Source organism: Saccharothrix coeruleofusca, assembly GCF_014648515.1.
Taxonomy (GTDB): Bacteria; Actinomycetota; Actinomycetes; order Mycobacteriales; family Pseudonocardiaceae; genus Actinosynnema; species Actinosynnema coeruleofuscum.
This window is the reverse complement of the sequence record NZ_BMRG01000003.1, coordinates 236076-283951: the sequence shown is the minus strand read 5'-3', so window position 1 is coordinate 283951 and position 47876 is coordinate 236076. Positions and strand designations below refer to the sequence as shown.

Genomic DNA, 47876 nt, shown 5'->3' with positions numbered 1-47876 from the left:
TCACTTGCCGAACTTCAGCTTCGACGGGTCGAAGTCGGGCGGCAGCTGGTCCAGCGAGCCCAGGCCGGGCGGCAGCTGGGGCATCCCGCCGCCGGGGCCGCCGGGCACGCCGGGGAACATGCCGGGCGGGAACCCGCCGCGCACCTTCGGCGGCGTCGGGCCGCGCCCCTTGCCCTTCTTGCCCTTCTTGCCCTTGGCGCCCTTCTTGCCCTTGCCGCCGCCCGGCAGGCCGAACCGGCCCGCCATCTGCGACATCATCTTGCGCGCCTCGAAGAAGCGGTTGACCAGGTCGTTGACGTCGCTGACGCGGACACCGGAGCCGTTGGCGATGCGCAGCCGCCGGGAGGCGTTGATGATCTTGGGGTCTTCGCGCTCCGCGGGCGTCATGCCCCGGATGATCGCCTGCACCCGGTCCAGGTGCTTCTCGTCCAGCATGGCCAGCTGGTCCTTCATCTGGCCCGCGCCGGGCAGCATCCCCAGCAGGTTCGCGATCGGGCCCATCTTGCGCAGCGCGAGCATCTGCTCCAGGAAGTCCTCCAGCGTCAGCTGGCCGGACCCCATCTTCACCGCGGTGGCCTCGGCCTGCTCGGCGTCGAACGCCTGCTCGGCCTGCTCGATCAGGGTGAGCACGTCGCCCATGCCCAGGATGCGCGAGGCCATCCGGTCGGGGTGGAAGACGTCGAAGTCCTCCAGCTTCTCCCCGTTGGAGGCGAACAGGATCGGCTGGCCGGTCACCTCGCGCACGCTCAGCGCGGCACCGCCGCGGGCGTCGCCGTCGAGCTTGGTCAGCACCACGCCGGTGAAGCCGACGCCGTCGCGGAACGCGGTCGCGGTGTTCACCGCGTCCTGGCCGATCATGGCGTCGACCACGAACAGGACCTCGTCGGGCTGGACGGCGTCCCGGATGTCGACGGCCTGCTGCATCATCTCCTCGTCGACGCCCAGCCGTCCGGCGGTGTCGACCACGACCACGTCGTGCTGGGCCCGGCGGGCCTCGTCGATGCCGCGCCGCGCCACCGACACCGGGTCGCCCACGCCGTTGCCCGGCTCGGGCGCGAACACCGGCACGCCCGCGCGCTCGCCGACCACCTGCAGCTGGGTGACCGCGTTGGGGCGCTGCAGGTCGCAGGCCACCAGCAGCGGGGTGTGCCCCTGCCCGCGCAGCCACCTGGCCAGCTTGCCCGCCAGCGTGGTCTTGCCCGCGCCCTGCAGGCCGGCGAGCATGATCACCGTCGGCGGGTTCTTGGCCAGGTTCAGCCTGCGGGTCTCGCCGCCGAGGATGCCGACCAGCTCCTCGTTGACGATCTTGACGACCTGCTGGGCCGGGTTCAGCGCCTGGGAGACCTCGGCGCCCTTGGCGCGCTCCTTGACCTTGGCGATGAAGGCGCGGACGACGGGCAGCGCGACGTCGGCCTCCAGCAGCGCCACCCGGATCTCCCGAGCGGTGGCGTCGATGTCGGCCTCGGACAGCCGCCCCTTGCCCCGCAGGTTCTGCAGGACCGAGGTGAGCCGGTCGGAAAGGGTGTTGAACACGGTGCCGCCAGACCTCGCACGTCGTCGGTGATGAGCCACCCGCCAGGGTAGCCGCCCGTCCTCACCGGGGTGGCACGGACAGCCGCAGCCGGTCTCCGCGGGTGAGCACGGTCAGCCCCTGCCAGCCGCGCGGCGGGACGCCGCCGGAGAGCCGGGCCCGCAGCCGCTCGGCCCGCCGCACGTGCCGGGCGAACGAGCGCGACCGCACCAGCCTGCCCCGCTCCACCTGCCCCTCCAGCGCCTCCTCGGGGCTGGCGTCCAGCCACAGGAAGTGCCGGGGCCTGCCGGTGAGCGCGCCCAGCCCGGCCAGCGCCGCGCGGGTGGTCGCGCGGGTCGACGGCTCGTGCACCAGCACCAGGCCGGGGGCGGAGAGCGCCGCCCAGGCGATGCGCGACCGGTGCAGCAGGTGCACCAGAGGCCGGTAGCAGCGGTAGGGCAGCCCGCGCGGCAACGCCGCCTTGAGGGAACCGCGCACCTGGTCGGAGTCCAGCACGACCGCCTTCGCGCCGCCGGTGTCCAGGTCGGCGAGCAGCGTCGTCTTCCCCGCGCCGGGCAGCCCCGCCAGCACGACCAGCGAACGCGGGCCCACGGCAACGGCGGTCATCGTCTCCATAGTAAAGAGACGTACGGGACGCGCAGGAGTTCCGCGATCCGGCGTGATGTGCGTCCGGGGGCGGCCCCATCCCCTCAGCGGGCCACCCCCGGACAACCCCCGTGGCGGCGCTTCCTCCCCGCGCGCCACGAGGGCAAGCCTGCCCGGCGGGGACGGCGGGCGGCAGCGCAAGCACCCCCGGCCCGCCGTGCGTAGACCTACTCAACCCACCGGCTCGACCCACCGGCCCGCTCACCCGGTCGCGGCCAGCACGGCGCGCTCGACGCCCTTGCGCAGCCCCGCGTCCAAGCCGCCCTCGGCGGCCAGCGCGAAGGAGTCGATCACCGTTCCGCCCACTGTGGACACCCGCGCCCACAGCACGTCCACACCGGACTGCTCCAGCGCTCCCGCGACGTGGTGCAGCAACCCGATCCGGTCCGCCGCGCGCAGCTCCAGCACCACCGCGCCGGTGGACTCGTCGTCGAACCACAGCACCTTGGGCGGCGGCGGGTCCTGCGGCGGGCCGCCGTAGTCGCGCTCCTTGGCCGCCAGCTTCTCCGCCAGCGGCAGCGAGCCGTCCACCGCCCGGCTCAGCTGCTCGCGCAGCAGCGCCACGTCCGGCAGCGAGCCGAACCGGGGCGAGACGGTGAACACGTCCACCGCGGCCACCCCCAGCGCGGGGTCGCGGTGCGAGCGCACCGCCGCCGCGTGCACCTCCAGCGAGTTCAGCGCCAGCACGCCCGCCGCGCGGGACAGCAGCCCCCGCCGGTCCGGCGCGACCACGGTGACCGTGGCCGACTGGCCCGCCCCGGCCACCAGCACGTCCGGCTTGCCCGACGCCAGCACCGCCGCGGCCAGCTCCCGCTGCCGCTGGTCCAGCGGCTCCGGCTCGGGCAGCGCCTCGCCCGCCATCACCGCGCGGCAGCCCGCCACCAGGTCGCCGACCAGCGAGGACTTCCAGCCCGACCACACGCCGGGACCGGTCGCCAGCGCGTCGGCCTCGGCCAGCGCGTGCAGCAGCTCCAGCAGCACCGGGTCGCCGCCCAGGGTGTCGGCCACCCGCCGCACGGTCGCCTCGTCCCGCACGTCCCGCCGGGTCGCGGTGTGCGGCAGCAGCAGGTGGTGGCGCACCAGCGCGGTCAGCGTCAGCACGTCCTGCGGCCACAGCCCCAGCCGCTCGGCCACCTGCCTGGTCAGCGCCGCGCCGACCTCCGAGTGGTCGGCCTGCCTGCCCTTGCCGATGTCGTGCAGCAGCGCGCCCAGCAGCAGCAGGTCCGGCCGCGACACCCTGGTCACCAGCCGCGCGGCGTGCGCGGTGGCCTGCACCAGGTGCCGGTCCACGGTCCACACGTGCGCCGCGTCGCGCGGCGGCAGGTCCCGCACCGCGCCCCACTCCGGGAACAGCCTGCCCCACAGGCCGGTGCGGTCCAGCGCCTCGACCACGTCGACCAGCCCCTGGCCGCTGCCCAGCAGGGCCAGCAGCTCCTCGCGGGCCTCGCGCGGCCACGGCTGGCGCAGCTCCGGCGCGGAGTCGGCCAGCCGCGACAGGGTGCCCGCGGCGATCGGGTGCTTGCCGCGCGCCGCGGCCGTGGCCACCCGCAGCAGCAGCGCCGGGTCGCGGCTGGGCATCGCGTCGCGCGCCAGCGCCACCTCCGTCCCGTGCAGCACCACGCCCTCGTCCAGCGGGCGGCGGGTGGGCGCGCGGCGCAGCGGGGAGCGGGCGAACACCCCCAGCCCGCGCCTGGGCACCGCGGCCCGCGCCGTGCGCATGGCCACGTCCACCGAGTACACGACCGTGCGCGCGGCCGACGACATCGCCCGCGCCAGCGCGAACCGGTCGGGCAGCCCCAGCGCGGCGGCGACCTCGTCGCCGTCCTGCGCGCGCAGCACGTCCCTGGGCTTGCCCGCCACCCGGCGCAGCTCGGTGCGCACGTCCAGCAGCAGCTTGCGCGCGTCGCCGACCTCGGCCCCCGGCCGGTCCACCAGCTGCGCCGCGGACAGCGCGTCCAGCAGCGTCACGTCCCGCAGCCCGCCCCGGCCGTGCTTGAGGTCGGGCTCGACCCGGTGCGCGATCTCCCCGCTGCGCGTCCAGCGGCGCTGCGCGGCCTCGGCCATCTCGTCCAGCCGGGTGCGCACGCCCGAGCGCCACGCCTGCCGCGCGGCCTCCGCCAGCCGCCCGCTGACCTCCTGGTCACCGGCCAGGTGCCGGACGTCGAGCAGGCCCAGCGCGGTGCGCAGGTCCTCCCCGGCCACCCGCAGCGCCTCGCCGACCGTGCGCACCGAGTGGTCCAGGCCGATGCCGGAGTTCCACAGCGGGTACCACAGGCTCTCCGCGACCCGGTCCACGCCCTTGTGCCCGTTGTGCACCAGGACCAGGTCCAGGTCCGAGTAGGGCACCAGCTCGCGCCTGCCCAGTCCCCCCACGGCGACCAGCGCCAGCCCGCTGCCCGCCCCGCCCACCCCGGCGGTGGCGGCGTGCGCGGTGAGCCAGAACTCGTGCAGGTCCACCAGCGCCTCGCGCAGCGATTCCCCCGTCAAGCGGCGACGACCCGGCGCGAGCAGCCGATCGCGTGCCCGCACCAGGTCGTCAGCCGTGACGACGGCCGTTGCCTCGTGGTCCATACGGCCGTCCCCCATCGCTACAGGGCGTCCGTGCCGCGCTCCCCGGTGCGGACCCGGATGACGGTCTCGACCGGGGTGACCCAGACCTTCCCGTCCCCGATCTTGCCGGTGCGCGCGGCCTCGACCACCGCGTCCAGGACCTTGTCCACCGCGGCGTCGTCGATCAGCACCTCGACGCGCAGCTTGGGCACGAAGTCCACGGCGTACTCCGCGCCGCGGTAGACCTCGGTGTGGCCCTTCTGCCTGCCGTAGCCCTGGACCTCGCTGACCGTCATGCCGAGGACGCCGAGCTGCTCCAAGGAGGTCTTCACGTCGTCGAGCGTGAACGGCTTGATGATCGCCGTGACCAGCTTCATGACTAGTTGCTCCCCTCAAGGACCGCGGAAGCGCCCGCGGCGACACTGGGCTTGGCGGAGCCGCGCGACCCGGCCAGTCCGCTGCCGAACTCGTACGCGGTCTCCGCGTGCTCGGCCTCGTCGATGCCGCCGACCTCGGCCTCCTCGTCGGCCCGGAAGCCGACGGTGAGCTTGACCAGGTAGCCCAGCACGAGGCTGAGGACGAAGGAGTAGGCGAGCACCGCCGCGGCGCCCACGACCTGCCGCCACAGCTGGTCCACGCCGCCGCCGTAGAACAGGCCGTTGATCCCGGCGGGCGCGGCGTCGCTGGCGAACAAGCCGATCAGGACGGTGCCGGACAGGCCGCCGACCAGGTGCACGCCGACCACGTCGAGCGAGTCGTCGAAGCCGAAGCGGTACTTCAGGCTGACCGCCAGCGCGCACAGCGCGCCGGTGATCGCGCCGACCGCGATCGCGCCCAGCGGGGTGACCGACGAGCAGGCCGGGGTGATCGCTACCAGGCCCGCGACCACGCCGGAGGCGGCGCCCAGGGTGGTGGCGTGGCCGTCGCGGACCCGCTCGACCAGCAGCCAGGCCAGCATGGCGGCGGCGGTGGCGACGGTGGTGTTGATGAAGGTGACGCCCGCGGTGGAGTTCGCGCCCAGCGCGGAACCGGCGTTGAAGCCGAACCAGCCGAACCACAGCAGACCCGCGCCGAGCACGACCAGGGGCAGGCTGTGCGGCTTCATCCGGTCCTTCGGCCAACCGACGCGCTTGCCGAGGACCAGTGCCAGCGCCAGGCCCGCCGCGCCCGCGTTGATGTGCACGGCGGTGCCGCCCGCGAAGTCGATCGCGAGCAGGTCGTTGGCGATCCAGCCGCCGGGGTCGACGACGTTGCCCGCCTCGTCCTTGCCGTCGAAGTCGAACACCCAGTGCGCGACCGGGAAGTAGACCACCAGCGCCCACAGGCCCGCGAACAGCAGCCACGGGCCGAACCGCGCGCGGTCGGCGATCGCGCCGGAGATCAGCGCCACCGTGATGATCGCGAACATCGCCTGGAAGGAGACGAACACGGTGGTCGGGATGGTGCCGGACAGGGACTCCTTGCCCAGCAGGCCGTCAAGGCCGAAGAACTCGAACGGCTTGCCCAGCAGGCCGGCGCCGACGTCGGTGCCGAACGCGGTTGAGTAGCCGACCAGCACCCAGAGCACACCGACAACGCCGATCGCACCCAGGCTCATCATCATCATGTTGAGCACGCTCTTCGACCGGACCATGCCCCCGTAGAAGAAGGCAAGTCCGGGGGTCATCAACAGCACCAGCGCGGAGCTGGCGAGCACCCAGGCGGTGTCCCCTGTATCCACGTCGACCTCCACTGCACGTCGGTTGCAGGGAGCATCGAGATGTCCTGTTTCGACCGGCCGCGCCTCAGGTTTCGCGGTGGTGAACTGTCCGAGCCCCGGTGTTACGGGCGCGTTTCCCGCTTTTGAAGGAAGGGTGGCTTCCCGCGCTCGCCGGGCGTCGCGTGGCGGTGTGCGGTGACGGACCGTGCTGCCGGTCCCACCCGAGCGGCGGGTGCGGTGCGGCGGTCGTGAACGCCCACAACGGTGGGTCACCACCCGTCGAACCCCGCGCCTGCAAGTACTACCCGACCCGCTCGCGAGGGCCGGTAACCACCCCCCGGCAACGCCAACGCTCGGTTCGTGGTGCGCGAACGCTCGGTTCGCGGGAAAAAGGGGAGGGCCGGCCCCGGTGGGGTCGGCCCTCCTGATTACCAGCGGTGGTGCTAGATCAGCCAGCCGGGCAGGCCGGGCTTCGGGCCCGCCGGACGGTCCGCGCCGCCGACCGAGGCGGTGCCCAGCGCGGGCGGCTCGACCGCGGCGCACCGGGTGCCGTCACGCGGCACGGTCAGGTTGATCAGGTAGGCGTCGGTGGTGCCGCGGGTGCACTCGCTGCGGTCGTACACGCCGTGACCCCAGCCTTCATAGGTCAGCAGCACGGTGGTGTCGCGGCTCTGCCGGTGGGCGTTGACGGCCCACTCGTAGCCGGTCGCCGGGTCGTGCAGCGCGTTCATCATCAGGATCTTCGGCGCGTTCTTGATCCGCAGCCGGTGCTGCGGGTTGTTCGCGTCGTCGGTCAGGCCGACGCAGCCCGCGATGGCCGAGTGCCCCAGCGAGGAACCGCGCATGTTCGGCGCGATCTGCTCGGCCCGCCGCGTCAGCGCGGACATCTCCCGGTAGCTCTTGACCCGGATCTGCCAGTCCTGGCAGAACACCGCCGGGAAGGGGTTGTGCACCAGCTGCTCCTCGGCGAAGCCCGCCGCCCGCGCCGACGGCTCGGAGCCGCCCAGCGCGACCAGCCAGTCGGCCAGCGGCGCCCAGCTGGGGCCGTAGAACGCGCCGAACGCCTGGCCGATGATCACCTCGGAGGTGATCTTCTCGTCGGGGAAGTCCGGGTCCACGATCTCGCCGCGGTCGGCCCGCTCCAGCAGCAGGTTCCAGTACTTGACCACGTCCTGGCCGTGCAGCGCGCAGGACTCGGTGCGCTCGCACCACTTGACGAACTCCTCGAAGGAGTCCTCGGCGGTGGCGGCCTCGGTCTCGTTGAACGCCCAGGTGTCCAGGCTGTGGTCCATGTTGCTGTCGATGACCATGGACCGGATGCGGTGGCCGTAGCGCTCGGCGTACTGCTGGCCGATCAGCGTGCCGTAGGAGATGCCGTAGTAGTTGATCTTGCGCTCACCGAGCGAGCGGCGCAGCGCGTCCATGTCGTCGATGACGCCAAGGGTGTCGGCGTGGTCGTACATCGGCCCGGTGTGCTCGCGGCAGTCCGCGGCCAGCTCCCGGTTGTACTGGCCCAGCGCCTCGAACTCGGCCTGGTTGGCGGGGTAGGTCGAGGGCTGCGCCAGCAGCTTGTCCAGCGAGCACCGCACCGGCTGGCTGCGCGCGACACCGCGCGGGTCGAAGCCGATGATGTCGAAGCGCTGCTGCACCTCGGGGCTGAAGTAGTTGTTGGCGCTGTAGGCGAAGTCCACGCCCGAACCGCCGGGGCCGCCGGGGTTGATGAACAGCACGCCGACGCGCTTGCTCGGATCGGTGGCCTTGCGGCGCGCCACGGCGAGGTCGAACTTCTCGCCCTCCGGCTCAGCCCAGTCGATCGGCAGGCTGAGCGTGCCGCACTCGACCTCGGCGACCTCCGGGCACGGCGCCCAGCTGATGGTCCCCGCGTACCCCCGGTCCTGGTCGCGCTGCCCGCTGTCCTGCGGGGCGGCGGCGGCGACGCCGGTCCCCACTACGAGCGCCGCGGTGGTGGCCACACCACCCAACGCCCTGATGATGGTTCGCACAGGTACCTCCCTTGTTCCCTGTCACCCATGCGGGTGCCGGAAGGGTTCCAAAGGGTGTAACTGCGCCACAACCGACTGAAGTCGGATGCCGATGTCCTCTTCAGGACGAGGAAGTCGCGGTCAAAACCTGGTACTGGCGCACGAGATCGGACATCCCATCATCGGTCAACGAGCCGAACAGCCGCAGCCGCGCCATACCGCCGTCGGGGAACACCTCCAGCCGCGCGTGGGTCGCCTCGGGCGCGGCGTCGAGGCGGAACCGGTGGCGCGTGTCGGGCTGCAGCCGGGTGCGCGGGAGCAAGTCGAACCACCGGTCCGGGGCCACCCGCGCGTCGTGCCCGCGCACCGCCGCCCAGCCGGGCGCGTTGCCCTTGAAGTGGCTGGTGTCCAGCTCCGCCAAGCGCACCACGCCCGCGCCCGCCAACCGGACCTCCACCCAGTCGTGGCCGTCGTCGCGGCGGCGCGCGGTCTCCCAGCCCTCGCCCATCACCGCGGCCTGTCCGGGGGCGATGAGGTTGTTGGGCGAGCTGTAGAACATGTCGCTGCACCCCACGACGGCGGCGCCGTTCTCCAGCGCGGCCAGGTCGACCGCGCCGGGCAGCAGCAGCCCCGGATCGGGCACCGGCTCCCCGTGCACGCGCAGCCGCGCCACCCCGCCGTCCGGGTGGATGATCAGCCGCACGTGCGTGAACCGGCGCCGCACCGCCACGTCGAAGTGGTGCTTCCGGTCGCCCCGCAGCGGCGACCTGGGCACCACGACCTCCCACCCGGCCAGCTCCTCCGGGCTCGGGTGACCGACCGCCGAGGTGGCCTCGACCGTGGCGAACGGCGGGTAGTTGCCGGTGAAGAACGCGGTGTCCACGACGACCCCGCGCACCACCCCCGGCAGCCCGAGCCGCACCACGGCCGCGTCGTCACCGGGTTCGCGGCGGCGGCGGGTCTCCCACCCGTCGTAGACCTGTCCCTTGTGGCCGAAGGTGCCCGCGCGGTGGACCGGCTCCGCCCGGCTGATCAGGTTCTCCCGCTCGGCGAAGGACTCGTCGTTGGCCCACACCACGCTGCCGCCCACCCCGCGCGAGGCCAGGTCCGGCAGGTGGACCCACTCCGGCACGCCGCTCATGCGCCTCCTCCGCTCAGCAGCCGCCCGCGCGGCCGCTCCCCGTCGACCTCGTGCCCGCGCAACCACGTCCGCCGCACCACGCCCGCCAGCGGGCGGCCGTGGTAGGGGGTGACGGGGTTGCGGTGGCGCAGCCGCGCGCGGTCGACCACGAACGCCTCGTCCGGCGCGAAGGCGCACAAGTCCGCGTCGGCGCCGGGCGCGATGCGCCCCTTGTGCGGCAGCCCGACCAGGTCCGCGGGGCCGGAGGCCATCCACCGCACCACGTCGGTCAGCGCGTGGCCGCGCCGCCGGGCCTGCGTCCAGACCGCGGGCAGGCCCAGCTGCAGGCTCGCGATCCCGCCCCAGGCGGAGGCGAAGTCGCCCGCCTTCAGCTCCGGGGTGCACGGCGAGTGGTCGCTGACCACCACGTCCACGTCGCCGTCGGCCAGTCCGCGCCACAGCAGCTCGCGGTTGCGCGCCTCCCGGATCGGCGGGCAGCACTTGAACTCGGTGGCCCCGTCGGCGATCTCCTCGGCGGTGAAGGTCAGGTAGTGGGGGCAGGTCTCGGCGGTCACCGCGACGCCGTCGCGGCGGGCGGCCCGCAGCACCTCCAGGCCCCGCGCGCTGGACAGGTGCAGCACGTGCACCCGCGCGCCGGTCTCCCTGGCCGCGTCCACGACGGTGGCGATGGCGCGGGACTCGGCCTCGTGCGGCCGGGAGGCGAGGAACCCGGCGTAGGAGCCGCCCGCCTCGGTGACGCTGTGCGGGTCCTCGGCGTGCACCACCACCAGCGCGCCCGCCTCGGCCAGCGCGGCGCGCAACTGGTCCGGGCCGACCGGCGGGAACTCGTCCACACCGGAGTGGACCAGGAAGCACTTGAACCCGAACACCCCCGCCTCGCGCAGCGGCCGCAGGTCGGCCAGGTTGCCGGGGACGATCCCGCCCCAGAAACCGACGTCGACGTGCGCGCGGCCCCGCGCGGCGGCCCGCTTGACCTCCAGCGCGGCCACGTCGGTGGTCGGCGGCAGGCTGTTCAGCGGCATGTCGACGATGGTGGTCACGCCCCCGGCCGCGGCGGCGCGGGTGGCCGTCTCGAAGCCCTCCCACTCGTCGCGGCCGGGATCGTTGACGTGCACGTGCGAGTCGACCAGCCCCGGCAGCAGCACCTCGTCGGGCGCCAGCTCCACCACGCGCGCGGCACCGCCGATCCGGGGCTCGACGGCGGCGATCCGCCCGTCGAGCACCCCGACGTCGGCGGCGACCTCGCCTTCGGGCGTGATCACGCGGCGGGCGCGCAGCACCAGGTCCACGCCGCCCACTGTGACAGCGGGCGGTCCCCGGCGCGAGGGGCTGTTGACACGCCAAGGGGCCGCTCGTAGCGTCCCCCGCAGGTGGAATCTCCCCCGCCACACGGGAAGCGGGTGCCAGCGTGCCGGATCTGGAGGGGTTCAACACCGCACCGGCGCGGGAGCTGCGCCCGCTGCTGCTGGAGTGCCTCGCGGTGCCCCGCTGGGCCGACGCCGTGCTCGCCGACCGGCCCTACGCCGACGTGGACGCCCTGCTGGCCGCGTCCGACGCCGCGGCGCGGCTGAGCGACGACGAGGTGCGCGCCGCCCTCGCGGGTCACCCCCGGATCGGCGAGCGGGCGGGGCACGACGGCGTTTCCGCGCGGTGGTCGGCCGCCGAGCAGTCCGGCGTGGAGTCCCCCGCCGACCTCCTCGCCGCCGCCAACCGCGCCTACGAGGAGCGCTTCGGGCACATCTACCTGGTGTGCGCCAAGGGGTTGAGCGGCGATCAGGTGCTGGCCGACCTGGCCGGGCGGATGGCCAACCCGCCCGAGGTCGAGCTGCGCGTGGTCAACCGCGAACTGGCCAGGATCGCCGCCCTGCGGCTGCGCGAGGTGGTGGCGTGAGCACCCTGTCGACGCACGTGCTCGACGCCGAGGCGGGGCGTCCGGCGGTCGGCGTGCCGGTGCGGCTGGAGCACGAGGGCCGCGTGCTGGCCGAGGACCGCACCGACGACGACGGCCGCGTCCGCGCGCTGGGCGCGGACCTGCCGGTGGGGGTCTACCGGATCGTGTTCGAGGTCGACGGGCCGTTCTACCCGGAGGTCGTGGTGGCCTTCCGGGTCACCGAGCCCGGCGCGCACTACCACGTGCCGATCCTGCTGAGCCCGTTCGCGTTCACCACCTACCGAGGGAGCTGACGATGGGCATCGTGCTGGGGCCCAACCAGTACGGGAAGGCCGAGACGCGGCTGGTGGCGGTGACCCGCGAGGGGGACGTGCACTCGATCAAGGACCTCACGGTCAGCACCGCGCTGCGCGGCGACCTCGCCGCCACCCACCTCACCGGCGACAACTCCGAGGTGCTCGCCACCGACACGCAGAAGAACACCGTGTACGCCTTCGCCGAACAGGCGCCGGTCGGCGAGATCGAGGACTTCGCGCTGCGGCTGGCGCGGCACTTCGTCGGCGCGGGACGGGCCATCACCGGCGCGCGGGTGCGCGTCGACGAGCACCCGTGGTCGCGCATCGGGGGCAACGGCCACTCGTTCGTCCAGGCGGGCAACGAGAAGCGCACCACCGAGGTGGTCGTCGAGAGCGACCGCGCGTGGGTCACCTCGGGCGTGCGGGACCTCGTGGTGCTCAAGACGACCGGTTCGGAGTTCCGCGGGTTCCCGCGCGACCGGTACACCACCCTGCCGGAGACCGACGACCGCGTCCTGGCCACGTCGGTGACCGCGCGGTGGCGCTACCAGGGCGACGGGATCGACTGGGCGGACAGCGCCACCGCGATCCGCGCGGCGCTGCTGGACGCCTTCGCCACCAAGCACAGCCGGTCGCTGCAGCAGACCCTGTACGCGATGGGCGAGGCGGTGCTGCTGGCCCGCCCCGAGGTCGCCGAGGTGAGCCTGTCGCTGCCCAACAAGCACCACTTCGCGGTCGACCTGAGCCCGTTCGGCCTGGAGAACCGCAACGAGGTCTTCCACGCCGCCGACCGCCCCTACGGCCTCATCGAGGGCACCGTGCTGCGGGAGGACGCCGAGCCTCCCGCCCCCGCGTGGCTGCCGTGACGCGGCTCAGTCCGCGATGCCCAGCCGCTGCGCCCGCCACCGGTGGAACAGCTCGGTCTCCATGTACCACTCGACCGTCCTGGGCCGCCGCGCGGTGACCATGAACTCCAGCAGCACCCTGCGGAACACCTCCAGCGGCAGCCCCACGCCGGGCGGGAAGTCGGTGTACGCCTCGTTGACGCACGGCGCCTCCGGGTCGCCCTTGGGCCAGCCGGAGAACCCCTCGTCGACGAAGTTGAGGTAACCCCACCGGCCCCGCACGGCCAGCACCACGTTGTGGTCGCACTCCCCGTCCGCGTCGGTGTCCCGGTCGAAGTGCTCCAGGCTGCCGTCGTTGCACTCCGGCCGCGCCAGCGCGGCGATGAGCGCGTCCACGTCCGCCACGGACGCCACCACCTGGTAGCGGTGCTCGGCCCGTTCGGGGTCGGGCAGACCGGTCCACAACCCGGCTCTCATGGTCATGAGCACCACCCTGGACGCTGCCCGCGCCCACGGCCCCCCTCACCGCCGAGGATCACCCCATCCAGCGAACCCGGCGCGAGCCCTCACCGACGGTCCGCCAGCGCGCGCAGCTCGGACACCCCCAACCCGGTGATGCCGCGCACCTCGTCCGGGTCCAACGCCCCGCAGTCCAGCGCCCGCAGGAACGACGACGACAGCGCCCGCGCGGTGGCGGGCTCGTCCAGCACCGCCCCGCCCGCCCGCGCCACGTAGGCCCGCAGCCGCCGAGCGTCGGCCTGCGCGCCCTCCCGGTAGAAGGCGTGCACGGCGGCGTAGCGGGTGACCAGCTGCGCCGGGTGCAGGTCCCAGCCCTGGTAGAAGCCGTGCGCCAGGGAGCGCCGCACCAGCCGGTAGTGGGTGCGCCAGCCCTCGTGCAGGTGCTCGCCCACCGGCAGCTCGTTGGTCGAGCCGTCGGACAGGGCGACCCCGGTGCCCGCCGCCGAGACCTGCATGACGTGGCGGGCGAAGTCGCACGCGCCGTGCGCGAGGTGCTGGTGCGCCGCGCCGAGGCCGCACCCGGCGGTGTAGTCGTAGGTGCCGAAGTGCAGCCCGACCACCCGGCCCCGCCCGGCCGCGATGAAGCGCGGCAGGGCCAGCGCGCCGGACGGGTCGACGATGGATCGGGTGGTCTCCACCTGGATCTCGAACCGCAGCGGCAGCCCGAACAGGTCCAGCACGTCGCCGAGGACCTCGACCTGCTCGACCGAGGTGACCTTCGGGAAGGTGATCACGAAACCGGGCGGGGCCTCGCCCAGCTCGGTGAGGAAGACGTCCAGCGTCCGGATGCCCTGCTCGCGCAGCGCCCTGGTGTCGAACGACTTCATCCGCAGCCCGAAGCGCGGCGGGGCCACCCCGTCGCGCAGCCACGTGCGCACCACGGACGCGGTGCGCACGGCGTCGGCGTCCTCCTCGTCCTCGTCGCGGACGCCGTAGCCGTCCTCGAAGTCCACCCGCAGGTCCTCCACCGGTTCGGCGACCAGCTTCGCGCGGACCCGCGCGTGCACCACCTCCGCCAGCCCGTCCGGCAGGCCCAGCACCCCGGCGAGCTCGGCGGGGCTGTGCGCGTCCAGCGCCGCAAGCGCTTGCCCGCCCCAGTCCCGCAGCACCGAAGGCGTCACCCGGTCCGCCGGGACGTAGCAGGTGTGCACCGGCTGCCGCCCCACCGGCTCGCGCGGCTCCACGTCCACCAAGCGCGCGGTGACCGCCCGCACCGCCTCCGCGGACAGGGAGGTCCGCGGCGTGTCAGGCGATCCGCTCATACGCGGGCAGCGTCAGGAAGTCCACGAACTCGTCGGCCAGCGCGACCCGCTCGAACAGCCGCACGGCCTGGTCCAGGTGCTCGCCCTCCAGCCGCTGCGCGGTCCGCGCCAGCACCGAGCGCACCAGCTCCGCGGTGACCGGCGTGCCGTCGTCGAGCACCACGCCGTTGTGCACCCACTGCCACACCTGGGAGCGGGAGATCTCCGCGGTCGCCGCGTCCTCCATCAGGTTGTGGATCGCCGCCGCGCCGTTTCCGCCCAGCCACGACAGCAGATACCGCACGCCGACGTCCACCGCCGACTCCAGGCCCGCCATGGTCGCCCGGCCGCCCGCCGAGCGGAAGTCCAGCAGCCGCTCGGCGCTCACCGACACCTCGGGGCGCAGCACGTGCAGCTGGTTGGGCCGGTCGCCGAGCTTGGCGTCGAAGACCTCCCGGCACACCGGCACCAGGTCCGGGTGCGCCACCCAGGAGCCGTCGAAGCCGTCCTCGGCCTCGCGCCGCTTGTCCTCGCGCACCTTGGCCAGCGCCCGCTCGGTGACCTCCGGGTCGCGCCGGTTGGGGATGAACGCGGCCATGCCGCCGATGGCGAACGCGCCCCGCTTGTGGCAGGTGCGCACCAGCAGCTCGGTGTAGGCGCGCATGAACGGCGCGGTCATGGTGATGCTGTCGCGGTCGGGCAGCACGTGGTCCTCGCCCGCGTCGCGGAAGTACTTGATGATGCTGAACAGGTAGTCCCACCGGCCCGCGTTGAGCCCCGACGCGCGCTCGCGCAGCTCGTAGAGGATCTCCTCCATCTGGAACGCGGCCGGGATCGTCTCGATCAGCACGGTGGCGCGGATGGCGCCGCGCGGGACGTCCAGCGCGGCCTCGGCGGCGGAGAACACGTCGTTCCACAGCCGCGCTTCCAGGTAGCTCTCCATCTTGGGCAGGTAGTAGTAGGGCTTGCCCAGCACCGCGTTGTGGAAGAAGTGCAGGCCGAAGTCGACCAGCGCGCCGATGGCGGGCCTGCCCTCGATCTCGATGTTGCGCTCGGGCAGGTGCCAACCGCGCGGGCGGACCACCACGGCGGGCCTGGCCACGTCGTCGCGCAGCGCGTAGTGCTTGCCCTCGGGCGAGGTGAACTCGACCTGGTCGCGCGCGGCGTCGTAGAGGTTGACCTGGCCGGAGATCACGTTGCGCCAGTGCGGGGTGTTGGCGTCCTCCAGGTCCGCCAGCCAGACCCGCGCGCCGGAGTTGAGCGCGTTGACGGTCATCTTGCGCTCGGTGGGGCCGGTGATCTCCACCCGGCGGTCGCGCAGCGGCTCGGGGGCGGGCGCCACCCGCCACTCGCTCTCCCGCACCTCGGCGGTCTCCGGCAGGAAGCCCAGCGGGTGCCGCTCGGCGCGGCGGGCCAGCAGCTCGTCGCGGGTGGCCGCGAACGAGCGGTGCAGCATGGCCAGGAACTCCAGCGCGTCCGGCGTGAGGATCTGCTCCCCGCGCTCCACTTCGCCCCCGAGGACGCGGATACCGGACATGGAGGCCACCTCTTCCGCAACGCCTGGTTCTACTTCGCGGACTATAGTTCTCGCATCGCGGAACAGCAACGAATGGAGTTGGTCCCGGTGGCGGGCGAGTCCACGGGCGGTGTGCAGTCGCTGCGGCGCGCCTTCGAGCTCCTGGAGCGCCTGGCCGACGCGGGCGGCGAGGCGAGCCTGTCCGAGCTGGCCGCGATCACCGGGCTGCCGCTGCCCACCATCCACCGGCTGATCCGCACCCTGGTGGCGCTCGGGTACGTGCGGCAGAACAGCAACCGGCGCTACGCGCTGGGCGCGCGGCTGATCCGCCTCGGGGAGAGCGCGAGCGGCCAGTTCGGCGCCTGGGCCCGGCCGTTCCTGGCGCGGCTGGTGGACCTGGTCGGGGAGACCGCGAACCTGGCCGTGCTCGACGGCGACGAGGTGGTGTACGTGGCGCAGGTGCCGTCGCCGCACTCGATGCGCGTGTTCACCGAGGTGGGGCGGCGGCTGCTGCCGCACGCCACCGGCGTGGGCAAGGCGATGCTGGCCCAGCTGCCCAGGCAGGAGGCGCGGGCGCTGCTGGAGCGGACCGGGCTGCCCGCCCGCACGCCCAACACGATCACCGACCCGGAGCGGCTGCTGTCCGCGCTGGACCGGATCGCGGCGCAGGGCTACGCGCTCGACGAGAGCGAGCAGGAGCTGGGCGTGCGGTGCGTCGCGGTGCCCCTGGTGGGCGGGCCGACGCTGGCCGCGGTGTCGGTGTCCGGGCCGGAGGGGCGGCTGACCAGGGAGGCGCTGGCGCGCATCGTGCCCGCCGTCGTGGAGACCGCCGAGCGGCTCTCGCACGAGGCGGCCAGGACCTGATCCCACTCCATCGTGTGATGCGGTCGGGCCTGTCGGGACGGGCCGGGGGAAGATCGACGCCGTGGCAACGCACTACGGACGCACGCTGACCCTGTTCTGGGACGACCGGCACGTGGTGGGCAGGTGGTGCGACGGCGGGGAGCTGGAACCCGTCCGCGCCGCCGAGCCGACCGATCGCGTGCAGTGGCTGGTTGAGCTGATCGGGTCCTACCAGCGCGCCTACCCCGGCGCTCGGGTGCGGGCGACCAACCGCCCCCGCTGGCGCGAGCCCGAGCGCGGGTCGTTCCGCCTCGCCGCCCCCGAGCCCGTGCCCGCCGACGAGCCGCCCTACGTCGTGCGCGCCGCCGAGGCGCTGGCGCCACTGCACTTCCACGTGCTGCCCGGCGGGCGGGTGGCCAAGGAGTGCTGGCACCTCTGCGCCAACTGACCCGCGTCTGCAAGTACTACCCGACCCCGGTCGGGTAGTACTTGCAGACGCCTTCGGAGCCGCTAGCCGAGCAGGGCGTCCACGAACGCCTCGGGCTCGAACGGGGCCAGGTGGTCCGCGCCCTCGCCGAGCCCGACCAGCTTCACCGGCACGCCCAGCTCGCGCTGCACCTGGAACACGATGCCGCCCTTGGCGGTGCCGTCCAGCTTGGTCAGCACGATCCCGGTCACCGCCACCACCTCGGCGAACACCCGCGCCTGGGTCAGCCCGTTCTGCCCGGTGGTGGCGTCGAGCACGAGCAGCACCTCGTCCACCGCGGCCTGCTTCTCCACCACCCGCTTGACCTTGCCCAGCTCGTCCATCAGGCCGGTCTTCGTGTGCAGCCTGCCCGCGGTGTCCACCAGCACGGTGTCCACGCCCTGCTCCACGCCCCGCTTGACCGCCTCGAAGGCGACCGACGCCGGGTCCGCGCCCTCCGCGCCGCGCACGGTCGTCGCGCCGACGCGGGAGCCCCACGTCTCCAACTGGTCCGCCGCCGCCGCGCGGAAGGTGTCCGCCGCGCCCAGCAGCACGGTGCGGCCGTCGGCGACCAGCACGCGGGCCAGCTTGCCGGTCGTGGTCGTCTTGCCCACGCCGTTGACGCCCACCACCAGCACCACGGCGGGCTTGCCGGAGTGCGGCAGGGCGTTGACCGAGCGCTCCATCTCCGGGTGCAGCGCGTCGACCAGCACCTCGCGCAGCAGCGCGCGGGCCTGCTCGGGGGTGCGCACCCCGCGGGCGGCGATCTGCTCGCGCAGCGCCGTGACGACCTGGTCGGTGATGGCCGCGCCCAGGTCGGCCAGCAGCAGGGTGTCCTCGACGTCGGTCCACGAGTCCTCGTCCAGGTCACCCGCGCCGAGCAGGCCAAGCAGACCCGAGCCGAACGCCGACCGGGACCGGGAGAGCCTGCCGCGCAGCCGCTCCAGCCTGCCCTCGGTGGGCTCGATCTCCTCGATCTCCGGCGCCTGCTCGGGCAGCTCGACCTCGACGAAGCCGCGCTTGACCGAGTCGCGCGGCACGGCCGCGTCGTCGCCGACACCCGGCTGCCCGTCGACCTCGGTCCGGTCGACCACCGGGTGCTCGACCGGCTCCGGCTCCCGCACCGGCGCCGACTTCGGCTCCGGTTCCGCCTCGACCTCCGGCTCCCGCACCGGCGCGGGCTCCGGCTTCGGTTCCGGCTTGGGCTCCGGCTTCGGCTTCGGTTCCGGCTTCGGCTTCGGTTCCGGCTTGGGCTTCGGCTTCGGCGCGGCCTTGGGCTCCGGCTTGGGCTTGGGCTCCGGCTTGGGCTTCGGCGCGGTGCGCGGCTCGGGCACCTTCTCCGGAGCCCGCGCGGGCGGTGGCTCCGGCGCCGGTCTCGTGGGCGCGGACAGCGAGATGCTGCCGCCCGCCTGGTACCCCTTCGACGGCTGGTCCGGCTTCTCCTCGGTGAGGCTGATCCGCCTGCGCCGGGACAGCGCGACACCCGCCACGAGGGCGACCGCGAGCAGCACCGCGACGACGACGACGATCCAGATCAGGGTCGTGGTGGACACGCGGCAATCCTCGCACGCCACGCATTGTGATCAATCAACGAACCAGGTGGATTTACCGCAACTTTCCCACCATTCCCCTTGCGCGGGCGTTCGGTGTGCAATAGACCACAAACCGTGAGGGTGATCGGTCTCATTTCGGGCACGTCGATGGACGCCGTCGACGTGGCCGTCGCCGACCTGTCCCTGGACGGCGCCACCGTGGTGCTCGAACCGGTCGAGCACCACGAGCACCCGTTCCCCGAGGAGCTGCGCACCGCGCCCACCAGCGCCGCCGAGGTGTGCGCGCTGGACACCCGGCTCGGCAGGCTCTTCGGCGCGGTCGCCGCCCGCTACCCCGGCGACCTGGTCGCCTCGCTGGGCCAGACCGTCCACCACTGGGTGGAGGACGGCCGGTGCCTTGGCACGCTGCAGCTCGGGCAGCCCGCGTGGATAGCCGAAGCGACCGGGCTGCCCGTGGTGGCCGACCTGAGGGTGCGCGACGTCGCGGCGGGCGGCCACGGCGCCCCGCTGGCCAGCACCCTGGACGCGCTGTGGCTGGCCGGGTTCGCCGAGGAGGGGCCCGCGGTGGCGCTGAACGTCGGCGGCATCGCCAACATCACCGTGGTCGCCCCCGGCGAGCCGGTCACCGCCTACGACACCGGTCCCGGCAACGCGCTCATGGACGCGGCGATGACCGTGCTGACCAGCGGGCTGCGCACGCACGACGTGGACGGCGAGTTCGCGCTGCGCGGCCGGGTGCACGCCGAGCTGCTCGACCGGCTGCTGGCCGACCCGTACTACGCGCTGCCCGCCCCCAAGTCCACCGGCAAGGAGCACTTCAACCGCGCTTACCTCGACCGGGTGACCGAGGGTTTGGTGCTGCCCGCCGAGGACCTGCTGGCCACGCTGGTCGAGCTGACCGCGCGCACCGTCGCCGCCGGGTGCGCGGGCGCGGGCCTGGTGATCGGCTCCGGCGGCGGGATGCGCAACCCCGCGCTGGTCGCCGCGCTCCGACGACACCTGCCCGACCTGCGCGGCAGCGACGAACTCGGCCTGCCGGTGGACGGCAAGGAGGCCTACCTCGCCGCCCTGCTCGGCTTCCTGACCTGGCACGGGCTGCCCGCCAACGTGCCCACCGCCACAGGCGCCTCCGGGCCGCGCCTGCTCGGCAGCATCACCCCCGGCCACGAGCCGCCGCGCCTGCCCCGACCGGTGACCACCGCCATCACCGGCCTGCGGATCAGCCACCAGAGGCGGCCGGAGGACGGAGGAAGCCGTGCGCGCACTTGATCTCGCCATCATCGTGCTGTTCCTGGTGGGGATGCCGCTGCTGGGGGTGTGGATCGGCGGCAGGCAGCGGTCGGCCACCGACTACTTCGTCAGCGAGCGCCGCATCTCCTGGTGGGTGGTCTGCGTGTCGGTGGTGTCGGCGGAGACCTCGACGCTCACCGTGCTCAGCGTGCCGACCGTGGCCTACCTGGCCACCCCCGCCGCGGGCGGCATGACGTTCCTGTCGCTGGCGATCGGCTACCTGATCGGGCGAATCGTGGTCTCGTTCGTGCTGCTGCCCAAGTACGTCGCGGGCGACCTGATCACCGCGTACGGGTTCCTCGGCAAGCGGTTCGGCGGCGGCCTGCAGAGCACCGCGTCGGTGACGTTCCTGCTCACCCGGCTGCTCGCGGACGGCCTGCGGCTGTTCGCCACCGCCATCCCGGTCAAGGTCGTGCTTGCCGCCTACGGCCTCGACGCCTCGTACTGGGCGATCGTGCTGGTGCTGGGCATCGCGATGGTGGTCTACAGCTTCCTCGGCGGCGTGCGCGCGGTGGTGTGGGTCGACGCGATCCAGATGCTCTGGTACGTGCTGGGCGCGGTCGCGGTGATCGCGGTGCTGGCCGGGAAGCTGCCCGACGGGTGGTTCTCCGGCGCGGCGGACGCGGGCAAGTTCCAGGTCCTCGACTTCGCCGCCAACCCGCTCACCAGCCCCTACGCCATCCTCACCGCGTTCATCGGCGGCGCGGTGCTGTCCATGGCCTCGCACGGCGCGGACCAGCTGATCGTGCAGCGGCTGATGGCCACCAGGGACGTGCGCGCCAGCCAGAAGGCGCTCATCGGCAGCGGTGTCGTGGTGATCCTGCAGTTCGCCCTGTTCCTGTTCATCGGCGTGATGCTGTGGGCCTTCTACCGGGGCGTGCGGCCGGTGCAGGACCTCGGGCTGAACAACAACGACGAGCTGTTCGCGCACTTCATCGTCAACGACATGCCGTCCGGGCTGTCCGGGTTCGTCATCGCGGGCATCCTGGCCGCGGCGCTGAGCTCGTCGCTGGGCGCGCTGGCCTCCTCCACGGTCACCGACGTCTACCAGAGGCTGGTGCGCCGCCCGCTCAGCGAGGCGGAGGTGTTCAAGCAGGGCCGGATCTGGACCGTGGTGTGGGCGGGCCTGCTGATCGTGTGCGCCGGGCTGTTCGCCTCGTTCACCCGGCGTGGCAACCCGATCGTCGAGCAGGGCCTGTCCATCACCGGGTTCACCTACGGCGCGCTGCTGGGCGCGTTCCTGCTGGGCCTGCTGTTCCGCCGGGCCAGGCAGAGCGACGCGATCGCGGCGTTCCTGACCACCGTGGCGGTGATGGCGCTGCTGATCCTGGGCGTGAAGTTCGTCGGACCGGACCTGGCGCTGACCGTCGACTTCAGCGCCGCCGCGCCCGCCAAGCAGGTCTTCGCGCTGGCCTACCCCTGGTACACGCCGCTGGGCGTGCTGGTCACGCTGCTGGTGGGCGGGCTGCTGTCGTTGCGGCACAAGGGCTCCGCGCCGCCGGAGCTGGAGGAGCCGGTCACCGCGAAGGCCGTGTGACGCCGGTCGGGGCCGGTGCCTCCCGCATCGGCCCCGACCGCTCTCCTAGGCCGCGGGGCGCATCCGGTAGGCCACCAGCTCGGTGTGCAAGTGGAATCCGAGCCGGGTGAACATGCGCACCGACGAGGAATTGCCCTCCAGCACGGCGGCGGCCGCCTGCGGTCGTGCGCCGAACCGCTCGGCGAGCTTCCACACCAGTTCGGTCACCAGCGCCGCGCCCACGCCGCTGCCGCGCAGCCCCGGTTCCACGGCGACGAAGTCGACGTAGTACTCCCCCGGCTCGGCTTTGCCCGCCGCGTAGCCGAGCACGGCGTCGCCGTCCATCGCGACCACGACGGTGTGCCCCCGCGAGCCCTCCACCAGCTGCCTGCCGGACAGGTAGGTCTTGGGGAAGCAGCGCTCGTGCAGCACCGCGACGGCCTCGTGGACGGCGGCGTCGGTGGGCAGCACGCGCATCTCCCGCGCGGGTCCGGTGCGGGGGCAGTCGACGTCGTGCAGCAGCAGGCCGCGCAGCGCGTCGCCGTCGGCGAGGTAGACGCCGCTGGCCCGCCCGGCGGTGAAGCCGTGCCGCTCGGCGAACGCGGCGAGCCTGCGGTGGTGGGTGTGCCCGAACACCTCGCGGTCGGCGATGCCGTCGAGCAGCGGTGCCACGGCGGCGTAGAGGGCGTCGGCGTTCTGGTCCCAGATGCGGCTGCCCGCGGGGTGGTTGACCGGCACGTCCACGAACGGCCCGTGCAGGAAGGCGCGGCCCAGCTCGCGGTCGACCTCGACGCCGAGGAAGCCGCACAGCCGTCCCGAGTCGTCGGTGGCCACCACCGTGCGCGGCTCGAACCCGTCCAACTCCTCGCTGAGCTCGCCGAGCGTCTCGCCGAGGTAGCCGATGTGGTGCGCGGTGTCGGCCTGCAGCCGGACGAGCAGGTCCAGCACGTCCCCGAGGTCTTCCGGGGCGGCGAAACGGATGTCGTACATGCCCGAATGGTCGCCCGCGGGCGGCGGGAAGGCGAGGGAGTTTTCGTCCCGTGTGACCCTGGTGTCCCCCTCTGGGCTTGCCGCCGGGCTGAGCGTGGTAGACCCTGCTGGGGTGAGTGAGGAAACGATCCAACTGGAGCTCAACGACAGCGGGGTGGCGGTCGACCTCCCGATGCCCGCCAACCAGCGGGACCAGGTCCAGGAAGTCCCCTACCGTCCGGTGGAGTTCCGCGACGACGATCTGCCCGCCGCGTTGGAGCGGGCGGCGTCGTGGCTGCGGCAAACCCAGGAGTGGCTCGGTGAGGCGGTGGACGTCATCGCCGTCCACCTCGACTACGACGACACGAAGGGTTCGCCCTACTACGCCTTGAAGCTGCTGTGCAACGAGGAGGACCTGGCAGGCGTGCCGAAGGTCGTCCGCGAGCACGAAGGTGGCTCTCGCCAGTAGCACCCCGCGAGTACAAGGCCCCGCCCGTCCGGTACGGGCGGGGCTTCCCACGTCGTGGCCGGGACGAGCGTGTTACCGCTCAGTAACGTAGAATCCGGTCATGCCCGAACTCGTGTACCCCCCGGTGATCGCCGCCGCCAAGCTCGCGTTCCGCCTGCTCGACCTGCGCATCACCATGGAGGGCACGCAGCACGTGCCGACCTCCGGCGGCGCGGTGCTGGCCAGCAACCACGTCAGCTACCTCGACTTCATCTTCGCGGGCTACGGCGCCGACCCGTCCGGGCGGCGGGTGCGCTTCATGGCCAAGGACGCGGTGTTCAAGCACCGCGTGTCCGGTCCGCTGATGCGTGGCATGCGACACATCCCCGTCGACCGCTCGGCGGGCCAGGAGTCCTACCAGCAGGCGCTCGCGGCACTGCGCTCCGGCGAGGTCGTCGGCATCTTCCCCGAGGCGACCATCAGCCGCTCGTTCACCGTGAAGCCGGTCAAGAGCGGCGCGGTCCGCCTGGCCACCGAGGCGGGCGTGCCCCTGCTGCCGGTGGCGGTGTGGGGCACCCAGCGGCTGTGGACCAAGGGCCACCCCAAGCACCTCACCCAGCGCCACGTGCCCATCCGCATCATCGTGGGCGCCCCGATGACCCCCACCACCGACGAAGACCTGCGCACCGCGATGCAGGCCCTGCTCGACCGCGCCCAGCGCGAGTACCCGGAGTCCGGCGAGGGCCAGTGGTGGCAGCCCGCCCACCTCGGCGGCACCGCCCCCACCCCCGCCGAAGCCGCCGCCCTCGACGCCCACTGACCCCCGCGAGTCGAACGCTCAGCACCCCTGAATTCAACGCTCAGGACGCCCACGCCCGCCCCCTGCGTCACCTGATCATGGGCGTGTCGGGCGTGTCGTCCCCGCGAGTCGCGCGCCCAGACACCACGAACCGAGCGTTCAGCCGCCCCGAGCCGCACTTTCGCGCTCTTACCCGCGCTCGCGCCCTCCACCCCGCGCTTCCCGCCTCGGGTAGTAGTTACCGGCCCTCCCACGCCCCTCAGGTAGTACTTGCCGACGCGCCAGAGGGCGCAGCGGGCCCCAGCGACCCGCCATCCTTGGCGACCTGCCGCGCGGCGAGCGCCGCTTTGCTGGACAACCCAACCCGAACGACGAACTCAGGGGTCCCGAACGTTCGACTCGCGGTACCTGAGCGTTCGACTCGCGGGCTCAAGAAGGGGTGGGGGTGGTGTCGCGGCCGCGCAGGCGCTGGGAGATGACCTGGCTGATGCCGTCCCCCCGCATGGACACGCCGTACAGCGCGTCGGCGATCTCCATCGTCGGCTTCTGGTGCGTGATGATCAGCAGCTGCGACCGCTCCCGCAGCTGCTCGAACAGCCCGATCAGCCGGTGCAGGTTGGTGTCGTCCAGCGCCGCCTCGACCTCGTCCATCACGTAGAACGGCGACGGCCGGGCCCGGAAGATCGCCACCAGCATGGCCACCGCGGCCAGCGACTTCTCCCCGCCCGACAGCAGCGACAGCCGCTTGACCTTCTTCCCCGGCGGACGGGCCTCCAGCTCGATGCCGGTGGTCAGCATGTCCTCCGGCTCGGTGAGCACCAGCCGCCCCTCGCCGCCGGGGAACAGCACCTTGAACACGGTCTCGAACTCGCGCGCCACGTCGTGGTAGGCCGACGTGAAGACCTCCAGGATCTTGTCGTCGACCTCCTTGACCACGGTCAGCAGGTCGCGCCGGGTGGCCTTGATGTCCTCCAGCTGGTTGGACAGGAACTTGTAGCGCTCCTCCAGCGCGGCGAACTCCTCCAGAGCCAGCGGGTTGACCTTGCCCAGCAGCGACAGGTCGCGCTCGGCCCGCTTGGCCCGCCGCGCCTGGGTGTCGCGGTCGTACGGGATGGGCTGCGGGGCGGTCACCGCCTCGCCGCGCTCCTTGGCCGCCTCGTACTCGGCCACCTCCGCCTGGGACGGCGGGACGGGCACGTCCGGGCCGTACTCGCCGACCAGGTCGTCCAGGCCGATGCCGAAGTCCTCGGCGATCTTGGTCTCCAGCTGCTCGATGCGCAGCCGCTGCTCGGCCCGCAGCACCTCGTCGCGGTGCACGGCGTCGGTCAGCTTCTCCAGCTCGCCGGACATCTCGCGCACCAGGCTGCGCACCTGGGTCAGCAGCGTCTCGTGCCGGGTGCGCCGCTCCTGCGCCTCGTCGCGCTCGCGGGCGGCCCGCGCCAGCGAGGTCGCGATGCGCTCCAGCGCCGCTTCGCCGCCGCGCACGACGGCTCTGGCGACCACCGCGCCGCGGGCTCGCGCGGCGTGGGCGCGGGCCGCGCGCTCCCGCGCTTCGCGTTCGGCCCGAGCGGCGCGGCGCAGCCCTTCGGCCTTGCCCTGCAACGCCCTCGCGCGCTCCTCGGCGGTGCGCAGGCCGAGCCGGGCGTCCATCTCCGCCTGCCGGGCGGTGGCCAGTTCGGCGGCGGCCTCGTCGCGGTGGGAGGTGTCCGGCTCGTCGTCGAGCTGCTGCTCCTGCGCCACCAGCAGGCGCTCCTCCAGCTCGGCGAGCTTGAGCAGGTTCTCCTCGCGCGCCGCTTCGACCTTCTCCCGCTGCACGCGCGCCCGCTCGACCTCGGCCTCGGCGGAGCGCACCGCGGCGCCGAGCCGGTTGAGCCGCTCCGAGGAACGGGCGCGGCGCACCTTGGCCTCGTTGAGCTGCTCCTTGAGCGCGGCGACCTCGGCGCGGCGGGACTGCTGCTCGGCCCGCGCGCCCTCCAGCGCCGCGGCGGACTGCTCCAGCGCCCGCTCCGCCAGCGCCAGCCGCTCGCTGGCCTCGTCCACGGCGGCCTGCACCTCGATGACGCTCTGGCTGCGGCCGGACCCGCCGACCGCCCAGTCCGCGCCGAACAGGTCGCCCTCGCGGGTCACCGCCCGCACCTCGGGGTGGGCGCGCACCAGCTCCCGCGCGGCGGCCAGGTCGTCGACCACGGCCAGCCGGTCCAGCGCCCGGTGCAGCGCGGGCCGCAGCGCGTCCGGCGACCGCACCAGCTCCACCGCCCACCGAGCGCCCTCACCCAGCGCGGGCCACCCCGCCCGCTCCGGCGGCTCGCCGCCGCCGACCAGCACGCCCGCGCGGCCCGCGTCCTGCTCCTTGAGCAGCTCCAGCGCGGCCAGCGCGTCCTCGCCCGATTCGACGGCCACCGCGTCGGCCACCGGTCCCAGCGCGGCGGCCAGCGCGACCTCGTAGCCCGGTTCCACGGTCAGCAGCGCGGCCACCGACCCCAGCAGCCCCGGCAGCCGCGACGCCAGCAGCGCGCCCGCGCCGTCCTTGCGGGTCAGCCCGAGCGACAGCGCGTCCACGCGGGCCTTCCACGACGCGATGTCCCGCTCGGCCGCGCGCTCGGCCTTGACCAGCTCCTCCACCCGCCGCCGGGCCGCCTGGTCGGCCTCCACGGCGAGCCGGTGCCGCTCGTCCAGGCCCTCGTCGTCCTCGTCCTCGGTGCCGGTGACCTCGCGGGCCTCGGCCAGCTCCTGCCGCGCCACCTCCGCGCGCTCCACGGCCTCGGCCAGCGCGGCGGACAGCCGCTCGATCTCCTCGGCGGTGGCGTTCGTCTTCGACCGCAGCGCCTCGACCTGGCCGGACAGCCGGGCCAGTCCTTCGCGGCGGTCGGCGATCGCGCGCACGGCGGCGAGGTGGGCCTTCTCCGCGGCGGAGACGGTGCGCTCCAGCTCGGCTCGGGTCTCCACGGCTTCGGCCAGCGCGACGCGCGCCTCGGTCACGCCCTCCTGCAGCTCCAGCTCCAGCGCCGCGGTCTGCTCGGCCTCGGCTTCCAGCTCGTCGGGGTCGCGCCCGCCGCGCGGGGCGTCCACCGCGGCGGACAGGTGCCGCTCGCGCTCCACGGCCAGCCGCACGGTGCCGCGCAGCCGCTCCTCCAGCGCGGACAACCGGTACCAGGTGTCCTGGGCCTGCTGGAGCCGGGGCGCGTCGGCGGCGACCAGCTCTTCCAGCTCGTTCTGCTGCAGCTGCGCCTGCTGCAGCGACTTCTCCACCTCGGCGCGGCGGGCGCGGGCGGCGGCCTCGTCCTGCTCCTCGCGGGCCAGCGCCTCGCGCTGGGTGACCAGGTCGTCGGCCAGCAGGCGCATCCGGGCGTCGCGCAGCTCGGCCTGCACGACCTGGGCGCGGCGGGCGATCTCGGCCTGCTTGCCCAGCGGCTTGAGCTGGCGGCGCAGCTCGGCGGTGAGGTCGGTCAGGCGGGTCAGGTTCGCCTGCATCGCCTCCAGCTTGCGCAGCGCCTTCTCCTTGCGCTTGCGGTGCTTGAGGACGCCCGCGGCCTCCTCGACGAACGCGCGGCGCTCCTCGGGCTTGGACTCCAGGATCGCCGAGAGCTGCCCCTGGCCGACGATGACGTGCATCTCGCGGCCGATGCCGGAGTCCGACAGCAGCTCCTGGATGTCCATCAGCCTGCAGGAGTTGCCGTTGATCTCGTACTCGGTGGCGCCCTCGCGGAACATCCGGCGGGTGATGGAGACCTCGACGTAGTCGATGGGCAGCGCGCCGTCGGAGTTGTCGATGGTCAGCGTCACCTCGGCGCGGCCCAGCGGCGCGCGGCCGGAGGTGCCCGCGAAGATGACGTCCTCCATCTTGCCGCCGCGCAGGTCCTTGGCCCCCTGCGTGCCCATCACCCACCGCAGCGCGTCGAGCACGTTGGACTTGCCGGACCCGTTGGGACCGACCACGCAGGTGATGCCGGGCTCGAAGCGCAGCGTGGTAGCCGAGGCGAAGGACTTGAAGCCCTTCAGCGTCAGGCTCTTGAGGTGCACGCCGGGCAGCGTACCCGTGCCGGTGCGCGACCCACCCCAGGCGCGCTGACCAGGGCGATCGCGGTTTCGCCGATCATGGTTTCACCGAGACCAGGACCTTCATGTCGACCACCACGTCGAGCCGCTCGATGTCGGGGTAGGCGAACGAGGTGGAGCCGGGGATGCGCGCGTCCTCGGGGTGGTCGGTGCCCCACCAGCCGCCGATCTCGGTGCGGCCCGCCCGGTCGTGCACGACCAGCTTGCACCGGGCGCCCTTGGGCATCCCGCGCGTGGACACCCGCAGCTCGGTGCCCCACGACCTGCCCACCAGCTCCGCGCTGGCCGCCACGCCGCTGGCCGCGTCGGTGGCGGTCCAGGTGGCCGCGGTGCCCGCGGCGGGCGCGGGGTCGCCGGAGCGCTCCAGCAGCCGGGGCGCCACCAGCACGGCCGCCAGCAGCACGACCACCAGCGCGCCCGCGCCCACCAGCAGCGGCCAGCGCCTGCGCGGGGCGGCTGGCGGCGGGGGCGGTGCGGGCTCGACGACCTGCCTCGGCGGCAGCGGCAGCAGGTCGGGCGAGGGCTGCGGGTCCTCGAAGGGCAGTTCCAGGTCGGTCAGCCGGACCTGGCTGAGCAGTCCGGGCAGCGGGGCCAGCCGCAGCATCTCGCGGCGGCACGGGGCGCAGGCGCGCAGGTGCCGCTCGAAGTGGGAGCGCTCGGCGGGGTCCAGGGAGCCCAGCAGGTAGGCGCCGAGTTCGAGGGCGTGCGAGCAGCTCACGGTTCGGTCACCCCCCGCTCCTCCAGCGCGTCCCGCAGCGCCCGCAGCGCGTAGAAGCAGCGCGACTTGACCGTGCCCGCCGGGATGCCGAGCACGGCGGCGGCCTCGGCGACCGTGCGGCGTCGGTAGTACAGCTCCACGACGACGTTGCGGTGGTCGGCGCTGAGGGCCCGCAGCGCCTCGGCCACCTGCCAGCTCTGCAGGACGTGCTCCACCTCGTCGGCGACCGGCGGCAGGTCGGCGGGCTGGATCGGCACCTCGGAGTTGCGCCCGCCGCGCCGCCGGAACCCGGAGATGACCAGGTTGCGCGCGACCGTGTAGAGCCACGGCCCGGCTTGGGCCGGGGTCAGCTCGTCGGCGTGCTTCCAGGCCCGCAGCAGCGTCTCCTGGACCACGTCCTCGGCTTGCTGGTGGTCTCCCCCGACCAAGCGCAGGACGTAGCCGTGCAGCGGGCCGCGCCAGCGGCCGTAGAGCTGCCTGACGACATCTTCGCCACGGTCCACGGGGTTAACTACGCCACGCGGGGCCCGCGCGTTCAACGCTCCGCGAAACCGGTGAGGCCGCCGCGGGCCCGCGACCAGCGCTCGACCACGGAATCCACCCGTCCGGGGGTAGCGCCCGAGCGCAGTGCCGCGACCAGCGCCCGGCACGCCTCCTCCGGGCCTTCGGCGTTGACCTCCACCCGACCGTCCCGCAGGTTGGACGCGGAGCCGACCAGTCCCAGCTCCAGCGCCCTGGCTCGGGTCCACCACCGGAAGCCGACGCCCTGGACGTGCCCGCGCACCCAGGCCGTGACGCGCACGCTCTGCTCCGGTTCAGTCACTCTGCCATCCCGAGATTTCACTCATTAGTGGTACGGTGCGCGACCGTGACTGCACGGCGCGGTAAGCGATCGGTCGCCGGTGTGCTCGTCGGGCTGCTGCTCGGGGCCGCTGGAGCCACCGGGGTGGCCTTCGCGAGCCCGGTCACGCTCGCCCGGCTCACCCCGGACACCACAGCACAGGACGGCGGCTCGTTCAACATCGGCCTGGGCGGCATCGGCGGCATCGGCGAGCCCGCCACGGAGGGCGGTGGCACCCCCACGGGCGGCGGCGACCGGCCCCCCGCCTCGTCCGCCACCACGACGACCACGACCACCACCACGACGACCTCCTCCACGACGACGACCACGACCACCACTGCGGAGACGACGAGCGCGGCACCGTCCTCCTCGCAGGCCGCGCCGCAGGCGCAGGCGACCACCACCACGCCGAGCAGGGCGGTGGACGCGAGCCAGGCGCAGTGGGTCGTGCAGCTGGTCAACGAGGCGCGCGAGGCGGCGGGCTGCAGGCCGTTGAAGGTGGACGACCGGATCACCGCCGCGGCCAAGGCGCATAGCACGGACATGGCGACGCGGGGCTACTTCTCGCACACGACCCCCGAAGGCGTGGACTTCGCCACGAGGATGCGGGCGGCGGGCTACTCCCGCCCCGGTGGTGAGAACATCGCCAAGGGCCAGCGCAACGCCGAGGACGTCATGAAGTCGTGGATGAACTCCGACGGGCACCGGCGCAACATCCTGGACTGCTCGTTCGTGGCCATCGGGGTGGGCCTGGACACCCGCGGCTGGTACTGGACCCAGAACTTCGGCCGTTAGACCGTCAGAGGAGAGCGCGTGACCGACGGGCAGTACCAGACCCCGGAACCCGACCGCCCCCGCCCTCGGGTGTCCCCGCACGTGCTGCTGGCGGCCTCGGGCGTGGTCGTGGCGACGATCTTCGCCTCGGTCGCGGCGATCGCCGGGGGCACCACCGAGGAAGCCGCCCCCTCCCGGCCCACGCCGCGCGAGGACGTGGTGTCCCGCAACAGCCTGGTGACCGGCCCGTCCGGCACCTCGGTGGTGTCGGTGACCACCACGGCGGCGGAGTCGTCGTCCTCCGGGGCGAGCACGTCGACCACCACCACGACCACGAGCACCTCACGCCGGGTGCGGGTGACCACGGTGACGCGGGCGGACGGCACCACCACGACGACCACCGTCGAGGACACCACGCAGCCGGCCGTGCAGCCGTCGAACTCCGTGGCCCCGACCACCACCACGAAGACGACGACCACTCCCCCGACCACTACGACCACCACGACCACCACCACGACAGCCCCGACCACCACGTCCTCGACCGAGCCGTCGTCCGGGGCGTGAACGAGGAGCCGGTCGCCAGGTGACGGTGATCCACACGAAGGTGTGGATAGTTCCGCGATAAATCCGGTGACCGGCGCTCGCCGCCGATAACTCGAACACCCGACCCGGCCCTCCAGGGAGATGGTGTGTTCGAGGAAGATCAGCCCGAGTCGCCGACGAGGAAGCTGTCCTCCGCGGTGCTGCTCACCGCGGGCGGCGCCGTCGTGGCCACCGCGGGCGTCGTGCTGACGGCGCTGCTGGTCACCAAGCCGTGGGCGAAGCCACCCCAGCCGGAGGGCGAGGTGGTGGTGGTCCCGCAGACCAGCACGCGGCTCGTCGTCGGTCCGGGCGGGCGGACGTCCACCGTGGTCGTGACGGTGTCGGGGTCGGTGACCGTCGGCCGCTCCGCCGCGCCCCCGGTCCGCAGGCCCGCGGAGCAGCCCCAGCCCGCCGAGAAGACGGCGCGGGGCACGCAGGCCGCGGCGACGACGACCACGACGGCCCAGCCCGCGCTGACACCGCCCGCGTCGCAGCCGCCGAGCAACCCGCCGACCTCCTGGGAGCCGGTCACCTCGTCGTCCTCGTCGACCACCACCACGACGACGACCACCACCGCGGTCACCACGACGGCGGCGCCCGAAGAGGGGTGACGAGCGCCACTGTCACGTTCCCCCGTCCCCCCTCGCTCTTCATGTCACCGAGGCGAGGAGGACGGGGACATGGCAGAGCGCATCGTGGTCGTCGGCGCGGGGTACGCGGGGTTGGCAGCGGCGAAGCTGGCCGCCCGGTGGACCGGGGCGCGGGTGACGCTGGTCAACGAGCGGGACCGGTTCGTGGAGCGGGTGCGGCTGCACCAGCTCGCCGCGGGCCAGCGGCTGCGCGATCTGCCGCTGGCCGAGCTGCTCGCGGGCACCGGTGTGGAGCTGGCGGTGGACCGGGTGACCGCGATCGAGGCGGCCACCCGCAAGGTCGAGCTCACCGGCGGCGCCCTGGGCTACGACCGGCTGATCTACGCGCTGGGCAGCCGCGCCGACCTGGGGTCGGTGCCCGGAGCCGCCGAGCACGCCCGCGCCGTGGCCACCCTGGAGGATGCCGAGCGGCTGCGCGAGGACCTGCGCGACGCCCGGACCGTCGCGGTCGTCGGCGGCGGGCTGACCGGCGTCGAGGCCGCCGCCGAGCTGGCCGAGTCGCGGCCGGACCTGCGGGTGCGGCTGGTCACCGGCGGCGAGCTGGGCGGCGCGCTGTCGGTGAAGGGCCGCCGCCACGTGCGCGCGGTGTTCGACCGGCTCGGCGTCCAGGTGCGCGACCGGGTGCGGGTGGCCGAGGTCCGGGCCGACGGGCTGGTGCTGGCGGGCGGCGAGCTCGTCCCGGCCGACGTCGTGGTGTGGGCGACGGGGTTCCGGGTGCCCGAGCTGGCGCGTGAGGCCGGGTTCGAGGTCGACGGCAGCGGGCGCCTGGTGGTGGACGAGGCGCTGCGGTCGGTGTCGCACCCGGAGGTGCTCGGCGTCGGCGACGCGGCGGCGATCCGCAGGCACGACGGGCTGGAGCTGCGGATGGCCTGCGCCACCGGCGTGCCGACCATGCAGCACGCGGTGCGCGTGCTGGCCGGGCGGGAACCCGAGCCGCTGGGCTTCCGCTACTTCAACCAGTGCGTCAGCCTGGGCAGGCAGGACGGGCTGATCCAGTTCGTCGACGCCGACGACAACCCGCGCGAGGCGGTGCTCACCGGACGCCTCGCGGCGCGCTACAAGGAGGCCGTGGTGCGCGGCGTGGTGCTCTACCAGCGGCGCCCGCAGCTGTTCGCCCGGCGGTGAACCCACCCGCGGCCCCAGCGGGGCTTCAGCGGCGTTCTCAGCGGGGTTTTCAGCGGGATCTTCAGGGCTCGAACCGGTACCCCATCCCCGGCTCCGTCACCAGGTGCCGGGGGCGGGACGGCTCGGGCTCCAGCTTGCGGCGCAGCTGCGCCAGGTACACCCGCAGGTAGTGGGTCTCCTTGGCGTACGCGGGGCCCCACACCTCCTGGAGCAGCTGCTTCTGCCCGACCAGCTTGCCCCGGTTGCGGGCCAGGGTCTCCAGCAGGCCCCACTCGGTGGGGGTCAGGTGCACCTCGGCGCCGTCGCGGTGCACCTTCTTGGCCGCCAGGTCCACGGTGAACGACGCGGTGCGCACCACCGCCTCCTCGCCCTCGGCGGACACCGCCGCCCGCCGGACCGCCGCGCGCAGCCGCGCCAGCAGCTCGTCCATGCCGAACGGCTTGGTCACGTAGTCGTCCGCGCCCGCGTCCAGCGCCTCGACCTTGTCGGTGGAGTCGGTGCGCGCGGACAGCACGATGATGGGCACCGAGGTCCAGCCGCGCAGGCCCGCGATCACCTCGGTGCCGTCCACGTCGGGCAGGCCCAGGTCGAGCACCACCACGTCCGGCTTGCCCTCCGCGGCGGCCTTGAGCGCGGCGGTGCCGTCGGGCGCGGTGAGCACCTGGTAGCCCCTGGCGGACAGGTTGATCCGCAGCGCCCGCACGATCTGCGGCTCGTCGTCGACCACCAGCACCCTGGTCGTGTTCACCGGTCCATTGTCCGCATCTCCCGCAGCGCCTCTCGCGGCCGTCGTCGTCCGCAGTGTGCCCCCGCGATTCATCCCGAAGTGGCCCTCTGCCACTCTCTTGACGGCAGGACCCATCGCATTTACGCAACTTTGACGGAGATGTCTCCGCATTGGTGCGGAGACAGCGGAGTACATCCGGGTGCGAATAGTGAATAAGCCTGGACACCGGTAGTTCTTCAGTGCGAATGTCCTGTCCGAATTAGGACAACCGCTCACTGTGGGTGAGCCACGAGGAGGCCCTCGATGACCACCAGTGTGACGAGCCAGGACGCCTTACAGCTCGTGGTCGCCGTCCACCGGCTGGTGCGCAGCCTGCGTCAATCGGCACCGATGCGGCGGTTGCAGCCGACCCAGCTCCTCGTCCTCGCCGAGCTGTCCAGCCACGGGCCGATGCGGATCGGCGAGATCGCGGTGCGCGCGCTGTGCTCCCAGCCCACCGCGACCACCGTGGTCACCGGCCTGGAGTCCAGCGGCCTGGTGCGGCGGGAGGCCGACCCGGCGGACGGGCGCGCGACCATCGTGGTGCTCACCGCGGCCGGGCGGGAAACGGTGCTGTCGCTGGCGCACGGCGAGGCGGAACTGCTGTCCGAGCGGCTGTCCCGGCTGTCCGGCGAGGAGCGCGAGCGCATCCGCTCGGTCACCCCGCTGCTGCGCCGCCTGGCCGACCCCGAAGTCCGCTAGCGCGCCATTCGCAACATTTTCGCATTCCTGGGCGCGAATTCGGAGATCCTGGCGGTTCGCCTCGCGCTAGCCGGAAGTTCGACTCGCGCGGGGGCGGGGTTGGCAGCGGGGGCAGGAGTAGGACGAGCGGTTCATGAAGGGCTCGCGGACGATCGGGGTGCCGCAGCGGCGGCAGGGGCGGTCCTCCTGCCCGTAGACGGCCAGTGAGCGGTCGAAGTAGCCGGACTGGCCGTTGACGTTGACGTAGAGCGCGTCGAACGACGTTCCGCCCTCGCCCAGCGCCTCGTGCATGACCGCGGTGGCGTGCTCCAGCAGTTCCGCGACCTTGGCCTTGGTGAGCTTCCCGGTGGGCCGCAGGCCGTGCAGCCGGGCGCGCCACAGCGCCTCGTCGGCGTAGATGTTGCCCACGCCGGAGACCAGCGTCTGGTCCAGCAGGGCGCGCTTGACGTCGGTGCGGCGGGACCGCAGCGCGCGTACCGCCGCGTCCGGGTCGAACCGGGGGTCCATCGGGTCGCGGGCGATGTGCGCCACGGGCTGGGGCAGCGGCGTGCCGTCCACCTCGACGACCTCGGCCAGCGCCAGGCCGCCGAACGTGCGCTGGTCGACGAAGCGCAGCTCGGGACCGCCGTCGTCGAAGCGCAGCCGCACCCGCAGGTGCTTCTCGTCGGGCGCGTCCGGGGGCTGGACCAGCATCTGGCCGCTCATGCCCAGGTGGGCCAGCAGCGCGTCACCGCCGGACAGGTCGACCCACAGGTACTTGCCGCGCCTGCGGGCGCCCTCCATCCGCTGACCGGTCAGGCGCAGCGCGAAGTCCGCCGCCCCCGGCAGGTGGCGGCGGATCGCCCGGTCGTGCAGCACCTGGACCGAAGCGACGGTCCGACCGGCGACGTGCGCGTGCAGCCCCCGGCGGACCACTTCGACCTCGGGGAGTTCGGGCACGTGCGGTGATCAGTCCTCGGTGGTGCTGTCGCCCTCGCGCTCGGCCCGCTCCAGCTCCTCCAGGAGCTCGTAGGCGGCGGCCTGCGGCTTGGTCGGCTTGAGCATCCACCCGCCTGCCTGCGCGGTGTCGCGGACGAGGACCAGACCCTGGATGCCGCCGTTGCGGGCGGCGCTCAGCGGGCGGGACGGGCGCCGCGTACGCGGGCGCCGGTTCGTCCGTACGTTCGTGGCATACATGTCGGCGTCAGTCTTCCTCGGTCTGTGAGGTGTGCTTGTTCGCCGAGTTGGGGGCGTGCCCGTTGCCGGACGCGGCCGACTCCTGTTCGGCGCGGACCCGCTCGGACAGCACGCGGTAGGCGGCCTCGGCCGCCTTCTGCTCGGCTTCCTTCTTCGTGCGCCCGTTACCGGAGCCGTGGGGCAGACCACCGACGAACACCGTGGCGGTGAACTCCTTGCGGTGGTCCGGGCCCTGGTCGTCCACCCGGTACTCGGGGACACCCAGGCCCGCCGATGCGGTCAGCTCCTGCAGGCTGGTCTTCCAGTCCAGGCCCGCGCCGCGCAGCGGCGCCTCGGCCAGGAGCGGGTCGAACAGCCGGTGGACCAGCTGGCGCGCGGTGTCGATGCCGAACTGCAGGTACACCGCGCCGATGACGGCCTCCAGGCCGTCGGCGAGGATGCTCGCCTTGTCCCTGCCGCCGGTCAGCTCCTCGCCCCGGCCGAGCAGCAGGTACCCGCCCAGCCCGTCCTCGCCCAGGCCGCGGGCGACCCCGGCCAGCGCGTGCATGTTGACCACGCTGGCGCGCAACTTCGCCAGCTGCCCCTCGGGCAGCTCGGGGTGCTTGTTGTAGAGGTGGTCGGTGACGACGAGGCTCAACACCGCGTCGCCGAGGAACTCCAACCGCTCATTCGGCGGCAGACCGCCGTTCTCGTACGCGTACGACCGGTGCGTCAGCGCGAGCACGAGCAGCTCGGCGTCCAACGGGACGCCGAGCGCTTCGAGCAACGTGGCGCGGTCGGTGGACCGTCCGCGCGGCGGCCTACCCCCCACGGTTCTAAGTTACCTTCGCCAGGGAGATCAGGCCGGCTGGACGACCTGGCGGCCGTCGTACTGACCGCAGTTCGGGCAGGCGACGTGCTGCGGCTTGGGCTGGCGGCACGCCTTGTTCTGGCAAGCGACCAGGTGCACGGCAGCGGTCTTCCACTGAGCGCGGCGCGAGCGCGTGTTCGAGCGCGACATCTTCCGCTTCGGGACGGCCACGACTAGTTCTCCTCTGGATTGTCACGAGTCCCGCCGAACCGCTCCTGCAGAGCGGCCCAACGGGGGTCAATCGTCTCATGCCCGTGGTCGGGGCCGAGATCGGCCAACTTCCCGCCGCAGTCGACGCACAGCCCTTGGCAGTCCGGCGAGCACAGCGGCACCTGCGGCAGCGCGAGCACGATCGCGTCGCGCACCACTGGTTCGAGGTCGATCAGGTCGTCGGTGATCCGGCTGACCTCGTCTTCCTCGGTGGTCTCGTCGGTGGTGCTGTCCGGGTAGGCGTACAACTCGGTCAGCTCCACCTCCACCTCGGCCGACAGCGGTTCGAGGCAGCGCGAGCACTCCCCCTCCACCACCGTCGACGCGGTGCCCGTGACCAGCACGCCCTCGACCACCGCTTCGAGCAGGAGGTCCAGTTCCACGCTGCCGCCCTCGGGCACGGCGATCACGTCCCGCAGGCCGAGACCCGCTGCGGGCACCGTCCTGCGGTAGGCGCGGCTGGAGCCCGCGCGACGACCGAGGTCCCTGGTGTCGATGATCCAGGGCCCGGCTACTGGGGGACGCGCGGCGGCGTGACGGTACTCGGACATGATGTGTGGGTGGCTGCCGGGCGACTTGCCACGGCCAGCCTGTCAAGGGTACGGGACAACCCGCCCGGTCGTGAAATCGGTGGTCGAACCGCAGGTCAGTCGTGGTAGTCGAACGGCGCGGCGGCGCTGGCCACGGCCGGGCCGCGCAGGTGCGAGCGGCCCTTGCCGACGCTGCGCAGGGTGTGCGCGAGCAGGTCCTCGAAGTCGGCCAGCTTGCCGTCCACGTAGGCGTCGCACTCGCTGCGCAGCCGGATCGCCTCGGTCTGCGCGGCGTCGAGCACGCGGGCGGCCTCGGCGTGCGCGGCCTGCACGACCTCGGTCTGGTCGACCAGCCGCGCCTGCTCCGCCCGCCCCTCCTCGATGGCGCGCTCGTAGTTGGCCCGGCCCGCCTGGACCATCCGGTCGGCCTCGGCGTGCGCCCGGCCCACCAGGTCCTCGTACTCCTGGCGGCCCGCGGCCACGGTGCGCTCGGCCTGGTCCTCGGCCTCGCCCACCACGCGCTCGGCGTGCGCCCGCGCCTCGGCCAGCATCCGCTCCGCCTCGCGCTGCGCCTCGGCGACCAGCCGCTCGGCCTCGGCGCGAGCCTTGCCCACGCTCTGCTCGGCCTCGTGCTGCGCCTTGCCGATCAGCTCGTCGCGGTGGTCGAGCACGTCCTGCGCGTCGTCCAGCTCCGCGGGGATCGCGTCGCGCACGTCGTCGAGCAGTTCGAGCACGTCACCGCGCGGCACGACGCAGCCGGAGGTCATCGGCACCCCGCGCGCCTCCTCGACGATCGTGACCAGCTCGTCGAGGGCCTCGAACACCCGGTACACGTCACACTCCTCGCGCCCGTCGCACACGTACCCGTCCTAGTGTGCCCTGCCGATCTCGCGCGGGTGGGGAGATCGGCAGGGCGTGTCCGCCTACCGGCCGATGTCGACCAGGACGAAGGTGGCGTAGTGGTCGGCGGTGTAGAAGTACAGCTTCGGGCTGCCGTTGCCGGTGACGATCCGGCGCGCCCCGCGCGTGGCCGAGCCCGGCGTCTTGACCGTGTACTCGCGGTAGTAGCCGGTCGAGCAGCTGGGCAGGACGCCCTCGCGGTTGTGGAAGGTCTGGTTGTCCTGCGGATACGGGTACGGGCCGCCCGCGCGGATCAGCCGGGTGGTGTCGGCGGCCTGGGCGGGCAGGGAGGACAGGGCGACCTTGCGGAAGCCCGAGGTGTCGCCGCAGGCGGCCTGGGCCGAGGTCGCCGCGACGGCCCCCGGCGCGATGCCGAGGGTGGCGGTGAGGGCCAGCAGCAGGGAGAGCAGCACCGAGGCGGTGCGCGAGGTGATCTGCTCATGGTGATCGACAGTAATCACACCGAGTGATCAGGTCACCACTTGCGCGTTAACCGCGGGTGACGGTCAGCGACCTTCGGCGAGCCGCTGCTGGAGCCGGGTCATGATCGAGGGGGGCAGCAGGGCGGCGACGTCGCCGCCGTAGGTGGCCACGTCCTTGACCAGCGAGCTGGCCAGGAAGCTGTAGATCGGGTTGGTCGGCATGAACAGCGTGTCGACCCCGCTGAGCTGGTGGTTCATCTGCGCCATCTGCAGCTCGTAGTCGTAGTCGCTGACCGCGCGCAGGCCCTTGACGATGGCCCTGATGTCGTTCTCCCGGCAGTAGTCGACCAGCAGGCCGTGCCAGGAGTCCACGCGCACGTTGGTCCACTGCGCGGTGACCTCGCGCAGCATGTCCGTGCGCTCCTCGACGGAGAACAGGGTGCGCTTGTTCTTGTTGATGAGCACGGCGACGACGACCTCGTCAAAGAGCTTCGCCGCTCTGCCGATGATGTCCAGGTGTCCGTTGGTCGCCGGGTCGTAGGAGCCGGGGCACACGGCACGTGTCATGACTCCGGACGGTAGCACCCGATCGGACGCGCCCAGACCGGTCGTGGCCCGCATCACCCGGCGGCGCGCACCCGCTCAGCCCAGTGCAGCGCGGTGTCCCCATAACGCTTGCCGCGCAACGATTCCAAGCCACTTGGCCACCGCGGCTCGGGGCTGCGCGCGGCCCGTTCGACCACCACCACGGCGCCCTCGGCCAGCCAGCCCGCCGCCACCAGCCCGGCCAGCACCGAGGCCAGCCGCTCGTCGGCCACGTCGTAGGGCGGGTCGGCGAGGACCACGTCGCACGGGTGCTCCGGCGGGGTGCCCGCGACCGCCTCGGCGGTGCGGTTGAGCACCGTCGCGCCGGGCAGGCCCAGCGCCCTGGCGTTGGCCTTGAGCACCTCGGCGGCCCTGCGGTCGGACTCCACGAAGGTGGCCCGCGCCGCACCCCTGGACAGCGCCTCGAACCCCAGCGCCCCCGAGCCCGCGTACAGGTCCAGCACGTGCGCGCCGTCCAGGTCCACCCTGGCCTCCAGCGCGCTGAACAGCGCCTCGCGCACCCGGTCGGAGGTGGGGCGCGTCCCGCGCGGCGGCACCTGGAGGCGCCGCCCACCGGCCACCCCCGCCACGATCCGAGTCACGCCGCCATCCTCTCACCCCGCGCCCGCCCGCTGCCGCGTCCACATCGGACGCGCCGCCGGACCGGTCAGACCAGCGCCTGCCACCAGCCGTCGACCGACGGCGGGGCCGCCACGTCGATGCGCTCCCCCGGTCGCGGCACGGCCAACGGCACGTCGTGCGCCTTGGCCTCCCGCCACACCCGGTCCACCGGCTCGGTCCAGTCGTGCATCGCCAGGTTGAACGTCGCCCAGTGCACCGGCACCAGCAGCCCGCCGCGCAGGTCGCGGTGCGCCGCGACACCCTCCTCGGGGGTCATGTGGATGTCCGACCACCGCGCGTTGTACGCGCCGATCTGGATCAGCGAGGCGTCGAACGGCCCGTGCTCCCGACCGATCCGCTCGTAGCCGTCGAAGTAACCCGTGTCGCCGCTGTAGTAGACGCGGTGCCGCGGTCCGGCGATCACCCACGACGCCCACAGCGTGTTGTCGCGCTGGAAACCCCGGCCGGAGAAGTGCTGCGCGGGCGTCGCCGTCAACCGGACGCCCGCGACCTCGTGCGACTCGTCCCAGTCCAGCTCGACGATCCGCGCCTCCGGCACCTTCCAGCGGCGCAGGTGCTCCCCCACGCCCAGCGGCACCACGAAGACCGCGTCCTGGCCGCGCGTGATCGCCCGCACCGTGGGCAGGTCGAGGTGGTCGTAGTGGTCGTGCGAGATCACCACCGCGTCGACCGGACCGACCTCCTCCAGCTGGTGCGGCACGGGGTGCAACCTGCGCGGGCCGACCAAAGAGGAAGGTGAGCAGCGGTCGCTCCACACCGGGTCGATCAGCACGCGCGCGCCGTCGATCTCCACCAGCGTGGAGGCGTGGCCGTACCAGGTCAGGTGCAGGCCCTCGGTGCGCGGACCGCCCTGCGGCCCCACCAGAGGCACCGGACCGGCGGGGTGCCGCCGCTGCTCGCCGAACAGCATCTCGCGGAACATGTTGGGCGCGTCGTCCGCGGTCAGCGTGCGGGCGGGCCGGGGGTTGCGGAACTTGCCGTCCCGGTACTGCGGCGAGCGCCGCAGCCGCTCCTCGCGCGGCTTGCCGCCCAGGGCGGCGGGCACGTCCCGCACCGCCCACGCCGCCGCACCCACCGCCGCGGCGGCCACCAGACCGGTCACTGTTCTCATGGCCGGTCCAACGCCGGGGCCGGACAGGGGGTTCCCACGCGGTCGCCGGTGCTGAGAACACCCACGCCGTCCCAAGCCAGCCACACGTCCGCGTCGTACTCGTCCTCGCCGTCCTCGGCGACCCGGCCCGCTTCGGCGACGTACAGCCCCATCTCGCACCGATGCGCGGCGAGCCTCTCCACGGCCCAGTCGGCCAGCGTGAGACCGTCCTCAGTGGACTCCTACTCCAGTCGCTCGACCACGTGGAAGCCCGCCCGCCGTGACTCCTCCGGACCTCCGACAACTGGAGCAGGTACGACACGTTGATCACTCGCTGTTAGCCTTTGACACTCTCTGAACACGGGGAGCATAGGTTGTGAGCACAATTCTTGAATACATATCGATCGGGTGATCCATGACCAACCCTCACCGCAGCGCCGCGCGCATCCAGATCGGCACCACCCTGCGCAGGCTGCGCGAGGAAGCCGGGCTCCCGCGCGAGCGCCCGGCCGAGGTGCTGAACTGCACCAACACCAAGATCGGCAACATCGAGACGACGGTCAGCGGCATCAAGCAGGCCGAACTGGAGAAGCTGCTCGACCTCTACGAGGTGGACGAGGCCACGCGGGAGGACCTGCTCGCGCTCAACTCGGAGGCCCACCGCAGGCGCCCCAAGAGCAAGATCGGCGGACTGATCGCCCCGTGGCTGCGGCGCGTCCTCGACGTGGAGGCCAGCGCCGTCGAAGCCGTCTACTCGTCCTTCGAACTGGTGCCCGCCGTGCTCCAGACAGAGGCGTACGCGCGAACGCTGATGACGAGCATCGGCCTCGCGGGCGAAGCCCTGGAGAAGAACCTCCGACTGCGCATGGACAGGCGGTCACTGCTGACCGACCGGGAACCGCCGCTGAGGCTGTGGGCGGTGATCGCGGAACCCGCGTTGCGAGCCAACGTCGGCGGCCCGGAGGTCATGCGGGAGCAGATCGCGCACATCCTGGCGATGACCGAACTGGAGCACGTCAACGTGCAGGTTATGCCGGAAGGAGCAGGAGCGCACCCGTTGCTCGGCACTACACTCACGCTGTTCCGGCTGCCCGACAAACTGCCGTCGCTGATCAGCGTCGACACGCCTTTCGGTGACCACTTCCTGGACCGACCCGAGCAAGTGGAGAAGGTCGCTCGCTGGTTCGAGTACACCCGTGCGAAGGCGCTGGGAGTGGACGAGAGCCGCGAACTCCTGAGTCAAATCACGGAGGGAACCAGATGACGCTGAAATCGTACGAGTGGACCAAGTTCAGCGGCGGCGGCTCCAACTGCGTGGAGGTCATGCGCACCGCCGACGAAGTCCTTGTCCGCAACTCCAACCGCCCCGACGAGCCTCCGCAGCGCTTCACCCACACCGAGTGGGCCTACTTCACCCAGGGCGCCAAGCTCGGCGTCTTCGACCTCGACTGACCCACGCCGCGAACCGAGCGGCCGGAACGCCGGGTAGTAGTTACCGGCCCTCCCAGAGATCCCGGGTAGTACTTGCAGACGCAATAAACGGAGCGGGCGCTCCTCTTTGTGCTACTTTGCGGAGCAAGTGCTCCGGATAACGAGGGGACGCCATGTCCGATCCATCCACGACCACCCCTGGCTGGAACGAGCGGATCGTCGCCGAGGTCCGGGCCAACGCCGGGTACGCCCCCTGGAGCACCGAAGAGGAGTTCGCCGCCGGACGCCCCGTGCCGCCCCGGATGCCGGGGTTCGACGAGCGGGGCATGCCGCTGATCCTGGTGCACCACACCGGGGCCAGGACCGGGCGCGAACGGATCAGCCCGCTGTTCTTCCAGCCGGTCGGCGACAACTGGGCCGTCTTCGGCACCCACGGCGGCAGTCCGCGTCATCCGGCCTGGTACCTGAACCTCATGGCGAACCCGCGAGCCGTGGTCGAGGTGGGCGCGGAACGAGTGCCGGTCGCAGCCCGGCTCGCGCGCGGCGCGGAGCGCGAGCGGCTCTGGGCCAAGGAGGTCGCGCTCGTCCCGAAGTTCGCCGAGTTCGAGGCGGCGTCGGGCAGGCAGATCCCCGTCGTCGTGCTGGAGCGCGTTCCCGCCTGAGCCCCGCCCACCGCCGGGTAGTAGTCACCGGCCCCTGTGGACGTCTCGGGTGGTACTTGCAGGCGCCTGTGTCAGGCGTTCGTCCTTCGAGCCTCCTGCCACTCCACTGAGGCAGGTCGCACTCCCGTCGCCATGAAGTCGAGCACCGCGGCCTCCACGGCGGACAACGGCACTTCCGAGTGAGGCGGGAACTCCCGATCAGCGGTGTAGAAGTAGTACACGACCGGCGCGGCATTGGTGGGCGTCGGACTCTTGCTGTAAAAGCCCGCGTCTCCCTGCTCGTCACCCGAGTAGCGGAGCACGCCCCTGTCCCCGTTGATTCCGGCGGTCAGCTCCGCCCCCCACGGGTCGTCCGCTAGGTAGGCGGTGAGAAGGGCCACGCTGCCCTCGGGGTACATCCCGCGAAGGACGGCGAACAGTTCACGTACCTCGGCCTCGCTCGTCAAGTTCGCCGGCTCTTCGGCGTGATCAGGGCCGTAGTAGACGCTCAACGGGTGCGCCACGGTGAGGGAGCCCCTCCTCGGTAGGTCTTCCGGAAGCCGTTCGCGCCGTACACGGTGAGCGTGCACCCTTCCGGCAGGATGATCGGAATCAGCTTGTCACAGGTGAACCGCCCTGTGCTGCACGGCACGTTGTTGATCAGAAGCGTCGCCGACCGAATGCCGTGGTTGCGCATGTAGGAGGCCAACTTGGTCTCCACATCGACGGCCACGTTCACCGTTCCCCTGCGCAGGCCGAGATCGGAGACCGCCTTGATGGCTTCCTCGTACATCTCGTCTTCACCGCTGATCAGGGGGCGAGCCCTGGCATCGGGTCCGAACCAGCGCCCATGCGTCTTCTGCCCGGTTCCGGGCACGACGGGGGGCGGCAGTTGACGGCGCAACTCCTCGATGCGGCCAGGCGGAACCTCAGTGGGACTGGACGGCTTCGAAGCCGTTGCACCTACGAGTCGATCCAAGACCCGCTGAGCGGTGGACATTCCCTCGGACAGGGATCGCCACACCTCACGGCTGCCACGCGCCACCTCCGCGATGTTCGCCAAGGCCGCCTCGCACTCGGGATCGGTTGATCCCTCCAGCGCACCGGCCAGCAGCTCAGCCGCGTCCTGCGCCTCCTCGATCGCCACGACCAGCGCGTCGCGGCACTCCGACGCCTTGTCGCACGCGGCAGCCACGTACTCGGCCACCTCACGCAATGACGACATCCGGTCCTCCGGCGCGGGGCCGGGCACCACGAGGGGTGCCCGGCCCCGGTCGGGTCACTCCAGCACGGCCAGCAGGTCGCCGCCCTCCACCTGCTGCACGCCCCGCACCGCCAGCCGCTTGACCCGGCCGGACTTGGGCGCGGTGATCGCGGCCTCCATCTTCATCGCCTCGATGGTGGCGATCGTCGCGCCCGCCTCGACCTGGTCGCCCTCGGCCACGTTGGGCGTGACCACGCCCGCGAACGGCGCGGCCACGTGGTCGGGGTTGCTCCGGTCGGCCTTCTCCGCGGCGGGCACCTCGGCGGCGACCTTCCGGTCGCGCACCTGGATGGGCCGCAACTGGCCGTTGAGCACGGCCATCACGGTGCGCATGCCGCGCTCGTCGGCTTCGCCGATGGCCTCCAGGCCGAACAGCAGCCGCACGCCCGGCTCCAGGTCGACCGAGTACTCCTCGCCCGGCTTGAGGCCGTAGAAGAAGTCCTTGCTGCTGAGCGCGCTCGTGTCGCCGTAGGCCTCGCGGTGCGCCCGGAACTCCTTGGTGGGCGCGGGGAACAGCAGGCGGTTGAGGGTGGCCCTGGTGTCCTCCTCCAGGCCCTTGCGGTCCTCGTCGGTCAGCTCGGACACGCCCTTGGGCGCGGACCTGCCCTGGAGCGCCTTGCTGCGGAACGGCTCCGGCCAGCCGCCGGGCGGGTCACCCAGCTCGCCGTGCAGGAAGCCGATCACCGACGCCGGGATGTCGTACTTGCCGGGGTCGGCCTCGAACTCGGCGGGCGAGACGCCCGCGCCGACCAGGTGCAGCGCCAGGTCGCCGACCACCTTGGACGACGGGGTGACCTTCACCAGCCTGCCCAGCATCCGGTCGGCCGCGGCGTACATCGCCTCGATCTCCTCGAACTTCTGCCCCAGCCCGAGCGCGACGGCCTGGGTGCGCAGGTTCGACAGCTGGCCGCCGGGGATCTCGTGCCGGTAGACGCGGCCGGTCGGGCCGGGGATGCCGGACTCGAACGGCGCGTAGACCTTGCGCACCGACTCCCAGTACGGCTCCAGGTCGCACACCGCCTGCAGGTCCAGGCCCGTGGCGTGGTCGGTGTGGTCGGTGGCCGCGACGATCGACGACAGCGGCGGCTGCGAGGTGGTGCCCGCCATGGACGCCGTCGCACCGTCCACCGCGTCCACACCGGACTGGATGGCCGCCAGGTAGGTGGCCAGCTGGCCGCCCGCGGTGTCGTGCGTGTGCAGGTGCACCGGCAGGCCGAACTCCTTGCGCAGCGCGCTCACCAGCCGGGCCGCGGCGGGCGGGCGCAGCAGGCCCGCCATGTCCTTGATGGCCAGCACGTGCGCGCCCGCGCCGACGATCTGCTCGGCCAGCTTGAGGTAGTAGTCCAGGGTGTAGAGGCGCTCGTCGGGGTTGGACAGGTCGGCGGTGTAGCACAGCGCCACCTCGGCGACCGCCGTGCCGGTCTCGCGCACCGCGTCGATCGCGGGCCGCATCTGCTCCACGTCGTTGAGCGCGTCGAAGATGCGGAAGATGTCGATGCCGGTCCTGGTGGCCTCCCGCACGAACGCGGTGGTCACCGCCTCCGGGTAGGGGGTGTAGCCGACGGTGTTGCGCCCGCGCAGCAGCATCTGCAGCGCGATGTTGGGCACCGCTTCGCGCAGCGCGGCCAGCCGCTCCCACGGGTCCTCGGCCAGGAACCGCAGCGCCACGTCGTAGGTCGCGCCGCCCCACGCCTCCAGCGACAGCAGCTGCGGCGTCATCCGCGCCACGTGCGGCGCCACGGCCAGCAGGTCCTTGGTGCGCACGCGGGTGGCCAGCAGCGACTGGTGCGCGTCGCGGAAGGTGGTGTCGGTCACCCCGACGGCCTTGCTCTCCCGCAGCCAGCGGGCGAAGCCCTCCGGCCCCAGCTCCAGCAGCCGCTGCCGCGACCCGGCGGGCGGCTCGGCGTTGAGGTCGACGGCGGGCAGCTTCACCCTCGGGTCCACCACGGCCGGGCGCGGGCCGTTGGGCTGGTTGACCGTCACGTCGGCCAGGTAGGTCAGCAGGCGGGTGCCGCGGTCGGCGGAGGTCCGCGCGGTGAGCAGGTGCGGGCGCTTCTCGATGAACGAGGTGGTGACGCGGCCCTCGTAGAAGTCCCGGTCGTCCAGCACCGCCTGCAGGAACGGGATGTTCGTGGACACGCCGCGGATGCGGAACTCGGCGACCGCGCGGCGGGCCCGCGCCACGGCGGCGGCGAACGTGCGGCCCCGGCAGGTCAGCTTGACCAGCATGGAGTCGAAGTGGGCGCTGATGGCCGTGCCCGCGCCGGTGGTGCCGCCGTCGAGCCGGATGCCCGAGCCGCCCGGCGAGCGGTAGGCGCTGATCATGCCGGTGTCCGGGCGGAACCCGTTGGCCGGGTCCTCGGTGGTGATGCGGCACTGCAGCGCCGCGCCGCGCAGCTGCACGGTCTCCTGGCTCAGCCCCAGGTCGTCGAGGGTCTCGCCGCTGGCGATGCGCATCTGCGACTGCACCAGGTCCACGTCGGTCACCTCCTCGGTGACCGTGTGCTCGACCTGGATGCGCGGGTTCATCTCGATGAAGACGTAGTTGCCGCTGGGGTCGAGCAGGAACTCGACGGTGCCCGCGTTGCGGTAGCCGATGTGCCGGGCGAACCGGACCGCGTCGCCGCAGATGCGCTCGCGCAGCTCGGGGTCGAGGTTGGGCGCGGGGGCGATCTCGATGACCTTCTGGTGCCGCCGCTGCACCGAGCAGTCCCGCTCGAACAGGTGCATCACGTTGCCCTCGCCGTCGGCGAGGATCTGCACCTCGATGTGCCGGGGCTCGACCACGGCCTGCTCCAGGAAGACGGTCGGGTCGCCGAACGCGGACTCCGCTTCCCGCGAGGCGGCCTCCAGCGCCTCGCGCAGCGCGGCCGGGTCCTCCACGCGCCGCATCCCGCGCCCGCCGCCGCCCGCGACGGCCTTGACGAACACCGGGAAGTCGATCTCCTCGGCGGCGGCGAGCAGGGCGTCCACGTCGCTCGACGGCGCGCTGGACTTCAGCACCGGCAGGCCGGCCTCGCGGGCCGCGGCGATCGCGCGGGCCTTGTTGCCGGTCAGCTCCAGCACCTCGGCGGGCGGGCCGACGAAGGTGATGCCCGCCTCGGCGCACGCCTTGGCCAGCTCCGGGTTCTCCGACAGGAAGCCGTAGCCGGGGTAGACGGCATCCGCGCCCGCCTTGCGGGCGGCTTTGATGATCTCCTCGACGGACAGGTAGGCCCGGACCGGGTGGCCCGGCTCGCCGATCTCGTAGGACTCGTCGGCCTTCAGGCGGTGCAGCGAGTTGCGGTCCTCGTGGGGGAAGACCGCGACGGTGCCCGCGCCCAGCTCATAGGCAGCGCGAAAAGCCCGGATCGCGATCTCGCCGCGGTTGGCGACAAGAACCTTGCGGAACATTCGGCGTTCCCTCCCGGTCACGTGGGGGCAATCAAGGCACGTTAGCGTGCGCGTCCCGCGTTTCGGGAGTTCCATCTCACGTGACGGACGTCATTCCGGCGGTTCGCCCTCCCCGCCGGGACAACGCCCCTGACCTGCGGACGCGCCAGGGGATTCTCCCTTGTCCGGGCGGCTCGCGCAGCCCCTGGCCGGTGTGGTCCGGTTAGCGCTGGATCACCGCCCCCTCACGCTGCGTTCACTGCATCGGGTGACAGCCCAGGTCGGCTCCTCGGTAGTGTTGGGCATATGGCCGGGGCTGAAGGGACTGGGCAGCCTGCTGCCCGCACTCCTCATTTCGACGTCGTTCTGCGCGGGTACAACCAGCGGCAGGTCAACGAGCGCGTGACCAGGTTGGAGTTCGACCTGAAGAACTCCAACCGCAGTCGCGACGCCGCCGCCGCGCAGGTCGCGGAGCTGACCAAGGCCCTCACCAGCACCAGGGCCGAGCTGGACAAGGTCAAGGCCCAGCTGAGCAACCTGGCCAGCAGCCCGGTCAACGCCTCCAACGTCACCGAGCGGGTGCGGGTGATGATGGCGCTGGCCGAGGAGGAGATCGCCGACATCCGCAAGGCCGCGCTGGACCAGGCCAACGCCACCCGCGCGGAGGCCGAGCGCCAGGCCGCCGAGGGCAAGGCGGCCCACCAGCGGGCCATGGGCGAGCTGGAGGACCGGCGCAGGCAGCTGGAGGCCAACCTCAAGCAGCGCACCGCCGAGCTCGACCGCAGGCACGAGGAGCGCCGCGCCGAGCT

49 protein-coding genes and 1 pseudogene are annotated in these 47876 nt (G+C 72.8%); 18 read left to right on the top strand and 32 right to left on the bottom strand.

What is annotated here, in order from left to right; genetic code table 11:
• The 8 genes from ffh to allB form a co-directional block, all read right to left on the bottom strand.
• Positions 1-1533 carry a signal recognition particle protein gene (ffh, locus tag IEZ00_RS09795; protein WP_189222867.1) on the bottom strand — a complete coding sequence of 511 codons (1533 nt, stop codon included), beginning with the start codon at positions 1531-1533 and terminating at the stop codon, positions 1-3.
• Between the two features lie 61 nt (positions 1534-1594).
• Positions 1595-2137, bottom strand: a complete 543-nt coding sequence (locus IEZ00_RS09790) for an AAA family ATPase (protein WP_229795355.1) — start codon at positions 2135-2137, stop codon at positions 1595-1597.
• 240 nt (positions 2138-2377) lie between these two features.
• On the bottom strand, positions 2378-4747 hold the full coding sequence (locus IEZ00_RS09785; RefSeq protein ID WP_189222865.1) for a [protein-PII] uridylyltransferase: 2370 nt from the start codon (positions 4745-4747) through the stop codon (positions 2378-2380).
• A gap of 17 nt (positions 4748-4764) precedes the next feature.
• A complete protein-coding gene (locus IEZ00_RS09780) occupies positions 4765-5103 on the bottom strand; it encodes a P-II family nitrogen regulator (RefSeq protein WP_189222864.1) in 339 nt (112 codons plus the stop codon).
• 2 nt (positions 5104-5105) lie between these two features.
• Entirely contained in the window at positions 5106-6446 is a 1341-nt protein-coding gene (locus tag IEZ00_RS09775; protein ID WP_189222863.1) for an ammonium transporter, read from the bottom strand.
• A 422-nt stretch (positions 6447-6868) separates the two neighbouring features.
• Entirely contained in the window at positions 6869-8428 is a 1560-nt protein-coding gene (locus tag IEZ00_RS09770; protein WP_189222862.1) for an alpha/beta hydrolase, read from the bottom strand.
• 100 nt (positions 8429-8528) lie between these two features.
• Positions 8529-9548: an allantoicase gene (gene alc / locus IEZ00_RS09765; RefSeq protein WP_189222861.1), complete on the bottom strand. Its 1020-nt coding sequence runs from the start codon at positions 9546-9548 to the stop codon at positions 8529-8531.
• Positions 9545-10837 (bottom strand): allantoinase AllB, encoded by a 1293-nt coding sequence (allB, locus tag IEZ00_RS09760; protein WP_189222860.1) that lies wholly within the window; start codon positions 10835-10837, stop codon positions 9545-9547. The genes alc and allB overlap by 4 nt, the downstream gene beginning before the upstream one ends.
• Positions 10838-10956: 119 nt before the next feature.
• Here allB and uraD point away from each other — a divergent pair, with 119 nt between their 5' ends.
• From uraD to pucL, 3 genes are read left to right on the top strand one after another with little or no spacing between them, the layout of a single operon-like run.
• Positions 10957-11439 (top strand): 2-oxo-4-hydroxy-4-carboxy-5-ureidoimidazoline decarboxylase, encoded by a 483-nt coding sequence (gene uraD, locus IEZ00_RS09755; RefSeq protein WP_189222859.1) that lies wholly within the window; start codon positions 10957-10959, stop codon positions 11437-11439.
• A complete protein-coding gene (gene uraH, locus IEZ00_RS09750; RefSeq protein ID WP_189222858.1) occupies positions 11436-11732 on the top strand; it encodes a hydroxyisourate hydrolase in 297 nt (98 codons plus the stop codon). The genes uraD and uraH overlap by 4 nt, the downstream gene beginning before the upstream one ends.
• A gap of 2 nt (positions 11733-11734) precedes the next feature.
• On the top strand, positions 11735-12601 hold the full coding sequence (gene pucL, locus IEZ00_RS09745) for a factor-independent urate hydroxylase (protein ID WP_189222857.1): 867 nt from the start codon (positions 11735-11737) through the stop codon (positions 12599-12601).
• A 6-nt stretch (positions 12602-12607) separates the two neighbouring features.
• Here pucL and IEZ00_RS09740 read toward each other — a convergent pair whose 3' ends face one another.
• The 3 genes from IEZ00_RS09740 to aceB all read right to left on the bottom strand — a co-directional run bounded on the left by IEZ00_RS09740 (position 12608) and on the right by aceB (position 15877).
• Positions 12608-13063 carry an Imm1 family immunity protein gene (locus IEZ00_RS09740; RefSeq protein ID WP_189222856.1) on the bottom strand — a complete coding sequence of 152 codons (456 nt, stop codon included), beginning with the start codon at positions 13061-13063 and terminating at the stop codon, positions 12608-12610.
• 83 nt (positions 13064-13146) lie between these two features.
• Positions 13147-14361 (bottom strand): DUF6986 family protein, encoded by a 1215-nt coding sequence (locus IEZ00_RS09735; RefSeq protein WP_189222855.1) that lies wholly within the window; start codon positions 14359-14361, stop codon positions 13147-13149.
• Positions 14345-15877 (bottom strand): malate synthase A, encoded by a 1533-nt coding sequence (gene aceB / locus IEZ00_RS09730; protein ID WP_189222854.1) that lies wholly within the window; start codon positions 15875-15877, stop codon positions 14345-14347. Before aceB ends, IEZ00_RS09735 begins: the two co-directional genes overlap by 17 nt.
• Before the next feature lie 72 nt (positions 15878-15949).
• Between aceB and IEZ00_RS09725 the strand changes: the two genes are divergently transcribed.
• Entirely contained in the window at positions 15950-16720 is a 771-nt protein-coding gene (locus IEZ00_RS09725; protein ID WP_189222853.1) for an IclR family transcriptional regulator, read from the top strand.
• 61 nt (positions 16721-16781) lie between these two features.
• Entirely contained in the window at positions 16782-17147 is a 366-nt protein-coding gene (locus IEZ00_RS09720; RefSeq protein ID WP_189222852.1) for a hypothetical protein, read from the top strand.
• Positions 17148-17209: 62 nt separating this feature from the next.
• Here the strand turns inward: IEZ00_RS09720 and ftsY are convergent, their stop codons facing one another.
• Entirely contained in the window at positions 17210-18718 is a 1509-nt protein-coding gene (ftsY, locus tag IEZ00_RS09715; protein WP_189222851.1) for a signal recognition particle-docking protein FtsY, read from the bottom strand.
• 120 nt (positions 18719-18838) lie between these two features.
• Here ftsY and IEZ00_RS09710 point away from each other — a divergent pair, with 120 nt between their 5' ends.
• Positions 18839-19987: an anhydro-N-acetylmuramic acid kinase gene (locus IEZ00_RS09710; protein WP_444544474.1), complete on the top strand. Its 1149-nt coding sequence runs from the start codon at positions 18839-18841 to the stop codon at positions 19985-19987.
• Positions 19974-21545: a sodium:solute symporter gene (locus IEZ00_RS09705; RefSeq protein WP_189222849.1), complete on the top strand. Its 1572-nt coding sequence runs from the start codon at positions 19974-19976 to the stop codon at positions 21543-21545. Before IEZ00_RS09710 ends, IEZ00_RS09705 begins: the two co-directional genes overlap by 14 nt.
• A 45-nt stretch (positions 21546-21590) precedes the next feature.
• Here the strand turns inward: IEZ00_RS09705 and IEZ00_RS09700 are convergent, their stop codons facing one another.
• The gene (locus IEZ00_RS09700) at positions 21591-22514 is read right to left on the bottom strand and encodes a GNAT family N-acetyltransferase (protein WP_189222848.1); all 924 of its coding nucleotides are present in this window, start codon (positions 22512-22514) and stop codon (positions 21591-21593) included.
• Between the two features lie 112 nt (positions 22515-22626).
• Between IEZ00_RS09700 and IEZ00_RS09695 the strand changes: the two genes are divergently transcribed.
• Together IEZ00_RS09695 and IEZ00_RS09690 are read left to right on the top strand one after the other, a co-directional pair.
• Positions 22627-22962: a hypothetical protein gene (locus IEZ00_RS09695; RefSeq protein ID WP_189222847.1), complete on the top strand. Its 336-nt coding sequence runs from the start codon at positions 22627-22629 to the stop codon at positions 22960-22962.
• A gap of 100 nt (positions 22963-23062) precedes the next feature.
• On the top strand, positions 23063-23761 hold the full coding sequence (locus IEZ00_RS09690; protein WP_189222846.1) for a lysophospholipid acyltransferase family protein: 699 nt from the start codon (positions 23063-23065) through the stop codon (positions 23759-23761).
• Positions 23762-24169: 408 nt separating this feature from the next.
• Here IEZ00_RS09690 and smc read toward each other — a convergent pair whose 3' ends face one another.
• The 4 genes from smc to IEZ00_RS09670 form a co-directional block, all read right to left on the bottom strand.
• A complete protein-coding gene (smc, locus tag IEZ00_RS09685) occupies positions 24170-27760 on the bottom strand; it encodes a chromosome segregation protein SMC (RefSeq protein WP_189222845.1) in 3591 nt (1196 codons plus the stop codon).
• A 73-nt stretch (positions 27761-27833) separates the two neighbouring features.
• Entirely contained in the window at positions 27834-28514 is a 681-nt protein-coding gene (locus IEZ00_RS09680) for an anti-sigma factor family protein (protein ID WP_189222844.1), read from the bottom strand.
• Entirely contained in the window at positions 28511-29017 is a 507-nt protein-coding gene (locus IEZ00_RS09675) for a sigma-70 family RNA polymerase sigma factor (protein WP_189222843.1), read from the bottom strand. The genes IEZ00_RS09680 and IEZ00_RS09675 overlap by 4 nt, the downstream gene beginning before the upstream one ends.
• 32 nt (positions 29018-29049) lie before the next feature.
• Positions 29050-29337 carry an acylphosphatase gene (locus IEZ00_RS09670; protein ID WP_189222842.1) on the bottom strand — a complete coding sequence of 96 codons (288 nt, stop codon included), beginning with the start codon at positions 29335-29337 and terminating at the stop codon, positions 29050-29052.
• A 45-nt stretch (positions 29338-29382) separates the two neighbouring features.
• Between IEZ00_RS09670 and IEZ00_RS09665 the strand changes: the two genes are divergently transcribed.
• The 4 genes from IEZ00_RS09665 (at position 29383) to IEZ00_RS09650 (ending at position 32486) form a co-directional block, all read left to right on the top strand.
• Positions 29383-30150 (top strand): CAP domain-containing protein, encoded by a 768-nt coding sequence (locus IEZ00_RS09665; protein ID WP_189222841.1) that lies wholly within the window; start codon positions 29383-29385, stop codon positions 30148-30150.
• A gap of 18 nt (positions 30151-30168) precedes the next feature.
• Positions 30169-30693, top strand: a complete 525-nt coding sequence (locus IEZ00_RS09660) for a hypothetical protein (RefSeq protein WP_189222840.1) — start codon at positions 30169-30171, stop codon at positions 30691-30693.
• Positions 30694-30818: 125 nt separating this feature from the next.
• Positions 30819-31322 carry a hypothetical protein gene (locus IEZ00_RS09655; protein WP_189222839.1) on the top strand — a complete coding sequence of 168 codons (504 nt, stop codon included), beginning with the start codon at positions 30819-30821 and terminating at the stop codon, positions 31320-31322.
• 69 nt (positions 31323-31391) lie between these two features.
• Positions 31392-32486 (top strand): NAD(P)/FAD-dependent oxidoreductase, encoded by a 1095-nt coding sequence (locus tag IEZ00_RS09650; RefSeq protein ID WP_189222838.1) that lies wholly within the window; start codon positions 31392-31394, stop codon positions 32484-32486.
• Positions 32487-32547: 61 nt separating this feature from the next.
• On the opposite strand, the gene IEZ00_RS09645 is transcribed toward IEZ00_RS09650, so the two are convergent.
• Complete coding sequence (locus tag IEZ00_RS09645) at positions 32548-33234, bottom strand: response regulator (protein WP_189222837.1); 687 nt, start codon at positions 33232-33234, stop codon at positions 32548-32550.
• 282 nt (positions 33235-33516) lie between these two features.
• On the opposite strand from IEZ00_RS09645, the gene IEZ00_RS09640 reads away from it, so the two are divergent.
• The gene (locus tag IEZ00_RS09640) at positions 33517-33954 is read left to right on the top strand and encodes a MarR family winged helix-turn-helix transcriptional regulator (protein WP_189222836.1); all 438 of its coding nucleotides are present in this window, start codon (positions 33517-33519) and stop codon (positions 33952-33954) included.
• A 66-nt stretch (positions 33955-34020) separates the two neighbouring features.
• Here IEZ00_RS09640 and mutM read toward each other — a convergent pair whose 3' ends face one another.
• The 11 genes from mutM to IEZ00_RS09585 all read right to left on the bottom strand — a co-directional run bounded on the left by mutM (position 34021) and on the right by IEZ00_RS09585 (position 40532).
• Positions 34021-34893 carry a bifunctional DNA-formamidopyrimidine glycosylase/DNA-(apurinic or apyrimidinic site) lyase gene (mutM, locus tag IEZ00_RS09635; RefSeq protein WP_189222835.1) on the bottom strand — a complete coding sequence of 291 codons (873 nt, stop codon included), beginning with the start codon at positions 34891-34893 and terminating at the stop codon, positions 34021-34023.
• A gap of 9 nt (positions 34894-34902) precedes the next feature.
• Positions 34903-35130 (bottom strand): hypothetical protein, encoded by a 228-nt coding sequence (locus IEZ00_RS09630; RefSeq protein WP_189222834.1) that lies wholly within the window; start codon positions 35128-35130, stop codon positions 34903-34905.
• A gap of 7 nt (positions 35131-35137) precedes the next feature.
• On the bottom strand, positions 35138-35941 hold the full coding sequence (gene rnc, locus IEZ00_RS09625; RefSeq protein WP_189222833.1) for a ribonuclease III: 804 nt from the start codon (positions 35939-35941) through the stop codon (positions 35138-35140).
• Between the two features lie 27 nt (positions 35942-35968).
• Positions 35969-36151 (bottom strand): 50S ribosomal protein L32, encoded by a 183-nt coding sequence (rpmF, locus tag IEZ00_RS09620; protein ID WP_189222832.1) that lies wholly within the window; start codon positions 36149-36151, stop codon positions 35969-35971.
• A gap of 2 nt (positions 36152-36153) precedes the next feature.
• Positions 36154-36741 carry a YceD family protein gene (locus IEZ00_RS09615; protein ID WP_189222831.1) on the bottom strand — a complete coding sequence of 196 codons (588 nt, stop codon included), beginning with the start codon at positions 36739-36741 and terminating at the stop codon, positions 36154-36156.
• Between the two features lie 95 nt (positions 36742-36836).
• The gene (locus IEZ00_RS09610) at positions 36837-37553 is read right to left on the bottom strand and encodes an SPFH domain-containing protein (RefSeq protein WP_189222830.1); all 717 of its coding nucleotides are present in this window, start codon (positions 37551-37553) and stop codon (positions 36837-36839) included.
• Between the two features lie 90 nt (positions 37554-37643).
• Positions 37644-38081, bottom strand: coding sequence for a guanyl-specific ribonuclease (locus tag IEZ00_RS09605; RefSeq protein WP_229795353.1), 438 nt, complete (start codon positions 38079-38081; stop codon positions 37644-37646).
• Positions 38082-38126: 45 nt separating this feature from the next.
• Positions 38127-38609, bottom strand: coding sequence for a pantetheine-phosphate adenylyltransferase (coaD, locus tag IEZ00_RS09600; RefSeq protein WP_189222829.1), 483 nt, complete (start codon positions 38607-38609; stop codon positions 38127-38129).
• A gap of 53 nt (positions 38610-38662) precedes the next feature.
• On the bottom strand, positions 38663-39229 hold the full coding sequence (gene rsmD / locus IEZ00_RS09595) for a 16S rRNA (guanine(966)-N(2))-methyltransferase RsmD (RefSeq protein WP_189222828.1): 567 nt from the start codon (positions 39227-39229) through the stop codon (positions 38663-38665).
• Positions 39230-39294: 65 nt separating this feature from the next.
• On the bottom strand, positions 39295-40380 hold the full coding sequence (locus IEZ00_RS09590) for an MBL fold metallo-hydrolase (RefSeq protein WP_189222827.1): 1086 nt from the start codon (positions 40378-40380) through the stop codon (positions 39295-39297).
• Positions 40377-40532, bottom strand: coding sequence for a hypothetical protein (locus tag IEZ00_RS09585; RefSeq protein WP_189222826.1), 156 nt, complete (start codon positions 40530-40532; stop codon positions 40377-40379). Before IEZ00_RS09585 ends, IEZ00_RS09590 begins: the two co-directional genes overlap by 4 nt.
• 242 nt (positions 40533-40774) lie before the next feature.
• Between IEZ00_RS09585 and IEZ00_RS09580 the strand changes: the two genes are divergently transcribed.
• The 3 genes from IEZ00_RS09580 (at position 40775) to IEZ00_RS09570 (ending at position 42452) form a co-directional block, all read left to right on the top strand.
• The gene (locus IEZ00_RS09580; RefSeq protein WP_189222825.1) at positions 40775-41623 is read left to right on the top strand and encodes a helix-turn-helix domain-containing protein; all 849 of its coding nucleotides are present in this window, start codon (positions 40775-40777) and stop codon (positions 41621-41623) included.
• Positions 41620-41811 (top strand): DUF397 domain-containing protein, encoded by a 192-nt coding sequence (locus IEZ00_RS09575; RefSeq protein ID WP_189222824.1) that lies wholly within the window; start codon positions 41620-41622, stop codon positions 41809-41811. Before IEZ00_RS09580 ends, IEZ00_RS09575 begins: the two co-directional genes overlap by 4 nt.
• 152 nt (positions 41812-41963) lie before the next feature.
• Entirely contained in the window at positions 41964-42452 is a 489-nt protein-coding gene (locus IEZ00_RS09570; RefSeq protein ID WP_189222823.1) for a nitroreductase/quinone reductase family protein, read from the top strand.
• 71 nt (positions 42453-42523) lie between these two features.
• Here IEZ00_RS09570 and IEZ00_RS09565 read toward each other — a convergent pair whose 3' ends face one another.
• From IEZ00_RS09565 to IEZ00_RS09555, 3 genes are all read right to left on the bottom strand, one after another.
• Positions 42524-42943: an Imm1 family immunity protein gene (locus IEZ00_RS09565; protein WP_189222822.1), complete on the bottom strand. Its 420-nt coding sequence runs from the start codon at positions 42941-42943 to the stop codon at positions 42524-42526.
• The gene (locus IEZ00_RS09560; protein WP_189222821.1) at positions 42940-43638 is read right to left on the bottom strand and encodes a DddA-like double-stranded DNA deaminase toxin; all 699 of its coding nucleotides are present in this window, start codon (positions 43636-43638) and stop codon (positions 42940-42942) included. The genes IEZ00_RS09565 and IEZ00_RS09560 overlap by 4 nt, the downstream gene beginning before the upstream one ends.
• Positions 43639-43710: 72 nt before the next feature.
• Entirely contained in the window at positions 43711-47088 is a 3378-nt protein-coding gene (locus IEZ00_RS09555; RefSeq protein WP_189222820.1) for a pyruvate carboxylase, read from the bottom strand.
• A 381-nt stretch (positions 47089-47469) separates the two neighbouring features.
• Here IEZ00_RS09555 and IEZ00_RS09550 point away from each other — a divergent pair.
• A pseudogene (locus tag IEZ00_RS09550) lies at positions 47470-47876 on the top strand (hypothetical protein); the annotation flags it as partial.

Coding starts and splice junctions, on each gene's coding strand:
- IEZ00_RS09790 (WP_229795355.1), bottom strand. CDS start 2,137: ATGACCGCCGTTGCCGTGGGCCCGCGTTCGCTGGTCGTGCTGGCGGGG.
- IEZ00_RS09785 (WP_189222865.1), bottom strand. CDS start 4,747: ATGGACCACGAGGCAACGGCCGTCGTCACGGCTGACGACCTGGTGCGG.
- IEZ00_RS09780 (WP_189222864.1), bottom strand. CDS start 5,103: ATGAAGCTGGTCACGGCGATCATCAAGCCGTTCACGCTCGACGACGTG.
- alc (WP_189222861.1), bottom strand. CDS start 9,548: ATGAGCGGCGTGCCGGAGTGGGTCCACCTGCCGGACCTGGCCTCGCGC.
- pucL (WP_189222857.1), top strand. CDS start 11,735: ATGGGCATCGTGCTGGGGCCCAACCAGTACGGGAAGGCCGAGACGCGG.
- IEZ00_RS09740 (WP_189222856.1), bottom strand. CDS start 13,063: ATGACCATGAGAGCCGGGTTGTGGACCGGTCTGCCCGACCCCGAACGG.
- IEZ00_RS09735 (WP_189222855.1), bottom strand. CDS start 14,361: ATGAGCGGATCGCCTGACACGCCGCGGACCTCCCTGTCCGCGGAGGCG.
- aceB (WP_189222854.1), bottom strand. CDS start 15,877: ATGTCCGGTATCCGCGTCCTCGGGGGCGAAGTGGAGCGCGGGGAGCAG.
- IEZ00_RS09725 (WP_189222853.1), top strand. CDS start 15,950: ATGGAGTTGGTCCCGGTGGCGGGCGAGTCCACGGGCGGTGTGCAGTCG.
- IEZ00_RS09700 (WP_189222848.1), bottom strand. CDS start 22,514: ATGTACGACATCCGTTTCGCCGCCCCGGAAGACCTCGGGGACGTGCTG.
- IEZ00_RS09690 (WP_189222846.1), top strand. CDS start 23,063: ATGCCCGAACTCGTGTACCCCCCGGTGATCGCCGCCGCCAAGCTCGCG.
- IEZ00_RS09650 (WP_189222838.1), top strand. CDS start 31,392: ATGGCAGAGCGCATCGTGGTCGTCGGCGCGGGGTACGCGGGGTTGGCA.
- IEZ00_RS09640 (WP_189222836.1), top strand. CDS start 33,517: ATGACCACCAGTGTGACGAGCCAGGACGCCTTACAGCTCGTGGTCGCC.
- IEZ00_RS09630 (WP_189222834.1), bottom strand. CDS start 35,130: ATGTATGCCACGAACGTACGGACGAACCGGCGCCCGCGTACGCGGCGC.
- IEZ00_RS09615 (WP_189222831.1), bottom strand. CDS start 36,741: ATGTCCGAGTACCGTCACGCCGCCGCGCGTCCCCCAGTAGCCGGGCCC.
- coaD (WP_189222829.1), bottom strand. CDS start 38,609: ATGACACGTGCCGTGTGCCCCGGCTCCTACGACCCGGCGACCAACGGA.
- IEZ00_RS09590 (WP_189222827.1), bottom strand. CDS start 40,380: ATGAGAACAGTGACCGGTCTGGTGGCCGCCGCGGCGGTGGGTGCGGCG.
- IEZ00_RS09585 (WP_189222826.1), bottom strand. CDS start 40,532: ATGGGGCTGTACGTCGCCGAAGCGGGCCGGGTCGCCGAGGACGGCGAG.
- IEZ00_RS09580 (WP_189222825.1), top strand. CDS start 40,775: ATGACCAACCCTCACCGCAGCGCCGCGCGCATCCAGATCGGCACCACC.
- IEZ00_RS09575 (WP_189222824.1), top strand. CDS start 41,620: ATGACGCTGAAATCGTACGAGTGGACCAAGTTCAGCGGCGGCGGCTCC.
- IEZ00_RS09570 (WP_189222823.1), top strand. CDS start 41,964: ATGTCCGATCCATCCACGACCACCCCTGGCTGGAACGAGCGGATCGTC.
- IEZ00_RS09555 (WP_189222820.1), bottom strand. CDS start 47,088: ATGTTCCGCAAGGTTCTTGTCGCCAACCGCGGCGAGATCGCGATCCGG.